Consider the following 57,671-nt stretch of genomic DNA (forward strand, 5'->3'; position numbering starts at 1 on the left):
AATGTCTGCAAGCTTGTTGTCGCTCAGGCGGCTTACTTCTACTCCATCCAGCATATAACTTCCTTCACTTGGCGTATCCAGACAGCCAATGACGTTCATCAACGTCGACTTTCCTGAACCCGAAGGGCCGATAATAGCTATAAAATCTCCATGCTGAATATCGAGATTGACGCCTTGGAGAATATTTACCTCTTCCGACCCCAATCGATAAGACTTCGTAACGTTACAAATGGAGATGATGCTTTGGTTATTAGACATGTTTGCCATGGCATTGGCAGGATTGACGAGCTGCTTCATTGGCGACCGCCTCTGCTTCCCATCGAGCCACCCTGGAAGCTCGCTCCCCCAGGGAACCCACCTCCGCCAAAGCCCATTCCATTCTGGCGCTGTCTTTGCTCGGTGGTACTGCTGCCGCTGCCTACCTTGCCCTGTGGGTGGCAATCAAGACAGCATCACCGACTTGGAGCCCGGATGTGATCTCGGCATATGTTTCGTTGTTAATCCCAACGACGACTTCCTTAAGTGTGCCGCCCATTGCTTGTCCCATACCCATACGTTCATTGTTTCTTGTATTCCCTTGGCCTGCATTTTGCTGATTGATCTGCTTGCTATCCTGCTTATCTGTGCCTTCGGCGTTGTCTTGTCCGCGAGTAGTATCCTTGCCATCGTTCGTCGTAGTAGGGGTACTCTCAGCATCGCTAGGCACACGCACAAAATGCTTGCTGCCCATCGCGATAACAGCATCGACGGGAACGAGCACGACATCCTTCTTAGATTGGGTAACGATTTCCGCTTGACCGGACATGCCGGCGAGGACGCCATCCGGCTTGGTTAGGCTGATGCCGACCTCATAAGTAGCGACACCATTGTTGCTTTTGCCCTCTTTTCCAATTGAAGTGATTTTCCCGGTAAATTGTTGGTTGGGGAAGGCATTGAGTGTAACTTGCGCTGACTGCCCGGATTTAATAGATGGAATATCGAGTTCGTCAGCTGACATGATAAATTCAAGCTTGGTATAGTCGGCGATGACCGCGACTACGGTATTTTCATTCACATCATTGCCTGTTTCAATCTGACTCTCTTTAATTATCCCTGCAGCTGGAGCAACTACATCGTGATTCTCTGCTTCTTCGGCCTGCAGGCTGGCGAGTGTAGATTCGTTTTGCTCGATTTCCAAGTCGAGGGATTCCATGTTCACCTGAATGGACTCCCGGTTATCCTCAGGTGCCTCCTTGTACTGCTTCTGAAGCTGCTGCATTTGCAGTTGCTGCTTTTTAAGCGACAACTCCGTTTGCTTGATTCGCTCTGAGTTGTCTGTCTTCTTGAATACAACAAGCGTCTGGCCTTTTTTTACTTGATCACCTACTTTGAAGTTGATTTTGCTGATCGTACCTTTATAGCCAGCCTTGACGTTGTTCACCTCCGACACGCTAACGGATCCAGATCCGGATACCTTTGTTTCAATGTTCCCCTTACTTGCTTGTACGGTTCTTGTTGGCAAATTAGCAGCTGAAGGCTGTTCTGCCGGCCGCTGGGTCAAATACACAGCAGTGGCTACGCCTGCTGCAAGCAGAATCCCGACCACATACACCCATTTCTTCATCGTCTCTATCCACCTTTACCGGTTCTGTAGGGCATTCAATCGTTGTGCCCGCTGAACTTAGAGTACTTATCGTAGATGAATGATCCATTAAAGCACACTGAGTACAAACTGAGCATTAGCTGAATAAACGCTGAAAGTGAAATAACAGACTAAATTGTAGAGGAAGTGGATCGGGTAGAAGCTGCCAATAAGAAGCGGGTAATGTAGTGATGAGCCTCATTTTCATTTTCACAGTGAGATCAGTATAATAGAGCCTATATTTCAATGCAGGAATCAAGGGGGCATCATGGCAAAGCGAAAGTGGATAATAGGCCTGATCGTCCTTGCAGCTATATTTGGTTATGTGATTGTTCGATTCTTGTCTTCCACACTTGCAATCGAGCGGCTAGTCGGGCAGCTTGAGACGGGTACAGACGCAGGGAAGCAGCAATCGCGCAAGCATGTAGTGCTTATTGCACAAGAGCTGGATAATCCTTTCTGGCGCACGGTGGAGCAGGGGGCGAAGGAAGCGGCTGCACAGCGGGACATGGAAATCGAATATACCGGACCCATACGCATTAACTCGTCGGAGCAGATGAGGCTGCTGGCCAAGGCCATTGCCTCCAAGCCGGATGCCATTTTGACACAGGGAATCAATGAGCCACGGTACAATGAACTCGTAAGCAGAGCAATGGATCAAGGCATTCCGGTTATAACGGTGGATTCCGATGCACCGGACAGCAGACGGTTCGCTTATGTCGGAACAGATAATCGAGCGGCTGGTGTACAAATGGGTGAATTGGTCGTTCAAGGCTCAGCATACAAAGGGAAAATAGGCATCATCTTAGGCAGCGAACTGGCTGACAATCAACGGAAGCGGATGGAGGGATTCAGATCCATCATCGATCAAGCTTCAGGCTATGAGATCGTAGACGTGCGTTCATCGAATATTTCTCGCATCGAGGCAGCGAAGCAGACGAAGCTAATGCTGAGCGAGCATCCGGATATACGAACGATTATCGGGTTTAGTGCGTGGGATGCCGCGGGGATCGTGGAAGGATTGCAAGCTGCGCATAAGGGGAAGATCAATGTATTTGGCTTCGATGATGTAGAGGCAACTAAGCGTGCGATTGCTCACGGAGACATCGTGGCAACGCTCGTGCAGCAGCCAAGAGAGATTGGCGCTGAAGCAGTATCCATTCTGCAGCAAATATTTGCGGGCGAGCCGTATGCAGCAACTCAATATACAAGTACTAAGGTTTTGGAACAATGATGAATATACGGAAAAAGCTATTAATTTTCATTCCGGCGCTGCTCATCTTGAGCAATGGCGTCTCCTTTTTTGTCTTCCAGAGTGGAAGAACCGTACAGCAGAGCTATAATGTCATGCTGGAGCGGGTATTGATGTACAGGCAAATTGCAACCCAAACTGACAGCAATCTGCGTGCCTTGAACATCTATTTGTTAGATCAAAGCGATCGATCGCGCGAAGAGTATCTTCGTGAGGCTCATAGTCTGAAGGTGATGAGAGATCAATTGACGGAGCAAAAAGCCATTGATCCATCCGCCGGAGCGAATGTGCGTAATTATCGCAATCTGCTGGACACATATATCGAAGAGGAAGCAGCCGTGCTAGAGGCACGGGGGGAACCGAGCTCTCTGCGTTATGTGCCGCTGTATGAGGAACTGGAAGCGACGGCAGGGTTCATCCGAGAAGAAGGGCATCAATTGATTGATGCGGAGCTTCGTTATTACCAGCCCTTCTACCGGCAGATCTTCACGCATACGGAAGCGATGAATCAATGGGGAATCGGACTTTTTATTATCAATACGCTGCTTAGTATCATGCTTGCCTACTGGCTATCGCTAGGCATTACCGAGCCAATTAAGAAGCTGGTTCATGCAGCGAGAGCGATTTCCCGCGGCAACTTGCAGACGAAGCCTCCCCAAGTGGAGGGCAGCGGTGAAATTCGTATGCTGTCTGAGGCATTCGGGCGCATGCAGGATGACCTTCAGCAGTTGATTGAGAAGGATAAGGCGAACTTGGAGAAGGATCGGCTCGTGAAGGAGTTGGAGCTCAAGGCGCTGCAAAACCAAATGAACCCGCACTTTCTGTTCAATTCTCTTAATGTGCTTGCAAAGCTTGCCTTATTAGAAGGCGCGGAACGGACTAGTGATCTAACCGTCTCGATGTCTAACTTGCTCCGATATAATTTGCGCAAGCTTGACCGGCCCGTACCGCTCCGAGATGAGGTGGAGCAAGCGAAGGAATACTTCACGATTCAGCAGGCTAGATTCCGTGATCGAATACAGTTCGTTACCCATATTGATGAAGCAGCCTTGGACGTGCTCGTTCCTGTACTCACCCTGCAGCCGATTTTGGAAAATGTATTTGTGCATGGCATTGAAGGAATGGAAGCAGGAGCGGTAGTAACCTTGTCCATCGAACGAGTGCCGAGCGAGGTGCGGATCTCGATTGCAGACAATGGCAGCGGCATGACAGAGGAGACGCGCAGCGCGCTGCTTCGCATGGATGCAGAACCAGCAGATTCCCGAACAGGGGGACAATCTACAGGACTTGGTACGTACAATGTATTTAGACGATTGGAACTGTACTATGGCAGAACCGATCTGGTGGATATTCAGAGCGAGCCCGGCCAGGGCACAACCGTCTTGATCCGAATACCGGACAAGGAGAATCGCAAGGAGCAACAGGATATTGGCAGGATAATGACTCCTCGATAATTGGAGGTATCCTTACTAACATGTGAATCAGAAAGGAGGGAGAACATGTATCGATTGCTAATCGCCGATGATGAGGCACTGGAGCGGGAGGGCTTGGAGTGGATTATTACGAAAAAAGATGCCGGATACTTTCGAAATTATCCACGCGGACAATGGTCGAACAGCAATTCAGAAGGCCGACGAGCATCGTCCTCATATCGTCATGATGGACGTCCGAATGCCTGGTATACAGGGATTGGATGCCCTGAAAGAAATTAAGGAACGCCATCCACTCGTCAAAATGGTGCTCGTTACTGCGTATGAATATTTCGACTACGCGCAGCAGGCACTTTCTCTTGGAGTGAAGGAATACTTGGTGAAGCCCGCAAAGCGAGATCAAATTGTAGCTGTGCTGCAGCGTCTGGTTGATGAGATTCGGGATGAGTGCAGGAAGCGTGACGAGCAGCTTGCCATCCGGGATAAATTCTATCAACTGCTTCCCATGGCCGAGACCGAGCTCGCCCTTGCTTTAATGGCCGACCAAGCTTATATGACGGACGCTTTGCAGCTTGCTGATATTTTAGAGTTGTCACTCGATCAAGGCTATGCGCTAGTGGTTGCCATGAATGGAATGAAGTCTGCTGGGGGCCAATCATACGAAGAAGAGAAGCAGCTCGCGGTCGATGTAGTGAAGAGTATATTGAAGGAGCAGGTAAAGGAGAGACATAGCTGGATCGTCAGTCCGATTGTTCATGAGCATATGGCTATTTTCGTTTTGAACAAGGGAATGGTACAGGAAGGCTTGATGCAAGAAGAAGTGCCAAGCATCGGCTCAGAGCTCATTTCTGCCTTGCACAGGCAATGTGGTCTTGAAGTGACGGTCGGAGTTGGGACGCTTCAGCAGCACGTTGAAGGAATACGGCGTTCCTACTATGAAGCAGTGTTTGCCTCGACGTATCCTAGTTCGTGGGGGAGTCTATGCCGATTCGAGGAACTGCAACTGCCCGCTAATAATGCTTCTTGGCTGCCAAATGATCGGGTTGAACGTGGGACTTCTGCTGAATGCGAGTATGTGGAGCACGCAATTAAGCGTATCCGGGAGGAACGCGAGCAGCAGACATGGAATGTAGTCGATCGTGCTGCGGCATATATCGTAGAGCGGTATCAGGAAGAGTTGTCTCTGGAGGAAGTGGCAGAGCATGTCCACTTGAATCCGCATTATTTCAGCAAAGTGTTCAAGCAGCAGACAGGAGAAACGTTCATCGATTACGTTACAAGGCTGCGCATTGATAAAGCGAAGGCACTCATCTTGGATGGGCAATTCAGCCTGAAGGAAGTGTGCTATATGGTCGGCTACAAAGATCCGAACTACTTCAGCCGTGTGTTCAAGAAGGTAACGGGCGTAACGCCCACCGAATATCGCAGTACGGAGAATTAAGTCCATGCCAGTAAGTCGGCATGGACTTTTTTGTCTTCCAAGACAAGAATGTGCTAGTTTGCGGGCAATGTTTGGAATCTGAGTATATGGGGAACGATATTATGCTGATGATTCCCAAAGAAGTGAAGGGTTTCATCAGCTTGATCGGACTAGCTGAATGTTATAATGAAGCTCCAGTCTTCATTGATTTTACTCAAAGGGGTATAAAATTATGAGTACGCAACAAGGCGAACACAATCAAATAAATATGAAGTATGTTACGCTCGTATCGATTGTAGCCGCACTCGGAGGCTTGCTGTTTGGATTTGACACTGCTGTTGTCTCTGGTGCAATCGGTTTCATGAAAGAGAAGTTCGGTCTGTCCGAATTTCAAGTCGGCTGGGCAGTATCCAGCTTAATTGTAGGATGTATCGTCGGGGCGGCAAGCACAGGCATACTGGCTGACAAGTTTGGCCGAAAAAAGGTGCTTATCGCAGCTGCACTGCTGTTCATTGTCGGTACAGCAGGTTCTGCAATTCCAGCAACATTCTCGGGTTATATCAGTGCCCGTATTGTTGGTGGTCTCGGAATTGGGATTACATCTACACTCTGCCCGCTCTATAATGCGGAGATCGCGCCTGCGAAGTATCGAGGCCGACTCGTTGCATTGAATCAGCTAGCGGTTGTAACAGGTATTTTCCTCGTCTATTTTGTTAACTTGGGCATCGCTGGTGCTGGTGATCACGCTTGGGGCGTGGAGAATGCATGGCGCTGGATGTTCGGTGTAGGTGTTATTCCGGGCGTACTGTTCTTGGTTCTCCTGTTCTTCGTACCAGAGAGTCCAAGATGGTTGATTACACAGGGGCGGGCAGCCGAGTCTCTGCCAATCCTCTGCAAAATCCACGGCGATGAGCTGGCACGCAAAGAAGTATTGGACATTAAGGAATCGTTCAAGCATGAAAAGGGTTCTCTCTCGGATCTATTCAAGCCAGGTCTTCGTTTGGCACTCATCGTTGGTGTCGTACTGGCCGTGCTTCAGCAGGTAACAGGTATTAACGCAGTTATGTATTATGCACCGGAAATCTTCAAGCAAGCAGGTGCTGGAACGAATGGCGCATTGATTCAGACGATTCTGGTCGGATTCATTAACTTCGTGTTCACGATTCTGGCATTGTGGTTGATCGACAAGGTTGGCCGTAAAGCATTATTGATCGTCGGATCATCCCTGATGGCGATATGCTTGCTTGTGATCGGGTTTGCGTTCCATACAGGTCATACCTCTGGAATGTTGGTGCTTATCTGTATTCTGGTGTACGTTGCTGCCTTTGCGATATCGCTTGGTCCAGTAGTCTGGGTCGTGATGTCTGAAATCTTCCCGAACCATATTCGTGGCAAGGCTACGGCGATTGCATCCATGATGCTGTGGGTAGCAGATTATATCGTGTCCCAGTCGTTCCCGCCGCTGCTTAGTTCCGCAGGGCCAGCCATTACGTTCTGGATATTTGGCATACTGGCGGTGTTCACCGTCCTCTTTAGTTGGCGCGTCGTCCCCGAGACAAAGGGGAAATCGCTGGAGGAGATCGAGAACATGTGGACGCAGTCCAAGGCTTAATCGTAGAGATTGTTGCATCTTATAGAACCACTCTGTTTTCCGTTAAGGCGGTTAACAGGGTGGTTTATTTGTTATCATGGCGAATGCGGAGCTGAATTTCAATAAGATAAAAAAATCAAAAGGAGCTGCTTAGGCGAAGTAGATTAAACACTTGCCGAGCAGCTCCTTTTGTCAGGCCTTTTTATTTTTGAATATAGAAAATGAGTTCCTGTCCATTCTTAACAGGGTCTTGCGCGAGCGTGTATCCGTGCTTCACCACTTCTTCCGGTACGTTCTTGAAGGCAGCTGGACAGTCAGCAATCACTTGCAACACTTGTCCTTTCTCCATGTCCTGTAATGTCTCTAACGTGTAGATAACGGGATATGGGCAAGGTTCCCCTCTAAGATCCAATGTGAAATCGATCGTCATTATTTTGCATCTCCTTTTTTGAATCCGACGCCGAAGCGGTAATTTTTTTGCCAGTAGCTAGCTACAGCATAACCGATTGCAAGCAATACAAGTGTGACAATTAACGCCCAAGCTGGGCCCATCACAGAAATAAGATTAATTTTCGAGCCACTCTTCACGAGTAGATCGAATACGCCAAGATGATCCCAAGCGTACGCAAGTGCAGTAGCGCCAATAATATTGCCGATGAATACAGGCAGGAAGATCACTTGTCCTTCCATGAGGCGGTACATCATCCCTGTCTCGCAGCCGCCTGCAAGCACGATGCCAATGCCGAACAGGATCCCGCCGACGAATGTGCTTGGTGCTGCCATTTTCGTAATCGGATCGACGCCGTTCACGAGAATAACGATGAGCGTTAGGACAGAGCTGATTGCCATCCCGCCGATAATAGCCTTGGTCATTGTTGCGCGTCCGCTAATCCACAGATCGCGGAAAGCGGAGGTGAAGCAGATCTGTCCTCTTTCGATCAAGATGCCGAAGGCAGCTCCGAAGATGGCGGCTACGCCGAGTATCGCCTTGCCTGCTAGGAAGAAGTACACGATAAGTCCTGTATAAGCCAGTGCAACAAGCCCGCCGATATAAGGCTGAACTTTTCTTGTTTGTTGAATAGTAGGCGCGGCATTCCCTTTTTGCAGGATCGGCTTGCCTTTCCACCACTTGGTGCTAACAATTTTCACCCCTGCATAGGTACCGATGGCGGTTGCGACCATGAAGATCCAAGCATGGAACGAGAATTGCGGCACGCCTGTGAAGAAGGCAGCCAAGTTGCAGCCAAGCGCGAGCCGTGCGCCCGCACCTGCGATAATGCCGCCGATCAGGCCCTGTACCAAACGGCGCTTCTGCTTCGGCATGCGAATTTTGAAGTTGTTGCTGAACAGAATCATGATGAGCGCGCCAATGAACATGCCCCACACGATCCAGCCGTCTGTCCGCTCGAATGTCGAGCCCTTCATTTGTATCAATTTGAAGTAAGCCCAATCGGAGATATCGACACCGAACAGCTGGAGGATGTGTCCTCCAAAACGCGTAAACTCGCCCGTGACGGCCCATACCGTGTTGGTAATGCCGAAGTACAGCGCGCTGAGTACGCCTGCGATGCCGATGGCAACGTAAGGGCTCCAGTAGTTGGTGAACAGCTTGCGTAATGAATCTTTCATCTTTTTCCCTTACCCCTTCAATCCCTCATAGTTAATGGTGCGAACACGATCGAACTATATGGATTTGTTTGTATGCGGCAATTCACATCCGAACAAGAGATGAGATGCAAATAAAACCATCCTCCATTTTACTACAAACTGCTTATTAGCGGGGGGAATTCGGGGTGATACTTTTTTACCTCATATGGAAATTTAAAAAAATTGAGTATGACGTGTCACAAAATGAGCACCCTATCTGTCTTAGATTATGTAACCAAATCCAAGATGAGGTGAATGAAATGAAATTGCGCTTTAATTATCGAACGGCAAATGCCCCTGCTTATCAAGCCATGCAGACTCTAGACAAATTCGTCAGCAGTACACTTGATCCGGTGCTGCTTGAACTCATTAAGATACGAGCTTCTCAAATCAATGGCTGCGCCTTCTGCATCGATATGCACGCAGCTGATCTGATGAAGATGGGTGATCATACGAACCGCATCATGCTGCTAAGTGTGTGGAGGGAAGCGCCGGTATTTACCGACAAAGAAAAGGCTGTTCTGGAATTAACGGAATATGTGACAGAAATAGCTGAAGCGGGTGTGCCCCAGTCGGTATATGAGAAGGTGCGCGAGCATTTTAATGAGAAGGAATATGCAGATTTGATTCTCGCGATTGCGACGATTAACAGTTGGAACCGTATTGCCATTTCGACAGGAATGCATCCAGGATGTTTCGATAAGTAGGGAGGAGCCGTGTGCTCCTCTTTTTCTTCTTTACTCGATGGATCAGAATAGCTTTGGAATGATAGAATGGGGGGCAAAGGAGTGGGAACATGGATGTAAAAGAGCTCCATTCGCTTCATGCACAGGAAGCTGATTCTGTTGAACAGTTGTATCGCAGCTATCGGTCCTTAGCATTTTCCATTGCATATCGGATGCTGGGCACAGTGTCTGATGCGGAGGATGCGGTACAGGATTTATTTGCGGATATGGTCGGCAGGAATTTGGACGAAGTTAGGCATATTAAGGCGTATATCGCCAAGTGGATGACGAACCGATGTCTGAATGTGCTGCAATCTTCCCGTCGAACGAGAGAGACGTATTTTGGCGAGTGGCTTCCAGAGCCTATCGTTGAACAACGAGAGCAGCCCGATCAGGTGGCGGAGCGTGTAGATTCGTTGTCCTATGCGTATATGGTTATGCTTGAGCGGATGACCCCGATGGAGAGAGCCGTATTTCTGCTGAGGGAAGTATTCGAATATGAGTATGAGGAAATCGCAGATACTGTCGGTAAGTCGACTTCCAACTGTCGCAAAATATTGAGCCGCGCCAAGGAACACGCGCGAGAATATTCCCCCACTGCTAGTCAAGATACGGATGCTAGGCGGACGCTTGTCTCCAAATTCGTTACTGCCTTTCAGCAATATGATTTGGAGGCATTGTTGTCCTTGCTGTCAGAGGATGTGCGACTGACTACCGATGGAGGAGGCAGAGTCCATGCTGCTATGCGGCCTATTATAGGCAGAAGCCGTGTACTTAGGTTGCTTACTTCACCTAAAGCATTCGTGGCGCTGCGAAGCTGGGATCTCTCCTTCACTATGGTAAATACGAGCATGAATATGGTGTATCGGGAGCAAGGAGTTGTGAAGGCGGTATGCTGCTGTGAGCTAACGGCTGAGCAAGATCGCGTAAGCAACGTTTATGTTGTATTGAACCCGGATAAGTTGGATCATATATCGTTGTAGATAGGAGCAGGAGGAATGACGGTGACACTGGGCGAAGTTATGGCTAAACTGGAAGCGATGGGCACAGAGCAAACAAAGAAAACGTTCCTCCGACATGGGGCGCAGGAGCCGCTGTTCGGCGTAAAGATCGGCGATCTGAAGAAGCTGGTCAAGGAAGTTAAGAAGGATCAGCAGCTTGCGCGTGCGCTTTTCGATACAGGGAATAGCGATGCGATGTATTTGGCAGGGCTGACAGTCGATCCATCTGCAATGACCAAGGAGCTCCTGCAATCATGGGCTCAAAAGGCACACTGGCATATGATTGTAGAATGTACGGTAGCTGGTGTGGCTGCGGAAAGTCTGTATGCTCTCGAATTAGCGCGCGAGTGGATGGCATCCAGCGTCGAGCTGATTGCGACATGCGGCTGGAGTACCTATCTGCACTATATCTCGATTACGTCTGACGAGAAGCTGGATATCGAAGAATTGAGGAGAATGCTCGCACTCGTCGAATCGACGGTTCATCAGGAACGCAATCGGGTGAGGTATGCAATGAATCAATTTGTCATTGTAGTAGGTTCGTATGTACTGGCCTTACATGATGAGGCAATACGGGTGGCAGAGGCCATTGGCAAAGTGAAGGTCAATATGGGCGAGACAGCTTGCAAAGTACCGGAAGCGGCGGCCTATATCCGCAAAGTGGAAGCCGCAGGCAAGCTCGGCGCTAAGCGAAAGACATGTATATGTTAAGGTGAAGCACAGGATTCGGGTTCCTGTGCTTTTTTGTGGTATTGACTTCGAGTTGACTCGAAGGACTACAATACAGCCATCAAGGAAGAAGCTGCTGAAGGAGAGATGGCTTGTGTGGAATATCAAGATGACTGTAACTGAATATGGAGGGCCGGAAGTGCTGCAGGCTATGCAAGAACCGCTGCGTACACCCGAAGCAGGCGAAGTTCGCGTGAAGGTACAGAGTGCTGGCGTTGCGCTTGCAGATATTATGCGCAGGGAAGGTCTGTATCCGATGTCGCCTGAGGTACCTTTTGTTCCTGGATATGATGCAGTTGGGATTGTTGATGCAGTTGGAACTGGTGTGAACGATTATGCAGCAGGGGATCACGTAGCTGTATTTTTCAATGGAACAGGCGGATATGCATCGCATGTGTATGCCCGAATGGAGGAAGTTGTTCTGATCCCTGATGCAGTAGATGCTTCAGAGGCGGCAGCTTGTATGCTGAATTATGTAACGGCCTATCAGATGCTGCACCGCATCGCGAAGGTATCGGAGGGGGAGCGGATTCTTATCCATGGCGCGAGCGGCGGTGTAGGGACGGCGTTGCTGGACTTGGGGCGAATGGCGAAACTGGAGATGTACGGAACAGCCTCGGCAGCGAAGCATCAGGTTGTTGCAGGGTATGGTGCGATTCCGATAGACTATCATGCAGATGACTTTGTTGAGGTACTTGCTAGCAGCGCTCCTGAAGGAATGGCTGCCGTGTTCGATCCGATTGGGGGGGCCAATTGGGAGCGTTCCATGCGGACGTTGAGTTCGAAGGGGCGCTTTGTCGGTTACGGCTACACATCCGTACTTGAACAGGGACGTAATAACAACTGGGTGAAGGATTGGATGGGGGTGGCTGCCCGCGGAACAACGGAGAGTGGGAACCCTGTGCACATGTATAGTATTACTGCGCTGAAGAAGGAACGATTGGATTGGTTCCGTGAAGATGTGCAAGCCGTCATGTCCCTGCTGGAAGCGGGTGAGATCCATCCGCTTATCTCTCATCGGATTCCGCTGCAAGAGGCAGCTCGCGCGCAGGAACTGTTGGCAGGAGCTCATTCTGTCGGGAAAATCATTCTTGTGGGAAATGCGTAATTGAGTCAATGGGAAGGAGCTGATAAAGGGATGTACTCTATTGGGGAAGCAGCACGAATAACCGGGGTATCTGCCTATACACTTCGATACTATGAACAGATTGGCCTCCTCCCCAGTCCTCAGCGTCAGGGTGGGAAGCCAAAAGGTGTGAGGCAGTATAACGATCAGGATTTGAGATTCATTCAATTCATCTATGGACTGAAGCAAACGGGCATGAAGCTGGAGGATATTGCAGCATTTACAGAGGATGGATGTCTATTGTCTGGCGAGCGTCTGCCGCATGATATAGAGGATACACTGCACAAACGAATGGATATGCTTGATCACCATCTTGCACGATTATCTGCCCAAATCGATCAATTGGAGTCTGTCAGAACGACTGCCGTTGAGAAAAGAAGAATGTATGCTGAGATGCTGCAAAATCAGCAGGAGAGTACGAACGTTCAAAAGGACTAACCTTTCGGGGCTAGTCCCTATTCCTTTTATACGTTCATGTTTAAGGGCATCTTTTTAAACTTTCTGAACATCGTAACTTCGTGACTTTCCAAGCTTCCTGATTACTACTCCAGCAGTTTCTGCTTCAATATTTGTACTTTCTCCTCTGACAATCCAATTGCCGCCAAATAACGCTCTGATCCTCCATATGCTGCATGCAGATGTTGAAGCATCATCTCCATGTTGCTAGGATCGCATCCTAGGAAGCGTTCATATAAGTCAGCGGGCATTCCTTTTGGCCGACCGGCGCGAAGCTCGTCCATAATAGGGAGGAGACATTCAGCTGTCATCGCATAATCTTCAATAATGGTTGCATGCGCTACATCTGCCAGATCCAGAAGCAAGGCAGCAACCATACCTGTTCGATCTTTCCCAGCTGTACAGTGGAAGAGAACGGCTTCGTCAGAAGGATTAGCAAGAATTTCGAATATACGCAGGAATGCATCTTGGCTATTGTCCAGCATACTGACATACAGATCGCCCAGACTATTAACTTGAGGTTGGTTCGTTGTCGCTGGATTCAGGAGATCGACATTATGATAGGCAACGTTGTCGGAATCAGCAAATGCATCCCTGGCGACGCTCACCTCTTGCGCGTGACGCAAGTCGATAACCGTATGAATTCCGCGTCCCAGCAATAGCGCTTGGTCGCGCTCGGTCAGCTTGTGCTGGCCATCACCGCGATAGAAGCGCCCCCATTGGATTTCACGTCCTTCTTTGTTCTGATACCCCCCAAGGTCACGTACGTTGCAGGCGCCTTCCAAACTGATGATTCGTTCAGTTTGGTTTTGCTTCGGCTCGAATTGATTGTTGTCTGCGTTCATTGTTTCTATCCGCCTCTCATGAAGTAGGTAAGTCTATGCTATCATAGACAACAGGAAAGAAACAAAAGCAGAAATGGGCAACACAAACGCAGAAGACAGACATTTATAGCAGCAATGAGGTGTCTTTATGAATATTACATTGGGCCTGTTCGCCCATGTGGACGCAGGGAAAACGACCTTTGCCGAGCAGGTGCTGTATCATACGCGAAGTCTACAGCAACGGGGACGAGTAGATAACAAGGATGCATTTCTGGATAGCCATGAAATTGAGAAGGAACGCGGCATCACGATATTTGCCGATCAAGCCGTGATGACGTATAGAGGCAACACCTACACACTTATCGATACACCCGGCCACGTCGATTTTTCCGCAGAAATGGAGCGGGCGATACAAGTCATGGATGTCGCCGTCATCATTGTAAGCAGTGTAGAGGGCATTCAAGGGCACACAGAAACGGTATGGAAGCTGCTGCAGGAGCGGGGCGTGCCGACAGTTTTTTTCTTGAACAAAATAGATCGAGTGGGTGCGGATGTAGATCAGGTCATCGCAGATATCTACGAGAATTTGACCCCAGATATCATCAACATGTCATCTTATGATCCGGATCAAGGGTTGAGTGAAGAGATCATTACCTTCATAGCTGAGCGGAATGATCAGTTGTTCGAGCTCTATATGGAGGAAGGCTATGAGCAAGCAGTATGGCTGAGGGAGATGCGGCATATGCTTGCCGAGCGCAGATGGTTCCATTGCGTATGCGGTTCGGCGCTTCAGGATGTAGGCGTGCAGAAGGCTTTGGAGCTTATCCATCAATTCGTGCAGACTGAATATTGCGCCACGGGGGAAATGGCGGGACTGGTGTATAAAGTTCGCTATGATGATCAGGGAACTCGTACGACCCATATGAAGGTTACGAGCGGGACGTTGTCTGTTCGAGATGAAATCCGATATGGGATAGAAACGGATACCATTCTCGAGAAGATTACATCTATTCGTATCTATAATGGGCAGAAGGCACAGAAGGTCGAGCGAGTAGAAGCAGGACAGCTATGTGCGGTAACGGGGCTTACGGCTGCTTCTGCGGGAGTGGGTGTCGGCGCCTATAAGGACACTGCTATCTATCATATTGTACCTACACTCAAGTCCAAGGTTATCTTCCCAGCCGAGTTGCACGTGAAGGAAGTGCTGGCTTGCTTCTATCGGTTGGATGCGGAAGATCCTGCTCTTCGCGTGCAGTGGGATGAGCATGTTCAGGAGATTCACATTCACGTCATGGGTGCCATTCAACTGGAAGTGTTAGAGCGGATCGTAAAGGAACGATTCGGCATAGCGGTATCCTTTGCGGATCCTGAAATTCTCTATAAAGAAACGATACGCTCTACTGTGAACGGATGCGGACACTTCGAACCGCTTGGGCACTATGCGGAAGCACGCTTGCGCCTGGAACCTGGAGAACGAGACAGCGGCATTCAGGTGTTCAACGAGTGTCATCCGGATGAGCTTGGCGTCAATTATCAGAATTTGATTATGCAGCATTTGCTGGAAAGGGATCACCATGGGCTGCTGACAGGGGCGCCGCTAACGGATGTGCGGATTACACTGCTGACGGGGCGAGCACATAACCGCCATACGAGTGGCGGTGATTTCCGTGAGGCCTCTTTCCGTGCGCTGCGTCAAGGGTTGGAGCAAGCGGATAACGTATTGTTGGAACCGTATTACGACTTCAAAATTACGGTGGATACGGACGATATGGGCAAGGTAATGGCGGATGTGCAGAAGGCGCACGGTACACTTGAACCACCTGCATTTATCGGCAGTAAGGCGGTCATCACAGGGAAGGTTCCGGTAGCCACCTTCATGAACTATAGCACGGAGCTTGCCGCCTATACACAGGGCAAAGGGATGATTCAGCTTCTATTCGGCGGGTACGATGAGTGTCATAATGCGGATGAAGTGATTGCACGCAAGGGCTACGACAAGGAGGCTGATCCGGCCTATACATCCTCTTCTATCTTCTGTGCCAAGGGACAGGCGTATCGAGTTCCATGGGATGAGGCAGTTTCCCATATGCATAGTTAATAATATAGCTAATAACATAGCTAATAACGGAGCTAGAATTTTTGTGCATCAGACCTACGTGCACAAGGAGGATCGTGCCCATACGATCGCCAGTCTAAGATTTCATTTCCGTACTACCATAAAGAAAGGCTGTCCAACAGAATGGGGAATCTCCCAACTTGGACAGCCTTCTTCAGTTCCTCTATTATAGACAGAACGCACGAAGCAATTATTCAGCACATTGCTGTTCGAACAGCTTCACAATTTCCACAATGACTTCTGTAGCCTTCTGCATATTGTCGACGGACACATACTCATAACGGCCATGATAGTTCTCGCCGCCTGTGAAAATGTTCGGTGTAGGCAGTCCCATATAAGACAATTGCGAGCCGTCTGTACCACCGCGGATCGGCTTGATGTCAGGCTCTACGCCAACGTTCTTCATCGCTTTATAGGCAATGTCGACTATGTGCTTCACAGGTTCGATTTTTTCACGCATATTGTAATACTGATCCTTCAGCTCAATGCTGATGCGCTCGGTTCCATACTTCTCCTGCAAGCTCTTCACGATGTTCTCCATGTTCTGCTTGCGAGCGTTAAAGTTGTCTCGATCAAAATCACGAATAATGTAGCGCAGTTTCGTCAGCTCTACATCGCCGCTAATGGAGGACAGATGGTAGAAGCCTTCATAGCCTTCTGTCGATTCAGGCGCTTCCTCTACAGGCAAGCGGCTGTTGAACTCCATAGCGATTTTCGCTGCATTGACCATTTTGTTCTTGGCCGTACCTGGGTGAACGTTCTTGCCCTTGAAGGTCAAGGTAGCTTGAGCAGCATTGAAGCTCTCATATTCCAACTCGCCAAGCGGGCCACCGTCTACCGTGTAAGCATAACGAGCATTGAAGGATTCTACATCGAAGCGATGAGGGCCTCTGCCGATTTCCTCGTCCGGCGTGAAGGCAACGCGAACCTTCCCGTGCTTGATTTCTGGATTGCGAATCAAGTACGCCATCGCCGTCATAATCTCAGTAATGCCAGCTTTATCGTCTGCGCCGAGCAGTGTTGTGCCATCTGTTGTAACGAGCGTATGGCCGATGTAATTATGTAGTTCAGGGAAGTCCTTTGGCGAGAGAACAACGCCTTGTGCTTCATTCAGCACGATGTCCTTGCCGTCGTAGTTCTCAACCAGTTGAGGGTTCACGCCTTCGCCCGATAGTTCGGTAGCTGTGTCCACATGGGAGAGGAAGCCGATTGTAGGAATGTCCTTGTCTGTATTAGCAGGAAGCGTAGCCATGACGTAGCCGTTCTCGTCCATTGTCACTTCTTCCATGCCGAGCGCCTTCAGCTCATCCACGAGCAGGCGAGCCAAGTCGAGCTGTCCAGGTGTGGAAGGGCAAGTTTCGCTGTCGTCATTGGATTGGGTATTCACTTTAACATAGGATGTAAAGCGTTCAATTAGTTCTTGTTTCACGACATTTCACCTCTGAATAGTAGCGTATCAATCTCCTTTCATCTTACCACGAATAGCAGGACTTTACCCTATTTGTGGCAACGTCTCCTTGGAACATGCATAAGAGGGGGTGTGAACCATTCCTACTCATCATGAACCCTCCCTATTTTTGAATGGGGATGTAAATCCATATCGTCGACTGTGGATGGTGTGGACCATAGAAGTCACGTCCATATACCTCGAAGTCTGCCCGATCGTCGAGGCGAAGCGGTGTGTTGCTCAGCCATGTTCCCCAGATGTAATCGTAGGTGCTCCGGAGCTGTTGGGTAATACCCTGATGCTTGAAGACAGCATAGGTACCCGCCGATACCGTATAAGCCCGCATCCCATGTGGAATGTCAGCAATGCGCTCCACGGAGAAGCCGGCTATGTGTCCAAACGGCGAATGTTCCGTGATATCCCGGAGCTCAACTTCGTGCTGAGGAGGACATATTCCATAACCAGTAAGCTCCGGCGTCATACCTTGAATCTCATGACGTCGTTGAAGCAGTTCCTCCCACAGTTCCGGTATCGTATTATGATCGGGAGAGGCGGCTCCACTTATCCCTACGACGTGAATTTCATTCTTTATTTCTGTGATGCTTGGGACAAGGCTAATGGAATCAAGCCGATGCTGCAGTCGGTCGCCCAACAGTGTATCCTTCTCGAGGAAGATGGGACGTCTGCTGCGCTTACGGAAACTGCCAGGCGTTGTGCTAAAGACCTGCTTGAATGATCGGGAGAAGGCCTCTTGAGAGTCAAATTGAAACTCCAAGGCAATGTCCAATATGGATCGCTCACTCGACAGTATGACTACAGCAGCTTCGGTTAATCTACGCTTGCGAATATAGTCACCGAGTGTCTCCCCTGTCATTGCAGCAAAGATACGATGAAAATGATAGTATGACAAATGAACAGAGGCGGCTACACGCTCTGCATCCAGCCGCTCTGTCAGATGCGATTCGATGAATCGAATCGCTTGTTCAATTTGTTCCTTATAGGTTTGCATAACCAGATCACCACTTATTTCATTTGCCAAAAATCAGGTGCATAATCATGATGACGTATCGATATCTGCACATGATCTACTGGCATTTTCCCACCTACGGGCACAGTATACCATGGATTATCAATTGGAGAACCAAAGCATATATTGATCGTTCGATCATCCAAGTCGAACAGCATGGAACGCAATGTGCCGAACCACTGGTTGTAATTATGAACAGCCAAGCCTTGCGGGTATTCAGTTGAAACTAAAGATTGCAGATCCTCCATCGTTACAGAATCAGGCTGCTCCAGAAACTGCTGCAAGATGTGCTGGCGGACGACCGAATGATTCAATTTGCCGGGCTCCAATTGCTCAATATCCGCGAACAGCGGATGGTTCGTGGCTGCGATATAAGGAGTTTGGTTTGTATCGCCTATCTCGCGAATTGCTTTGTGTCCGTCGAAGGTTTCGACCAATGCTGCATGGCCATGCGGGTCGCAGATGATGAGATTCATGTTGGATGCAATCGGCATCTCCATCACGAGATGCCGGGCTTCGCTGACGTTTCGGCACTGTTCCAGTAAAGCGCGCACGACTGCCCAGAATTGCAAGCCGCTAACTCTAGGAGGCCTCATACCGGGTGCATTGCCTACAGGCATACCGCAAGCAGAGAAGGTGACACATAATCCATGCTCATTCATGCCCTCCGTTCTGCCGAACAAGAATACGGAAAAGCCAGTATGCTTATACGCCTTCTCAATGGATGTGGAGCATAGTCTCATATCATCCACATTGGGGGAGAGATCGTAATTGCGGAGCATGTACGTGTGCCCAGTTGCAGTTTTAGCCGGCAGGATGGCACAATGGCTGCATCCTGAATGAAGTGCAGAGCTGGCATAATAAGAAATCAGCGACGGCGGCACTTCTAATGCCGCACAGAATCCGTCAATCTCCTCCGTTATTCCTGGACAATATTGTTCAAGCAGTGCGGCTGCTTCTTTCCATTGATCATCAGGTAACGACTCGTTCAATAATATGCCTTGCAAAAAATGAGGATGCTTCTTCGCAAACTCCCCTTGCTGGTACCCCGCCTCATAACGCGTTCCCTCGATATAAGAAAAATAACCTTGGATTTGCTGCATAAATAAATCCCCCTTCATGACATTGTTAGCTCTTGTTTTAGTGTAGCGGGATAAGCTTCCCGCGTTATGATATTTCCTGCTGTCTTGTTAGGGCTGTGCAGCAATACGGCATATTCAGATGTTTCTTGTCTCTGGTTGGAGGCCAATCCTTATCAAATTCTTAATTTCTTAACATTCACTTAACGGCAGGAACAATCCCCCTAACTGGGCGTCCTATTATATATCGCATATTATGTAAGCTGCAGAGTTGGAACGGCGTAAGGGGTTCGTCTTCATCCCGCTGCTAGAAGAGGAGTAAGTAGTTGGAAGTCGAATTAATATGTACCAAGGGAAGACGCTCCTTCAAGCAGAAGCGTTTTATTAGCATACATGGAAAGGGAGATAGTCACATGGGCAAGGAAACCGTTCTTGTCGTTGATGATGAGAAGGAAATTATTGAACTGCTGCAAATTTATTTAAAGAATGAAGGGTACGAGCTGCTTCAGGCATCCAATGGAATCGAGGCTTTGGATCTGCTGGAGAAGCATGAGGTGCAGCTGATTATTCTGGATGTGATGATGCCTCATATGGATGGCATTCAGGCATGCATGAAGATTCGGGAGGAACGCAATACACCTATTATTATGCTGTCCGCGAAGGATCAGGATATAGATAAAATTACGGGGCTTAGCATTGGCGCCGATGATTATGAGACGAAGCCATTCAATCCGCTCGTACTGATGGCGCGAATCAAATCTCTGCTGCGGAGAACGAAACAGCTCCGGCAAGAGGAAAATCCGCATACTGAACATGAAATCTTCATTGACGATATGATGATCAATACAGCGACCTACACGGTTATGGTGGATGATATTCCGGTAAAGCTAACGCCGCGGGAGTTCGCCATATTGAAGCTGCTTGCGGTCAATCGTGGGATCGTGCTCAGCATGGAGAAGATATACGAGGAAGTGTGGAACGAGCCCTTCATGGAATCTAAAAACACGGTAATGGTACATATTCGTAAGATAAGGGAAAAAATCGAGAAGGATCGCCAAAACCCGAAATATATCAAGACGGTCTGGGGCATCGGCTACAAAATGGGGTAGGAGCGGATATGGAGAAGCGAAACATGACGACGAAACGGCTGAATTCGATTCGATGGAAATTCCTGATTACGTTTATTGCGAGTATTGGTGCTACGGGTATTATTTTGCTGCTCGGACAGCTGCTGGCCTCTTATTTGCTGCAGCACAGTCCGTATAATATAGCGCTGGCATGGGTGATCAACAATATTGGTTCTCGGCCCGTGTTTGTCATATCAGGATGCCTATTATTTATGTTTAGCTATTATCAATTGAGTCGCCCTATAATAAGTCAATTCACGCATATCTCGAATGGTCTACAGGAGATGGCGAACGGGAACTTCGCTGTGAATATCCAAATAGATTCGTCGGACGAACTAGGCGATATTGCACAAAGGATCAATGGTGTAGCGACAGAGTTGGGCAGCTACCTACAAGAGATTACTCATGGGCTGGGTGAAATCGCCACGGGTGAACTCCAGCATGAAATACCAGTGAGATCAGCTCAAATGCTGGGTAATGTCGCGGAGAGCATTAACCAAATGAGTCGACAGTTAAGCCAATCGATTGAGGAAGAACGGAAGGCGGAGAAAACAAAGAGCGATCTCATTACGGGGGTATCACATGATTTGCGCACACCGCTAACATCGATCCTCGGCTTCCTCGAGCTTATTGAGAAGGATCGTTATCATGACGAGGTGGAGATTCGTTATTATGTCAACATTGCCTATGAAAAAGCGCTCGACTTGAAAAAACTAATCGATGATTTGTTCGAGTATACACGTATCAATAACGGGCTTCCACTTCAAGTACAGGAACTGCATATTACGAGCTTCATCCGTCAATTAGTGGAGGAATTTGTACCGAGTCTGGAGAAGGCAGGCTTGGAGTGCAGACTGCAAGTAGAAAGGGAAGCATTCAAGGTTCTGGCAGACGGCGACAGGCTCGTACGGGCTTATGAAAATTTATTGTCAAACGCGATTCAGTATGGCCGCAAGGGGCGACATATCGATATCGAGATCCAGTCGCTTGATGAACAGGCGGTTATTCGTATTATCAATTACGGGGATCCGATACCGGAGCGGGATCTGCCATTCATCTTCGACCGATTCTATCGTGTGGAGCAGTCCCGTTCCAAGGAGACAGGCGGGACGGGGCTCGGGCTGGCGATTACGAAAAGTATTATCGAGGCTCATGGAGGACAAATCGCGGCATACAGCAATCCGTATCAAACAACATTCGAGACGATACTGCCAGCAGTATCGAAGAATCCTTCGAGCAACGGAGTAATCGCTGCAGCACCCACGCTGTCCCGTTTACGTGCTACCGCAAGGTGATAGCGGAGGCGATCAACAAAACTAGGCGTTGAGGCGTGAGTTTACTGCTTGAGCTCAACGGTATGGTACGGCTCATTGAAGACTCAATGGGCCTTTTTGGGGTGTCGTTCAACCGTAAGGGGCTCAACCACAAATCTCGCGAATAGACGCATAACCAGCAGGCATAGACTAAAGATTGTACTGTCGGTTACAATATGGGAAATTCATGCCATTCATAGGGGAGACATCGGATGAGCCTACAAGCAAATGAGAGCTATGAAATTACACAGCTGTGCTTATTAGCTGGGAAGATTATGCTGCAGAGCGGCGGAGAGACGAGTCGGGTGGAAGATACCATGATACGTATTGCTGCTTCATATGGATACGAGAATTGCCATAGCTTCGTGACACCTACAGGTATTATTTTTGCAATAGATGGTTCAGCGCCAATTACACGCTTGTACCGAATCTCCGAGCGGTCGACTGATCTGAAGAAGGTGACGCTCGTTAATGATATTTCACGGAAGATCAGCAGCGGCAGTTTGTCCTATACAGAGGCTCACCGTTTGCTGAAAAAAATCGAGGTATCCAATCTGGCTTACCCCATATGGCTGCAGATTGCTGCTGCGATGCTGTCGAGCGGCTGCTTTACGATTATGTTCCGGGGCGGATGGCCAGAGTTCATCCCCTCGCTATTTGCTGGCGGGCTTGGATTCTCACTCTTTCTGTATTTCCATCGCTTATCGCGGATTAAGTTTTTCTCTGAATTTCTAGCATCGATTGTAGTCGGAACGGTGTCCTATTTCTGTGTTCAGTATGGTCTAGGTCGTGATCTCGATAAGATCGTCATCGGATCGGTGATGCCGCTTGTTCCTGGGCTGCTCATTACGAATGCAGTTCGTGATTTGATGGCGGGCCACTTAGTATCTGGCATCTCGAAGGGGGCAGAAGCGTTTTTAACTGCCTTCGCGATTGGAGCAGGGGTAGCTTGTGTCTTGTCCTTTGCCTAGGATCGTAATTACTCAGTGGATATCTAGAAATCTCAACACGATGGACATATAGATTGAGGGAGGCACTTGGTTATGATTGAGCAGCTCATTGTGAGCTTCGTAGCTTCGGCTGCGTTCGGGATTCTATTCAACAGTCCACCTAAGCTGATGCTTCAATGTGGATTTGTCGGCATGGCAGGCTGGTTCGTATATATTCTGTGCACGGACAATAATATTGGCCCTATTCCTGCGAGCTTGGCCGCATCATTCGTCATTGCGATGATGAGTCATTTGTTCGCTAAGTTGTATCGCACCCCGATTATTGTGTTCAACGTTGCCGGTGTCATTCCGCTTGTACCTGGTGGCATAGCATATGATGCGATGCGAAATATTGTAGAAGATCAGTATGATCAGGCGATTCAGCTTGCCTTCAAGGCGTCGATGATATCGGGCGCTATCGCGATCGGAATCATTTTTTCAGAAGTTCTGCATCAGGTGATGCGCAGGCGAGTCAAGGGATAAGGGGATGATGAAGTACGTTCTCCCTTAATTTTTCTTTCTGAATTGTGTAGAACAAGAGGCGGCTAAGATGATTAAGAAAAATATCGTGATTAGATTAATTTGCTGTCCATATAAGAACTTGGATATCAACTCATTGACCAAAATCGCACATGTAATGGTTAGCGTGAGGAGAGCGAGTTTACGATTGGGGTTATTTGCCCGTTTGCTGATTAGGATAATAACGCCTATTGTTAATGAAGCGTAGAATAATAATAGAGTCATAACCCCCATTATAGAGAGGGTCATGAAATACCACTTCCTTTACATTAGGTTTGTGGGGATTATATCATACGTGTGCGGCAGGATGATTATTTTTTGTAACCGGGTAGCAAAGAAAGGGGAAGGCTGAGGCCTGTCCCCTTTTCTAATTTTCAATACCTAATCGTTAACCGGTTACGGATTTCACTGATTTTCCTCGGAATAGCAGGAAGCGTACCAATTCAATAAGTGCAATTACAAGCAGGGACATGCCAAGCAGCGGCATGAGCAGTCCAAGAATGACTAGTATGACATAGAAGCCGATCATCGATTTCGTGTACGGCTGTCTTGGAGGCGCAGCAAGTCTTCCGCGTGGTCTACGCATCCACCACATTTTAACTCCCCAGTATACAATGGCAAGCAGTGCAACTACCGTCAGCAGGCATAGGATCTGGTTCGGCCAACCGAATAGATGCCCTTCATGCAAAGGAATTCCGTAGGTGAACCACTGGGCGAGAAGCCCGTAATCGCGGTAGTCGATCTTATGAATCTGTGTGCCGCTATATTGATCGAAGTAAGCTGTTATTTCCTCGCTAGGCTTGATGACATCCATTCCGGTAATGCCTGATCCAGCGGATTTAGATGCCGTGTAGACGTCTTTCTCATCTGCTGGCAAGCTCAGGACAAATGGCTTCGTCACTCCGTAATGGTGAAGCATATGCTCAATATCATCTACAGAGAGTTGCAGGTAGCCTGACGAGGATTGTGGAGCCTTCTCCTTGCGAGTGGCCCATGGCAACTCCTTCGCTTCGGATTGCGGCGGGCTCACATACAGTTTCGGATACCCTAGTGATTCATTACTTGCTGCTAGTTGATAGATCTGGTTACCCATGAAGCCAGACCAAGGCAGCCCTGTAACGATAAGAATAAGCAACGGTATCGTGAATATAATACCGAAGACCGTATGTCTCGATTTTACCTTCTCGCGTTTCGTCCCAGTTGCAGACGCTCTCTTTTTCCAACCCATATATAGGCCAGAGATGATCAGAAATACTGCCCAGCATGCTGCTAGTTCCACCAAGTAGTTAACGACGGTTCCACCCACTAGCAATGAACTATGCAAATTACGAGTTATATTCCCAAAAGTATCGTCGGCAAGGATGCTTCCAACGAGTTGTTTGTTACGATCTACAAATACATATCTTTCTTGACCAGCTTCATCACGCATGGAGAATCTGGTGTTGCGTGATTCATCATCGAAGTAACTGACCTTCGTCACTCGTTCTCCCGGGTAAGCTTGCTCCACAGCTGCAATCGCTTGACTTGTTGTTAAGGTCTGGGTGTTGGTGCTTTGTCCAAAGTACAGCGATTTGTATGTGATATCCTCAATTTCCGATTTGAACAGATATCCAATTCCGCTAAGCGATAACGTAATTAGCAGAGGGGCAATGAATAACCCCGCATAGAAATGCCATCGCCAAAACATATGGCTAAGTCTGTTGTTTGTCTTCATACTATGATGTTCCTCCTCTAAAAACAGGGGCTAGGTTGCAATACTAGGTCATTGTATGTGGAGGCGTGAAAGTGGACAAGACTCGATCGGGCTATATTTCACCGCATTTATTGAAAATTTAGTTACTTAATTTCGAGATATCGCAGTAGAGAAACAAGTGTGATAAGAAGAAGGGGACAAATGAAGTAGTAGAAGGTCATAAATAGAACGCCATAATTATGTCTAATACGTTTAATCCGCTCAAAATCGGAATCATACTGCTGCTTCTGCTGTTCATAATGGGCTTGAAGTTGACGAATGGGAAGGAGGGGCACTGAGATGGCGTGGATAGCATTAATCGCGGCGGTGCTGCTTGATTAACCGGATCGCTGACAGCAGCCCAACGGGGGGCCAAGATTCCTTTATATACCGCGACAGTACAAGATGTGTGATTGGATTCTTGGCCAGCCTCATGCCTAAAGCGTGCAGCTATTCACGATGAATAAGAATGTTTAATTCGGGATGAACTCCGTTAATTATGTTAACTTGTGCAGCTAGCATGTCGTATTCGATTGCCGAGCGGAAAAGCTTATTGTCTGGCAGGAATGTAATACTCGTTCCTGTATCTTGAGTAATACCTATTGTCCGTAATCCTCCCTGCGGAATACCCTGCTTATAATCTTGGCGGTATACTCTTCCTTCGCGGCGAATCTCCACGGAAAGCGTAAGTGAGAGCGCATTGACGACCGCCATGCTAATCCCCTGTTCTCCTCCAGGAGCTGTGAATGAAGCGCTTCTTGAGAACCTTCCCATGTCCGTTAGAACGGATTGTGCCTGTGTAACATCGTGACCGGGAAGCACATTCACTGGGATGCCTCGCCCATTGTCCGCAACGGTAACGCTTCTATCCTGATGTACAAACAGGTTCACTTCTGTGCAATACCCCGCCTGGTGTTCTTGGATACAGTTCTCTAGGACAGCCCGTATCAATAGATGCGGGTCATATTCATCTTCAGGTGCTCCCAAGTACGTACCGGCATTGCTCCGTGCCTCTGCCATCTCCATGTAGTCGCTGGCGTCGTTCAAGTCGGCAGCGGCTGATAGGAGCAGCAGGAGCGGCATGATACGGTGCTTGGGAACGGAATAGGCTCCGCCGCGTTCTTCCTGAACGAGCAGATCAGCACCTAGCAAAGCCTTCGTATGGTGATACAATTGACCAGTTGTCCCCATATGAAGCCGTTCTACAAGCTGCGGCCCAGTTTGCGGCCCTTGCAGCAGGGAGATCAGAATCTCAAGACGCTGTTTATGCCCGAGCGCGCCGAGTACCTTGGCGGCCTTATCACTGTCTAAGGTAAGCAATTGGCTTACTCGTCGTTGACAAGGAGGCAAATGGTAGAGTTCATTCGTGCTGTTGTAATAAGAACCTGAGTAATTCAATTCCCCGAGGTCTTCTCGGTCTGGGCTTTGATGCGCGGACTGTGTAAGGGACATTTCGAATGCTCTCTGACCCGGCACAGCGCCGTCTGATGCGATTCGTCTGACTAGCTGATGCACTTCTTCTAATTGAGCTTTCAATACATCCAACTCAGCTTCCACATTGCGTGAAGATACCATCATGCATCACTCCAAATTATTTACTTAAATACGTAATTACGTATTTAAGTAAATAATAAACTGGAATGTTTTTCATGTCAATCGCATGCTTCAATAATAAGAGCCTCAGGATGACCCAAATGAGATCAGTCCAGAGGCTCTTGTCCTACTGCTTCAGTTGATACGTATAAGAGCTCGGAGTCGCGCCAGCGATCCGCCGAGTAAAATAGAGCATATCTCCCTTTATACGCTCGAAGTAAAGACTGTCGCCAAACTTATTCAAACCGTTGGCCAATGCGGAGTCGATCGATTCTTTTTCTTCGCCAGTCAGGAGGTGCTTGTATAAAGCTATCGATTGTTTGGTCTTCCTATTGAAGAGATACAGGATTTTCTGTCTGGATGGGCGTACGAGCAAATAATCGTCGAATGCTTCCTCCACCGTAAACGTATCGTTCTCTCCGAAGATCTCCTGTGCAGAATAGGATGCCTTGATTGTTCCGTTCGTATCGGCGAGCTTCAGGGTGCTGTTGTCGATCATGATCCATAAGTCTCCGGCTTTTTCAATGCTTCTAAGATTAGTACCGTTTCTCTCGTAATCGACTATGGACGAAGTCGCTACTTCATGATGATGGATGATCGCTTTATAGACAACATATCTCCTAGTAGAGTCATCTTCGATTTGCAGCATATAGCTGTCATTACTGATCTGGGATGCAGTCAATATGCTGGTATCCGAAGTTATCAATTTTATATTTTTGAGTAGAAAGGGCTTATTGCCTGTACTCATATACAGGTCACCTATACTTTTGCGAAACCAAAATGCCGTACCCTTCTCTTTAGCGAATATATACGGCGTGTTATACGTAATATCCACGGTACCAGTCCTGCTTTCCCAAGACATCGGTACTTGCAATACGGAAGAGAATAGCTGAAGCGGAACATACAGCGTGTTGTTATGTATAATCGGGGCTCCCTCAAGCTGTATCGTTTTGCCGAAAGAGTAGACTTGCGTTTCTCCTACCTTCATGATGACCTCTTGTCCGGGAACAAGCACGCGAAAGGTATCGTTGGAACTGTCCATCCAGGTGAAAAAGGATAAATAATTGCCAAGTGAAAACATCGGAACGTATATGCGTCCCGACTGAAATATGGGTTTACCGTTCAGTTCTGCCTCAGCATGGTTAATCCGAATGGTGATATCGGAATCTAAACCAATTTTGGGACGGAAGAGGAAGACGACGGCTGTCAATAATACGGCGGCGGCCAAAACATAGTTTAGCCACTTTAGGATCTTCAAGGAATCTCCCTCCAAATAGGTATGTATATCCTATATTACAGGACGAATCTGGAAAGGGGAAGGTGAACAGGTCAAGGGATCGACCACGATCATTAGGCGACAATAAAGCTTGGATACATGGGAATTGGGCGAATGAGAACTTGACGGAAGATCAAGAACTAGGCAATTGCGGGGAGGTTCAGCTAAGATAGTACTCATAAGTTTTCAGACAACTGTCTGTGCAGATCGTCGAGGAGGGGGGCAGTTTACGGTTATGTTCAAATCTACGTATTTGCGTATTTTTGTATGGAGTGGCATCTTCATTACCCTCATCATTATTCCGTTCTCCTTGTTTCTTGTTCAGCGTTTCTCAGATTATGCCACTGTGCAGTTAGGGACGATTAATCGGGAGAGAATTGAGGAGACAAGGGAGCGCACGGAATTTATTCTGTCGAAGCTGAAAGGGTATGGCCTGATTATGTATGGGGATCAGACCATTCAGAACTGGATCTATTCGAATCAAGATGATCCACTGCAGGATGCAGCAGCACTCCAAACTCTATCCAAGTACCTCTCGAAAGAACCCTTTTTTGAAGGCGCTTACTTATTGAATATGCTCAGAGAAAAAGTGATTGATTTCAATGTAGGGCTGATCGACTTTCAGGAATTCTCCGACCATACGATTCTCGAGAAAGTGAAGCAAGGCGCTCCCACTCTATTGCAATATTTTCATCATGAAGTAGGAAACAAATCGTATATAGGCTTATTGCTTCCGTCCTCCTATGTCCGTAAGGAGCAGTATGGCTATCTCGTTGTATTGTTGAATAAGCGTGCAATGGAGCAGTACCTTATCGCAGGAGACGCTGATCCGGATTATCAAGTCGCGTTATTAGACCGGTCGGGGAGACAGGTGCTTGGCGCAATCAACGAGTCAATTATGCCTGAGGTTATTCAGTCCAGATCAAATGATAAACATGGCGCTCTCGAACTCAAGACAGAGGGGGAGAAGCTGTACATCAACTATATCGACTTAGATGCGCAGGGCTGGACTCTATACTCACTCTCGGGAATGAAGCAATTCCGGCAGCAGACGACGACCTTCCAGCAGACGATTGTGCTGTACTCGGTACTTCTGCTAGTTATCCTGCTCATCGTTGTATTTTGGAATTCACATCTCTTCTTCAAGCCGTTCCGAAGACTGGCGAATCAGGTTCACGGCAAGCTTGGAGTTCATGCTGTCAGTGATTACGATGCGATTCAGCAGAGTGTCACCCTGCTGCGCGATCATTATCCCCTTATCAAGACGGAATACCTGCGTCAATGGATTCTTCAGGGCAGATTGGGAGACAGCACGCGGGCAGCGCTTGCTCGTGAATCGAGAATTCTTCAACACGATTGGATAAGGCTGTCTGTCGTGAAGATTGATGGCTTCTATGACATTGCGGAGCAATATGACTTTATGTCCCGGAAGCTGCTCAAGTATGCAGTTGGCAATATTGCGGAAGAACTTCTAGGCAGCGAGAGCCGAACGATCGAAGTAGTCGACTTTGGCGGCGATCACCTGCTGCTTCTGATTGGAGTTGCCGAACCTGCAGATGATGTGATGGAGCAATTAATTGATCTCCGTCGTCAGGCTAAGGAGCATGTGCAAATGAACATCACTGTTGCTTATAGTGCAGCCAAGCATGTTCGCGATGATATGCGTGTTGTCTATGATGAGTTATGTGAGGTGACATTGTTCAAGTTCGTTAGCGGCGAGGATCGCATTTATACGGAGCAGGAGTATGAACGTTACGCAGATTTGCACTGTCAGCCGGATGATATATTGCTGGATCAGCTCATCCAGTCTATTCGGATCGGCAAGGAAGAGCAATCATTGAACCTCCTGGAGCAATTATTTGCAAGATTGCAGACGATGAAGTATTCAGAATGTCAGTTCCAGCTGCGGCTGTTATTCTTCTCTTTCGTCAAATCCTTCAGCAAGCTGACTTCCATTGATAGTGTGGAGGGGATGGAGCAGCGCCTGAGGAGGTTCACGAAGCTGGAGGATATCCATATGTGGATGAAGGAAGAGATAGTCCGCATCATGTCGCTGCTTGGCAATCAGAAGAGCTTGAATCGCAAGGGGAAGATCGTTCAAGAGGTGGTCGAATATATCCAATATCATATTCACGATCCAGCACTGTCCGTTGATGATATCGCAGACCACATTGCACTCTCCGCCAAATACGTGCGCCAGCTATTTATTGATCATTATGGATACTCAATGTCTCAGTACATACTCAATAGGCGTATCGAAATGGTGAAGGAATTGCTGCTGCATTCCGATTTGAGTGTTGCAGATATTTCACAGCAGGCAGGATTCCAGACCAAGAGCCACTTCTTCACCGCCTTCAAAAAGTCGACAGGGATGACACCAGCACAGTACCGGCTGGAGCAGGTGCAAGAGGCAAGTGGTTAGCGGAGGTAATGAGCCGTAAACGCAATAGAAGCCAAATCTGCAAAATAAGAACCCTGACATATACCACAGCAGAACCTGATTCGGCCAATGAGAACTAGTGAGATCCATAGGTGAACTGCTACGATGACCCTATCGCTCAATGATTCCACACATAGATCGTGAATAGTGAGGAGGGGAGGCTTTGCGACGTACAAAAAGAGGAGGCCATGGATTTGTTGATGAGATAAGGAAGAATCGATACCTATACTTACTCGCCCTGCCAGGGCTGCTGTTTCTGCTTCTCTTTGCTTATATGCCAATGCTGGGGCACTTGCTGGCTTTCCAGAGATACCGGCTTGCCGATGGACTGTTCGGCAGTGCGTGGATAGGCTTCCAGAACTTCGAGTTCTTCTTTCAAGGCAATGACTGGCTGCGCGTCACATGGAACACCGTATTTCTGAACGGATTGTTTCTCGTGTTCGGTCTTGGAACAGCAGTTGTGCTCGCCATTCTGTTGAATGAGGTTACAGGCAAGTGGTTTAAGAAGACCGCGCAATCATTTGTCTTTCTGCCCTACTTCATTTCTTGGCTCGTTGTCAGCATGATGGTGCAGACGATGTTCAGTTCTACAGAAGGAATAATGAATCAGGCATTGACAGCGCTTGGATTTGAAGGGGTGGATTGGTATCTATCCCCTGGAGTATGGCCTTATATTCTGACCTTCGTGTACGTATGGAAGGTTGCGGGATACAACTCCATTATCTTTCTGGCATCGATTACGAGTATTTCTTCTGAATATTATGAATGTGCCAAAATGGAAGGGGCGACCCGCCTCCAGCAAATCATGTATATCACGCTTCCGCTATTGCGTCCGATCATCATCATTATGACGCTGCTTGGCATCGGCCGAATATTCTACGGGGATTTCGGTATGATATACGCCATTATTGGAGATGTTGGCGTGTTGTTCCCAACGACGGATGTCATTGATACGTATGCATATCGCGCGCTGCGGCAGATGGGCAACTTCAGTATGTCCTCTGCGATTATCCTCTATCAGTCCTTTATGGGACTCATCGCCGTTGTTTTTTTCAATTGGTTGACACGGAAGGTTGACCCAGATTCTAGATTGTTCTAAGGTGTGATGAACATGCGTGAACGATTGTTTCTTGGCATTGTATATGGTTTTCTAATTGGTTTTGCCCTGATTTGCTTCATCCCGTTTTGGATTGTATTGATCAATTCCTTTGCGAGCGAATCGTACATCCAGACTGCTGGATATCAGTTGTTCCCCACGTCCTTCAGCTTAGATGCGTACGCCATGCTCTTGTCCGGAGATCAGGTCTTCCGGAGCTATGGAGTCACGTTATTCGTCACCATTACCGGAACGGTGCTTGGCGTCCTCCTTACAGCTTCCTATGCATACGTATTGAGTCATCCGAAGGTGAAATATCGGAATGTCCTATCCTTCTTGACCTTCTTCACGATGCTGTTCGGCGCAGGACTTGTTGGATTCTATATGCTCATCGCGAACTGGCTTAATCTGAAAGACTCCTTATGGGCGCTTGTCCTGCCATACTTGCTAAACCCGTTCTATGCCTTCATCCTTGTGTCCTATTATCGGTCTCTGCCTTATGAGTTGAACGAAGCAGCGACTGTGGATGGGGCCAATGACATTCGTATCTTCTTTCGTGTCATATGGCCGATTTCCCTGCCGGTCATTGCAACGGTTGCTCTGTTCTATGCGCTGCAATATTGGAATGACTGGTACCTGTCGCTGTTATTTATTGATAACTATAAGCTTCATCCGCTGCAGATGATGATTAGACAGCTGATGTCTAACTTGAATGCCATGGCATACGTAGCCGGGAGCAAGACGGAATACAATATTGTCGTCCCAACCTACGGCATGCAGCTTGCTATTGTCTGCATCACAATTGGACCAATTGTGTTCGTATATCCATTTGTACAGAAATATTTCATTAAAGGCATGACATTAGGATCCGTGAAAGGCTAATTCATATCTTGTTGTAGGGGGAACGAAGAAATGAAAATGAAACACTGGTGGAACATGTCGCTGGTGCTGTTGTTGTCATTGTCTCTGATTGTGGGCTGCTCAAAAGGAACAGATGGATCGTCTGGCACGGATGCATCGAAGGGGAGCGAGTCGTCAAGCAGTAAATTGGAACCGGTTACATTGAAGATTATGATCCCGGGGGATCGGCCACCAGATATGGATCTTGTCATTGCAGAAGCTGAAAAGCGGATGAAGGATACGATTAACGTCAAGTTGGACATCGTATTCGTGCCGTGGGCTGACTTGGGGCAGAAGACACAGGTGACCCTTGCTTCTGGTGAAAATATCGATCTAATCTTCGATGCACCATGGCTGCATATCAATCAAATGATTGCAGACGGTTACTATGAGCCACTGGATGATCTGCTCAAGCAATATGGCAAAAACGTGTTAGAGAAGCGTCCACAGCAAATGTGGGATGCGAACAAGTATGACGGAAAAATCATGGCAGTGCCGCTTGGATTAGTCTACATGGCGGGCAACGCTTATGTCGTGCGCAAGGATATCCGTGAGAAGCTCGGTGTGCCACCAATCAAGACCTATAAGGAGTTAATTGATTTTGCTTACAAGGTGAAAGAGAAGGAGCCAGGCATCGCCCCGTTCACGGCGGCAGGAACCTCCGGGCAGCAGACATATTCGATGGTCAGCCAGCGCAGTCTGCATGATTATGATACGCATGTGCGGTTTACCCATGCCCTTGGCAGCAGTCTGACCTTATATTACAAAGGGAATGATGGCAAGGTATTCAATCTGTTCGAGAATAAGGAACCGATTATGACATGGTTGAAGGAGGCCAGACAGATGTATAAAGATGGCCTCGTATACAAGGATATTTTGACTGCGAAGGATTTCATTCAGCCTTTCATGAGCGGGAAAGCCGCTATCGTGACGAAGGGATCGTTCGGTACGGGACTCTCCTTCGATCAGCAGTTCAAGAGCAATGTTCCGAACGGTGATCTGGAGACCGTAACCTTCTTCGATCCGACCAAAGGGGCAAATATCTCGAACTTCAAGCAGTGGAACTTCCTCGCCGTTCCGAAGGTGAGCAAAAATAAGGAACGTGCTGTCATGTTTATGGACTGGGCTAATGAGAAGGAAAATTATGATCTGCTGTCCTACGGGATACAAGGGAAGCATTGGGAAGCTCTTGGCGACAAGGAATATAAAGTGCTCGATACGAAAGGGTATTCGCAATTCGGCTATGTGTGGGTATGGAATCCAATCGATGAGCGGACAGATGTGGAAGCTGATAAGACTTACGAACATTTCGATGCTGTGCTCCGTGATGCAGACAGTTTCACGAAGGATATATTGACGGGATTCGAGTTCGATTCCTCTGCTGTACAGAATGACCTTAGCCAATATAATACGGTCGAGGCGAAATACTATCCTGCATTGTTCAATGGCGTCCTTGATCCTGAGGAGACACTGAAGAAGTTCGAGGCTGAGGCAGGGCCTTCCCTCAAGCAGATTCAGCAGGAGCTGCAGCGTCAAATCGATGCCTTCTTGGCAAAGAAATAGCTCATCACTGCAAAAAAAAGGCTATCCAGAAGTCTTGCGACTTCAAGGATAGCCTCTTCGTTCTTCTTACAAGTAACCCCAGATCATCGTGAACAGTGTACCGAACAACGTCACGAGAGCTACGAATAATGCGTACAGAATATTCGTATAGTTGGCTGTTTTCGTTGTCTTATCTTCATCGATATGCATGAACAGGAACAATTGCACGGCAGCCTGGATAGCTGCGCAGATGATCAAGATTGTAAGTCCTGTTGTGAATGACATATCCCATACAATGACGGCTAACGCAACAACAGAAAGGACGAGAGAGAAGACATAACCCATTACATGACGTATCGGGAATAGTTGTTTCATATCACATCATTCCTTTCAAGTATACGAAGCTGAAGATAAAGATCCATACTACGTCAAGGAAGTGCCAGTACAGCGAGAAGATGAACGATTTGTTCGCTGTATCATGTGTAAATCCTTCACGCTTGATTTGCATCATCAATCCGGATCCCCACAGAAGACCCATCGTTACGTGCGCACCGTGTGTTCCAAGCAAGACGAACAAGCTGGACAGGAAGGCAGAAGTTTGCAGCGTTGCACCTTCATGCACGTAAGTGACGAATTCGAAAATCTCAACACCCAGGAAGCCTAGGCCGAGCAGCAGCGTGATTCCGAAGAAGACCATGGCTGGCTTCTTCAGCTTCATGCGCATACTGTGAATTGCAAGTCCGCAAGTGAAGCTACTCGTTAAGAGCAGGAATGTCTCCAGCAATACAGGCTTGATTTCAAATATTTCTTTTGCAGACGGGCCGTTGCCCGTACGAGTCCACAGTGTAAAGTAAACGGCGAACAAAGTCGCGAAGAGTACAATCTCCGCGCCGAGGAACAGCCAGAAGCCGAAGATTCGGTTACGGTTCTCCTCTGTCTGATATTCTAGCGGCAGCGTATTATCGATCTTCATGCTCTATCACCCCGCAATTGTTGTTCCGTTTTTTTGATTTCCTTCACCGAGATATGGCGGCCATGATCCCGTTCGAAGGAGCGTACTGCAAGCATAATCAGAATGAGGATACCTGTGATAATGGCAGGTGTCCACCACATAAATACCATGAAGAATCCCCAGAAGAAGAAGATAACACCGAGAATGAACGGCTGGCCGTTATTGTTCGGCATATGAATTTCTTCGAGCTCACCTTCGAACAATGGTTGCTTGTTCTTTTTCCAGAGCCAGAAGGCATCAAGGCTCTTCACTTTTGGAACGATAGCAAAGTTATATTCAGGCACCGGACTGTGCGTTGCCCATTCAAGCGAGCGTGCATCCCACGGATCGCTCGTTGTATCTCTTGGCTGGTAGCGGAAGCTCCAGTAAATGTTGTACACGAGAATCGCGAAGCCGATAGCAAGACCGACAGAACCGATTGTAGCAAGCAAGTTGAGCGGGCCGAAGCCAGTTTCTGCAGAGTACGTGTACATACGGCGTGTCATACCTTTCAGTCCTAAGAAGAACAATGGCAGGAATGTCACGTTGAAGAAGATAGCGATGAACCAGAAGCTGATCTTACCAAGACGCTCGTTCAGGCGGAAGCCGAACAATTTAGGGAACCAGTAGTACATACCTGCGATAACCGCAAATACGGTACCTGGAATCAATACGTAGTGGAAGTGAGCAACCAAGAACATCGTATTGTGATACTGATAGTCTGCACTTGCCATTGCAAGCATAACGCCCGTTACGCCACCAATCGTGAAGATTGGAATGAAGGCCAAGGAGTACAGCATCGGTGTTGTGAACTGTATCTTACCCTTTCGCAGGGTGAACAGCCAGTTAAATATCTTAACCCCGGTCGGAATCGAGATCGCCATCGTACTAACGGAGAAGAAGCCGTTAACCATTGCGCCATGACCCATCGTGTAGAAGTGATGCGCCCACACGAGGAAGGACAAGAGCGAGATGGCAACCATACTGACAACCATCGATTTGTAACCGTACAAGTTCTTGCGAGAGAACGTTGAGATAATTTCACTATATATACCGAAGGCCGGCAAGATAACGATATATACCTCAGGATGCCCCCATACCCAGAACAGGTTGGCCCAGAGCATATCCATACCGCCGTTGGCCATCGAGAAGAACTGAGAGCCGAACATGCGGTCGAATGTCATAAGCGCAAGCGCTACAGTCAATACAGGGAATGCGAACAAAATGATAACGTTCGTGATCAGAACCGACCATGTGAACATTGGCATTTTCATCAATGTCATGCCAGGCGCGCGCATTCTCAAGATTGTAACGATGAAGTTGACGCCTGTCATCAAAGTACCAAGACCTGCAATCTGCAAAGCGATCGCATAGAAGTTATTCCCGATCTTCGGTGCAAGCTCAGGACCTGCAAGCGGGAAGTAAGATGTCCAGCCTGCGTCCGGGGAGCCCCCGATAACGAACGAGATGTTGAACAGCATTGCTCCCCAGAAGAACAGCCAGAAGCTGACTGCGTTCAGGCGAGGGAATGCGACGTCACGCGCTCCGATTTGGAGCGGAATAACTACGTTCATCAAGCCGATAATAAATGGCATCGCCATAAAGAGAATCATAATAACGCCGTGCGTTGTAAATACTTCATTATAGTGCTGGGCATCCAGAAACTTCATATCAGGTGCGGCCAGCTGCGTACGCATCATCAGAGCATCCATACCGCCACGGAACAGCATGACCAAGGCACTCAAGATGTACATGATCCCGATTTTCTTATGATCAACGGTTGTCAGCCATTCCCGCCATAGATAGCCCCATTTTTTGAAATAGGTCAAGCAGAAGATGATGGCTATCGTCACGAGCACGATGCTGGCCATAGCGCCATAGATCATCGGTTCGCCGGTAACGAAAAATTCGTCCCATTTCATAGTCTCAAATTACTCCTTTCTTGTTCAATCTAGTTGCCATGTTGAGAATGATCCATCTCTTGGTGTTCATCGTTGGAATGTTCCATGTTCGAATGATCCATTTTCGAGTGATCCATTTCTTTATCCGATTCCTTATGAGAGTCGTCATGAGACGATCCACCATGATTGTGGCCGCCATGTTCGCCCTCTGGTGCTGGTCTGAATGTCAAGTGTGTGGAGGAATAAGATTTCCGTCCCACGAATTCGGTCTTCAGCAAGGAGTTGAATTCCTCTTCTGTCAATTCAGAAGCGGTACCCTTCACTTCTTTTACCCACTCTGTGTACTTGGTAGGGGACATTGCGAGCACTTCGAATTGCATGTGTGCAAAGCCTTTACCGCTGAAGTTCGAGTTTTTACCCATGAATGAACCTTCATGATCCGCTGCAAGGTGAAGCGTCGTCACCATGTCACTCATCGCGTACTTCTGACCGCCAAGCTGCGGTACCCAGAAGCTTGTAATCGGCCCGTAAGAATAGAGACGGAACTCGATTGGGCGATTCGTAGGGATATTCAGATAGTTCACTGTTTCAATGCCTTCTTCTGGATAGCTGAAATGCCATTTGAAGTTCGAAGATGCGGCATAGATAACGAGTGGCTTCTGATTGTCATAGCCTTCTGGCGGCGATTCTACTGCAACAGTAGAGCGAATCGTCACAACAGATAGCACGGTTACAATAATGACCGGAATTAACGTCCACGTAATTTCCAGCCACTTGCTTCCTTCCTCATGAGGAGGCTCATAATCAGGTGCTGATTTTGAAGCGCGATACTTCGTTAACATGAAAATATAAAGTGCGTACACGACGAACAAAATTCCTGCCATCATAATCATGGAGAAAATAATGACGTCGGACTGCGTCTTGGCCTGAGGACCTTTCGGATTCAAAACATCTAATGAATCACAACCGGTCAAGAGGACAAGAAGAGCTGCGAATAAGGTGAATAACAACCCTTTCTTTTTCATCAAGGTACCCCTTTCTCTGTTGGTTGGCTTTATATATAGTAGGAAATCGGGATATTGTAACCATGCTATATCTTATTAGGAAGCACTCCGAATTACAAATGACATAGTGATCCTTAGTTGACATAGATATCCATATAAGGATCTATTTTTCCTGCCCAAATTAAGTCCAAAAGCCGAAAAAGTGATAAATATCATTGAATTTCCGCCAAAATCGCCGTTTTTGAAATTTGTTCATAATTGCCCTTAAGACCCTCAAGTGTACCAATACTGTCACAATTTTGCGCCCTTCAGAGGCGGTAAAACCCACATTATTCCTCAATTTTAAAGGATTTGTGTACAGCAGAAGTGAATGTGCATGTTGGTATGAACCGTGGTAAATAAGCAATAGGGAGATCCAAATTGCTCGTTCTAGCGCACGCTCGCTCCGTTTTGTAATACATCGTATACGAACAGCACAGAATAACCATTCATAACGATTGTTAGGAAATAATTCTAGTTTTAAGTAGGATAGAGTGTTTTTAGCTCTAATTACTCGTGAATTCGCGGGTTTTCGCTAGAATACGACACCTTATGAGGTTGAATATATCATCCACTATTCGAGGAAGGCGGATTTTGATATATTTTTATGTGGTATCGAGAACAGTGGCGGTACACCAATTTATTTGCGGAACATGGGGGTAACGAGGTGAAGGTTGGGCAATTTCTTAGGTTAGTTGAAATCCAAACGAAGGTAGCGAGCATGATACCGTTCTTCATCGGAACGTTATACGTGCTTTATCGATTTCATGAATTTCGGCTAGTTCCATTTCTACTTATGTTCGCCTCATTGTTGTCCTTCGACATGGCGACCACGGCCATTAATAATTATATTGATTACAAAAAGGCGATTAAAACACACGGATATGGTTATGAAGTACACAATGCGATTGTATCCTATGGACTCAAGGAGTCGAGGGTAGTTGGGGTCATTGTGACGCTTCTTGTAACGGCCATAAGCTCTGGGGTTGCCTTGGTGCTGCAGACGGATATTCTCATTCTTGGATTAGGAGGCTTGTCATTCCTTGTAGGTTTCCTCTATTCGCTGGGTCCGATTGCGATATCACGAATGCCGCTTGGTGAGTTGTTCTCGGGATTGTTTATGGGGTTCGTTATCATTTTTATTTCTACATACATACATGTAGACAAGGAACAGCTTGTATCACTGGCGATTGACATTCGGATGGCTCATCTCGATATCAATCTAATAGAAGTGCTGCTGGTGTTCGCGATATCGATTCCAGCTGTTCTGAGCATAGCGAATATTATGCTGGCAAATAATATTTGCGACATCGAGGATGATCTGGCGAACAAGCGTTATACATTGCCTGTTTATATCGGGAAGCCAAGCGCACTGGTGTTGTTCCAATGGTTGTATGTGGCGGCGTACCTGGACGTCATTGTCCTCTTTGCCATCGGGGTGCACCCCGTGCTGTTGCTGCTTATTGTGGCAACGTTCATTCCGGTACGAAGAAATATGAAGAAATTCATAGCGAAGCAGACGAAGGAACATACCTTTGTACTGGCCGTGAGGAACTTCATTCTGATGAATGCTGCTCGTATCCTTGTGTTAGGATTAGCAATCTTATTCTCTTGAACATAAGACAAGGGATGTGCCGCTTGGCACATCCCTTGTCTTATTTGTCCGCAAAAAGACGCCATCCATGTAGGACATTGACGTCCTCCGAACCGTAAAGGTGAATGATCACCTACACTCGCCCCATCAATTGATTCGCGGTAATGACGGCTTTCTCTTCTCTTGTCAGAGACTTAAAGACGAGATCATAAGAGTGGTCAATGAGCATCTGAATATCTTGATCACTCAAGCTGCCATTGAGCGCCACCGTGTTCCAATGTCGCTTGTTCATGTGATAACCCGGTGTAATCTCGGCGAATTGCTCGCGCAGGGACTCGGCACGGAAGGGGTCACACTTCAACGTAACACTTGGACAACCGTCCGTTTCACGGAACAAAGCAAATATTTTGCCACCTACACGGAATACGGGGACATCGTCTCCGAACGGGTAGGTCAGACGAGCGCCTTGTTTGTCAAAACAATAGTCATTCCAATCCTGCATGTCGAAACATTCCTTTTCATAGATGAAGATAGTTATCTTTAGCATATCGAAAGGTTGATAGAAATGCAACGGGGCGGATTGACTTCTGTAAGTTCATTTAAAAAAATTGTCGAATTTGCTAAAAATACGGCGAAGCGTTCTCTTGTTGCGGAAAGGTAGAGTTGGAGAAGGAAATGGACTATCTATGAATTCGGATCGGCAGGCTGGAGAGTTTGTGGCTGTGATCAGGCATATGCTCGTCAAGGTGGAAGGTATCCGATGCGGAAGCGAAAGGGAACCGCTTAACGAAGGATGTTAGCGCATATTCTGCCTCCAGCCGGGCAAGTGGTGCGCCAAGACAGAAGTGATGGCCGCTGCCGAAGGTCAAATGCTTGTCGTTGCCTATGCGATGAATATCAAATTTCTCTGGATGGTCAAATTGTCTGTCGTCCCGATTCGCGGAACTCATCCAAGCGATCACGATCTGCCCCTTCTTCATAGGCGGGCCGAACACATTCGTATCCTGCGTGATTGTACGATCAATGGATATGTGGAACCGGTAGCGCAGTGTTTCGTCGATCGCTTGCGGGGTAAGCTCAGGATGTTGGCGCAGCTCTTTATAGGCAGACGGTTGATCATAGAGCAGACTATAGAAACAATTCGTTATGAGTGTAGTTGTCGTTTCATTTCCGGCACCCAAGAGGCCGATACCAGTTCTTGCGATTTCCTCATCGGTCAGTCGGCTTCCTTCGTATTCTGCCATGGTCAGGTCGGACAAGATGTCGTCTTGAGGGTGTGCTCGTTTCTCCAAAACAAGGGGGAGTAAATATGCTGAGAATTCTTTTATGGCCGTGTCTTTTTGAAGCTTCTGCTGCTCAATGCTGCCCCGATGATGGCCCATGAACAAAATATTGGACCAGTGTTTGATCTGTGCCCAATCGCGTGACGGCACGCCAAGCAGGTTGGCAATTACGGTCACAGGCAGCGGGACAGCGTATGCCTTCACAATGTCCACCGTGCTCTGTGATTGCATGTTGTCAAGTAATCCATCGACGATTGCTTGAATTTTCGGTTTCCACTGATCCAAGCTGCGTGGAACGAATGCTTTGGCAATAAGCGCACGGCGCTTCCGATGTATCGGCGGATCCGACAGGGTCAGGCTGATACCGCTGTTATCCCTCGGAACGGGGACGATACTCCGCTCGCGTACGCTGGAGAAGAGTTGATGATCCGAGAGAACTCGTTTTGCATCCTCATAGCGGAATACATTCCACACATCTTGCTCTGCGTCGTAATAGACAGGGTTCTTTTCACGCATATGCTGGAACCAGGCATACGGATTCCACAACTGCTCTTTCGTTTTGAACCCAGTAATCTCATGAATAAAAATTTCACCCTTTGTTTTCAATTGATTTACCTCCTCCGTAATTGTATAGCTGGTCGTTAAGAGTTTCGATCCAGTTCAGTTCGTCTCGAAGCTTCTTGATCAGGAATTGAAACGTGCTTATGGCGAAAGGTTTGCCTTCGGTGAGTGACTGTCCTTGGGTAATGATTTCGAGTTGGCTGCGAAGATAATCGGTTCGGGCGTTCAAAATCGCCTGCTGTTCGGGAGGCTGCAAATAATCGAACAAACTAACGCGAACAATGAATTCATTCTCATGAGCTGCAAATTCCGGGGGGAATTCCCGCAGCAGCTTATGGAACATCTTTTTTCCTAGCTCAGTAATGGCGTACATGTGGCGGGAAGGCTTCCCAGGCCGGGCGTCCACTTCTTTCGTAATGGCCCCCATCTGTTCGAACTTGCGAAGGGAGGGATAGAGCATATTGTTGTTGACACGGATGGTGTCAGCGAACAGACGCTCCAACTGCTTCTTTACCTCATAGCCGTGCTTGGGCTTAATCATGAGATGATGAAGCAACAATATATCGATGTACATATGTCCTCCTGTTCGTATATAAATTAGAGCATAGGTTATTTTAACCTATGCTCAGGGATAATTGATCATATGCGGCGTAGTAAATGTAAATACATGTAAAAAGTGTGAATTATCTATTTGTCGGGACGATATACCATGCAGTATTGTTGGGATACGCTGTTCCCGGGCATTGGGATTGTATCCACCACTTCGAACCCATAATGTCCATACAAGGCAATGTTGCTCGGGTTATGTGTCTCCAGCGTGCAAGGAATGCCACGCTCATCGCATTCAGAGAGCAAGGGCCTCATCAATTGGCTGACGAAACCCTGACCGCGGAATTGCGGCTGCACGACAAGCATGTCCAAATGGATATAATCCTGCTCGTTCAGTTCGGAAATCCAGGCGGAGCTCATGGAGTTAAGCGTTGACAATCCACGTATAAATTGATGGAAGCTGATATAACGGCACATCGGGATTGATTTGATAATAGCACAAGCAATTCGGTACAAGTACTTTGCATGTGAGAACCGGGACACTCCTGCCCGCTCAGAGCGGAACACGAGGGCAACGGCTTCAAGCCGTTTGGACGTTGCATACAAGTCAGCTTCCTCATACAGCATGGCAATATAGTTGCGGAAGAAGATGATGAGCACTTCAAGGCGGGTTGTCCGTTCCGGAAGCATGTGCTCATATAGCGGGTCATCCATGAAGCCTTGCGCAAGGACGACAGCAGCTTGGCGGATATCTGTGCGGCGTAGTTTTACGGAGTAAGGATCGGCAGTTCTGTTCGTTGTAACGTTAGGGTGACTTGCTCTTGAATTACAAATGGTTCCACCTCGGATCATGATTCAATGTAAAAGGCTCCACGTTAGGCTTTCCTTGCTTGTTCATTTAGTGGGCCGAATTTCGGAAACCTCCAGTCTATCGTACTGCTGCGCATTCGTGTAAGTCAACGCATGTGCCCGTCCTTCCGTTGTCGTTGTAGATAAAGTTCGAGTATGCAGATTGAATGATATCCCTTATATAGTAAACAAGCCGTGCAGGACTCCTTACCGCGATTGAATGCGGCTTCGGGATCTTTTGCGCGGCTTTTCTTTTTTTATTTGTTAGTGCTGTGCTGCTTTCCCGGCAAGCTCGAACCCGGGTTGCCTTCGCCATGGCGCTGCTGGTTGCGCTTTGCCTTCTGCTGGTCTTCATGCAGCTTATCCACGAATTGCTTGGTGTCTTCCATTGAACAGATCCCTCCTTGTTAGGCATTCCTTGATACTATAACCGGTTGAAGGGAAAATCATGTCCACCATAAGTAGTACTTTATTCTTGAATTACGGCTCCTGTTACTTGTTCCTCGTTGTCAAATAGAAAATGCCTAAAATAGCGGCATAGGTACATGTGAACACTCTAGATGTAATTTTCATGGTTTCATCATCGGCAAATAGGTGAATAAAAAAATTAATGCCTAGAACGATACCGAAACCGATGTAAACTCCTCTGTAAAATTCTGAGTAAATCCCCGTCTTTTTATTCGCTCTATCTGGCTGCTCCCTATCGTCCCTTATTCTGAGTAGGAGCATCATAATTGCGAAATATAAAATGGCGCCAGAAACGGCAATCTCCTGTATGAGAGGATTGGGGATGAAAAAGTACGCAAAAACGGCAAATGCTACGATGATCGCCAACAGAATGTAATTGACTGTTGTTTTTTTCAATTTAAACCACTCCTGTTTGAAAAATCTATTATTGACAATATTATACATCATGATAACATGGTAGGTGTATAATATTTCCTGTTGGAAGGGGGTAGAACCATGTTCAAAGGTTTTGGAATGAAGGCATTGTCGCTGGTCACCGCAATTGCAGTTGCTGTGTTCTCGTGGGGGAGCGCGGCAAGTGCAGCAGCAAGTCAAGCAAGCTTGCCAGTTAGTGCTGAAATTTCACAGGCTGATCCGAATTTCGTTGAAGTGGAAAAAGCTCTTGCTGCAATCGAAAGAATACCTGATGATGTCATTGAGCGCGGTCCGGAAGCGATCATGGAGTGGTTTAATACGAATACGGAGTTTCGAATCTCCGAATATACATCAAGCGGAACTTTTGGCTGCATATCTGCTGTAGGGGGGGCTTTGGTAGGTCTTATTTTTGCACCAGCCAAAATTGCAAAAATAAAAGACGCCATTAAAGCGGGCGGCGGAACCGTGAAGTTCGTGACAAAAATGCTGGAAACCTACAAAGTGGCCAAAGGAATGGGCTTGTCTACGATGGAAGCTATCAAAATGGGTGTGCAAGATGCAGCCAAAACTGCTGGTCAGGAAATAATAGACGCTTTATTGGGTTTTTTTGGTGCAGGAGCAATCTATTCCGCTTGTTTTGAATAAATCGGACTTATACATAAAGGCCTCACGCGGTGAGGTCTATTTTTATTCGGTCAAATCACACTCCCTCCTTTTTTATTAGATCATATTATTACACTGTCTCTATATGACTCCTAACAAATTTCGTGAAAGATAGCATCTGATGGTTACTCATATGATATGTGATCGTGCAGTATAAAGCAAAATGCCAGGTGCACAGACCTGAAAAAAGAGCTATCCTGCTTTATACGTTGTATAAAGCGAATAGCCCAATGTGGTAGGTGAAGATAAATTGCAAAGCAAATTAAAAAGTTACACAATTGTCTCGTTCAGCCATTGCTCCATTGTGTGGCGTCGCGATAAGGAGTATCTCTGGGCATTCACGATCGCATCCATCGCATGGAATGGGGAACGTGGAGCCTCTTCTTGTGCGCGCTCCCGCATCCATTGCAGTGTCTCCGGATATCGGGAGAAGATCGACAACTGCGCAACCAATTCTTCTGCATCCTCCGCACAGCAGGCCACCCCACTGCGCAGCAAGTAGCGAATGTTATCCTGTTCTTGACCAGGAAGTGGCTTATAGACGAGCAGTGGCAGCTGTTGGACAACTGCCTCGGAGGTAGTAACACCGCCGGATTTCGTAATCATTAGGTCGGACATCGCCATATATTCGTGCACAGGCTTCACATAGCCTTCAATACGAACATGCAGCGGGCTGGATTCGGCCCAGCGTTCTAATTGTGAACGAAGCTTATCGTTGCTGCCGCAAATGATGATAAATTGCATATCCTGTGCCCATCCAGCTTGCTCGATGACATCCAGCACGGATGGATCCATCAAACCACAGCCACCGCCCATCAGGAGAACGGTCAGCTTGGAGGAATCAAGTTCATACTTCTTGCGCAGTTCTGTCTTCGAATACGATTCATAGAAGGCGGGACGAACTGGAATTCCCGTCACTTGAATGCGGGATTGAGGAACACCCTGCTCAATCAATTGCGTCTTGGCATCTTCAGAGCCAGCTAAATATAAATCTGTATAGGGATGCAGCCAGAAGCTGTGATCTGTATGGTCAGTAATGACCGTGACAGCTGGGCAATCAATCATGCCGCGCTCCTTCAGCTTCGATACTGCTGCACTGGCAGCAGGGAACGTACTGACAATGACAGTTGGCTTCATCTGCTCTACGAGCTTTATCAGCGGGCGCAAGCTTGTGAAGCGGACTCCCTTCAATAACTGTGCTAGCTTACGATCCTTGCGAGTCATATTGAACAAATACCCGTACATGCTAGGGAACAGCTTCACCCATTGTACGAAGCAATACGTGCCGACACTGTGCAAGTGAGGAGATACCTGCTCCATATAATCAACAACGTGTACATCTGCTTCTGTGCCGTACCAACGTTCAGCCGTTTCTTTAATTGCTTGTGCAGTCTGCATATGGCCGTGGCCAATCGAGCCTGATAGTACAAGCACCTTCGCCCTGCCCGGTGTGGACGGTGCTTCCATCCGTTCGAACATGTTCATAACACTCCTTCGCCGTAGTTGAGTCTTCGTCTATTTATTCGATTGCGCATAGCTGCCAATCGTTTCCTTGTTATCTGGTACTAATATCGTATCCTAACTCCTCATTCATGAAAATGGCCCTCAGTTCGGTTATATCCTAGACCTGAGTCGGGCATGCTGTCCGGACTCTTTTCCAGTTCCATCCGCTATTGGTCCTATTTATGAGGATTTTTGGCTTTTTTTATTACTTACCTTTTCCAATAGGATTTGACCCAAAATTAAGTAATTGTTCTATAATGAACGAGAAGGTCTGAGAAAGGTGTGAGTCTGGCATGCAGCATAAGCTGTTGATCGTAGAAGATGACGCTTCTATTGTAGAAATGGTATCGGATTATTTGAGTAGGGAAGGATTTTATGTAGTGACCGCAACCAATGGTGAAGAAGGCATGGCCAAGTTCACCTCTGACACATACGATATGATGATTGTCGATCTGATGATGCCGAAGCTAGATGGATTTGAGATGATTAAGCTTGTTCGAGAGCGGAGCGCAATTCCAATTCTCATTATGTCCGCGAAGGACAGCGATGTAGACAAGGCACTCGGACTTGGCTTCGGCGCAGATGATTATATCGCGAAGCCCTTCTCGATGCTAGAAATCTCTGCGAGAATCAAGGCGGCAATTAGACGCGCTACGAAGTACGTTCAGATCGATGCGGTGAAGCCAATGCCCGAACAGAACGTCATTCAGGCAGGCCAACTGCTAATCGATCTTGATAATTATCTTGTACAGAAGCAAGAAGAAACTATGAAACTCACTTCCAAAGAATTCGATATTTTAAAGTTATTCGTAACCAACCCGAATCGTGTGTTCACAAAAGCACAAATATATGGATTTGTATGGAACGATGAATACTATGGCGATGAAAATGTCATTAACGTTCACATTCGCCGGCTGCGGGAGAAGATTGAAGACGATCCGTCGAATCCTACCTATATTAAGACCTTGTGGGGGATTGGCTACAAGTGGGAAGGTTGAGCAATGATGATAACGGGCCTTTTATCTATATGTATGGTAATCCTGTTGATCGTAGTCTACACGCAGCGTGTGAATCATTCAAGACGCAATCAGCAATTAACAGAAATTCAAAAAAAGCTGGAACAAATTCATCGAACGCAATCTGCGGAGAAGCTCCTGCTGTTCACGGATGATAAGCAGATTATTGGGGTCATTGAGCAAATAAATGAATTACTGGTCGATCATGAGAAGGCACTGGCGAATTATGCGAAGACGGAGATCGCGATGAGGAAGATGATATCGAACATCTCTCATGATTTGAAGACCCCGCTTACCGTTGTACTTGGTTACTTGGAGACGTTGAATCTGAGCAATGAACGCATCAGTGACGAAGAACGGAATCGCCTGCTCACACGGGTGCATGGCAAGACGGTAGAAGTGATCGAGCTTATACATACCTTTTTTGATTTAGCGAAGCTAGAATCTGGGGACAAGCATGTCGAGCTGACTCGAGTCGATATGAGCGAGCTATGCCGCAAAAATATTCTCCAATTTTATGAGCGGCTTACAAAGAGGGGGTTCGAGGTTGATATTCAGATTCCGGAAGCCTCTCTCTATGCGAGAGGGAATGAAGACGCACTGGATCGCATGCTGAACAATCTCATCTCCAATGCTATAGAGTATGGGGCTGATGGCCGTGTGCTGGGCATAGCTCTGCGCAGTGATGATACGCATCTGTTCGTTGATGTATGGGATCGTGGCAAGGGGATTCCGGAACAGCACCAAGACCGTGTTTTTGAGCGCATGTATACACTGGAGGATTCCCGCAACAAAAATTACGAAGGCAGCGGACTGGGGTTAACGATCACGAAGCGGCTCGCTGAATCAATGGGCGGATCAATAGAACTTCATAGTAAACCTTTTAAGAAAACGATTTTTACAATTAAGCTCCTGCGAATGTCTTGAGGTATTCTACGAGAAACCGGCCGGTGCTGGCTGCGAATGAATAGATAGTTCAGGTCTATTGGCATTGAAGGAAGGGTCACAAGGTTCGAAGAGATTTGCTGTGCTGTAACCAGTATGGCACTCTGCGGACCTTATTTGTATGTCAAGACGGAAAGAACGTAAGGAATTCGTAAGGATTAGGTAAGAAATAAGAAATAGCTAATCGATACAATGAGGACATCAGAAGAGATGAGAGGGGTAAATGAAATGACCTTCCTTGTACGGACGCATCGTTTGACGAAGAATTATCAAGGCAAAGATGTCGTATCGAATGTGAGCATGAATATTAAGAAAGGCGAGATATACGGATTCCTTGGCCCCAATGGGGCGGGGAAGACAACGATTATGAAAATGATGACGAATCTCTTGCAGCCAACGAGCGGTGAGATTGAGATGTTCGGCGAGAAGATGACACCCACATCCTATTCCTTGCTATCTCGCATGGGGACAATTATTGAGCAGCCAATCTTCTATGATCGTCTTACTGCGCAGGAGAATCTGGAGCTTCATTGCGAATACATGGGCTACCATAATAAGAAGGCGATTGAGGATGCACTGGAACTGGTAGGGCTGAACGGCATTGAACGCAAGCAGGTGAAGGACTTCTCCCTTGGGATGAAGCAGCGTCTAGGCATCGCGAGGGCCATATCGATCAAGCCAGAGCTGCTGCTCCTGGATGAGCCGATTAATGGTCTTGACCCAATTGGGATTAGGGAGATACGTGACCTGTTCAAGAAGCTGTCACGCGAGTTCGGCATTACGCTCTTGATCTCCAGCCACATCTTAGGGGAAATGGAGCTGGTTGCAGATACGATCGGTGTCATTAACCATGGGGTGCTGTTGGAGGAAGTGCCAATGGAGCGGGTTCGGGCGCAGCAGTCCGAATTCATTGAGGTCATCACTGATAATGCGAGCAAGGCAGCCTATGTACTTGAAGAAGTCATGCATATTTCGAATTTCCGCATTACGGACAACCGGATCATCCGCATCTATCAATCGGGGGTGTCCCAGCAAGATATTACGAAGGCATTTGTTATGAACGATGTCATGGTAGAGTCTGTCCATAAGAAGCATCATTCCTTGGAGGATTACTTTATGAAGCTGTTGAATGGAGGGGATGCTCGTGAATAAGCTCATTCGACTGGAACTGAAGAAATTCCGGTTTGCTACCTATATACGTACGGCCATGTATGTCACGATTGGGATTTTCCTCTTTATTTTGCTTGGAATCTATGGAGATACACGCGATATCGCGTTCCATAATATATCCGAAGTATTCAGTATCATCGATACGTTTGTGAAGGTTGCCTTCATTATTACGGCCTCGGTATTGCTAAGCCGAATGGTTATTGATGAGTTCAAGAGCAAGTCTATAACGGTCATGTTCATGTACCCGATTCCACGGAAAAAGCTCATGACAGCTAAGCTGATCATTGTGGTCTTGTACACCTTTATAGCCATTATTCTATCAAATATTGTACTTATCAGTGGATTCCTCTTATACAATTCTTATGCGCACACTGTACCTGGCACGGCGACAATAAGTATGGTTACGCATCAAGTGGCAACTAGTGTTATCAACTCCTTAGCAGCAAGCTGCTTAAGTCTGATTCCATTATGGTTCGGCATGCGCAAATATTCAGCGGCGGCGACCATTACGAGCTCCATTCTAATTGCAGCCTTTCTAGGCTCGTCGACTGGCGGATTTACCTTGTGGTCCATTATCGCAGTGCCATTTGCTTTTGCTGCGCTTGGTGTAGTGATTGGTTACTTGACGATTCGCAAGATTGATACGATCGACCTGTATAAATAAAAATAGATGCAGCGAAATACCTTGTTGTGACAGAGATGTGGCATGCCCAAATTGGTGACAAATTTCAGAAGAGTTCTGGAAAAAAGGTGCAGCACATTGCGGGCTGTTTGTAAAGAGGAAAGAAGGCACAATGTCTTTTTTCTTCTTTTTTTCACTTTTTTTCGACTATATTTGTGAAATTTGACACAAAGTTCTTATTTTGATCAAGTAATTGCTTTATAATTGTGATAAATATCACATTGCAGCGTTTCTGTATCTGACAGAATACAACTGGAACATGTAATCAACGTCATTGATCCCGTGTTCGACGCAGGCATTACAGCCTATTCAGCATAGGAATTGAGAGTATAAATAGAAAGGTGGAAGGACAACGATATGTGGGATACGATCTTATTATCGCGCATTCAGTTTGCATCGACGACGATTTTTCACTTCTTCTTCGTACCGGTATCGATTGGTCTAGCATTGCTCATCGCAATGATGGAGACGATGTATGTCGTCAAGGGAAATGAAGAGTACAAGAAGATGACGAAGTTCTGGGGGAAGCTGTTCCTCATTAACTTCGGTGTCGGTGTTGTCACAGGTATTATTCAGGAATTCCAGTTCGGAATGAACTGGTCGAACTATTCTCGCTTTGTCGGGGACGTGTTCGGTGCGCCGCTTGCGATTGAAGCATTGCTGGCATTCTTTATGGAATCAACGTTTATCGGATTATGGATATTTGGATGGGATCGCTTATCGAAGAAGGTGCACTGCCTGTGCATTTGGCTTGTAGCCATCGGTACAACGTTGTCCGCCTTGTGGATTTTGGCGGCGAACTCCTTCATGCAGCGTCCGGTCGGATTCGAGATTAACAATGGCCGTGCGGAAATGAACGATTTCTTCGCGCTGCTGACGAATGGTCAGCTGCTTGTTGAATTCCCACATACGGTTTTCGGGGCATTTGCAACAGGGGCGTTCCTGATTACTGGGGTGAGTGCTTATAAACTGCTGAAGAAGCAGGACGTTTCTTTCTTCCAAAAATCGTTCAAGATTGGTGTTATCGTGGCTACGGTCTCTTCCATTCTGGTTGCGGTCTTCGGTCACCAGCAGGCACAATATTTAATGCATACCCAACCAATGAAGATGGCGGCAAGTGAAGGCTTGTGGGAAACAAGTGGCGATCCTGCGCCGTGGACGGTATTTGCAGCAATCAATACGGACAAGCAAGAGAACAGCATGGAATTCAAAGTTCCATACTTGCTTAGTTTCCTATCTTATAGTAAGTTCTCCGGAGAAGTCCGCGGGATGAAGGAATTGCAAGCGGAATATGAACAGCTGTATGGCCCTGGCGATTACATTCCGCCGGTGAAGACAACATTCTGGAGCTTCCGCATCATGGTTCTTGCCGGAACATTGATGATTCTGCTTGGCATGTATGGCTGGTTCTTGGCAGCACGCAAGAAGCTGGGCAATCCGAATAAGTGGTTCATGCGCTTCATGCTCTATGCAATCTCATTGCCGTTCATTGCGAACACAGCAGGCTGGATTATGACGGAAATTGGCCGTCAGCCATGGACGGTATTCGGTCTCATGCGGACAGAAGACAGTATTTCGCCGAGTGTGTCGGGCGGTCAAGTGCTATTCTCGCTTATCGCATTCTCGACAATTTACACCGTACTTGCTATCGTGCTTGTGTATTTGTTCGTTCGTGTCATCAAAAAGGGTCCGAATGAAGTAATGAAGGCAGAACATTCGAATGACCCGTTTGATCAGGAGGGACAACATGTTATCTCTTAATGAATTGTGGTTTCTACTAGTTGGAGTGTTATTTGTCGGATTCTTCTTCTTGGAAGGCTTCGACTTCGGTGTCGGCATGTCGACGAAGTTCTTGGCCCGTACAGATGGGGAGAAACGCGTATTAATCAACTCGATCGGTCCGTTCTGGGATGCCAATGAAGTATGGTTGCTTACGGCCGGCGGGGCGATGTTCGCTGCGTTCCCGAACTGGTATGCTACGCTTTTTAGCGGATATTACACGCCGTTTGTCGTTTTGCTGCTTGCATTGATTGGACGCGGTGTCGCATTCGAATTCCGCGGCAAGAAAGAGACAGAACGCTGGAAGAAGTCTTGGGATTGGGCGATTTTCTTAGGAAGTCTGCTTCCTCCATTTCTGTGCGGGGTTGTATTCGCAGGGCTGATTCAAGGCTTGCCAATTGACGGCCAGATGGAAATGAAGGCTGGACTGTTCGATATGGTGAATGTGTATACATTGCTTGGCGGGGTAACCGTTACGGTACTGTGCCTCGTGCATGGCTTGATGTTCACAACACTGCGCACAATTGGCTCCTTGCAGGAGCGCGCACGTAAGCAAGCGAAGATGCTGCTAGTGCCTTTGGCGGTATTGTTTGTTGCTTTCGGTGCTATGACGTACTTCAAGACGGATGTATTTGAGGTTCGCGGTGGGATCTTAACAGCTGTTGCTGTAGTTGGGGTTATTGTTTATGTGCTCGCTGGCTACTTCATGGCGAAGAAGCGCGATGGCTGGGCATTTGGCATGACGGGCGGAGTTATCATTCTATCGATCGCCTCTGTCTTTATCGGATTATTCCCGCGTGTTATGATTAGCTCGATTGATAAGGCATTCGACTTAACGATTCATAACGCCGCTTCTGGGCAATACTCATTGAAAGTTATGACGATTGTAGCTCTAACCTTGCTGCCATTCGTTCTAGGATATCAAATTTGGAGTTATTTCGTCTTCCATAAACGGCTTCACGAGAAGGAGCATTTAGAATACTAATGGATAAAAATTTGCTCAAGTATGATGGAGCAAGGCCGACGATGTTCATCATTGCCGTCCTTACTCTTGTGCAAACACTATCCATCATAGGTCTGGCAATCAAGCTGGCGGAGGTTATCTCCGCCCTGTTTGCCGGCGCGCCGTTGCAGGAACAAGCCGCAAATATGGGTCTGTTCCTGCTTGCGTTTACCGTCCGTCAAGTGACGACCTTGCTTATGCAGAAGGTAGCCTACAACTTCGCCGAGAAGACAGGGGTAAACTTGCGGCGTCAGTTGATGGATAAGTTGTTCCAGTATGGGCCTCGCTTCGCCAAGTCAGAAGGTACGGGCAATCTCGTTACTCTTGTGCTTGAAGGGGTCTCCCAGTTCCGTACGTACGTGGAACTGATTCTTCCTCGGATGATGGGTACGGGCATTACGCCAATTCTCATCCTACTCTATGTACTCACGCTAGATATGGCGTCCGGTATTATTTTGATTGTGACGCTGCCGATTTTGATTGTATTTCTGATACTAGTTGGGCTTGCTGCGCGTAAGCAGATGGATCGACAATGGGAGTCGTACCGCATTTTATCGAACCACTTTGTCGATGCGCTTCGGGGCTTGGAGACGCTTCGTTTTCTGGGGCAGAGCCGCAAGCACAGTGATACGATTGGGCAAGTGAGTGACAAGTACCGCTCTGCGACAATGCGTACGCTTCGTGTAGCTTTTCTCTCCTCCTTCGCCCTTGACTTCTTTACGATGTTATCCGTGGCCTCTGTAGCGGTTGGCCTGGGTCTTCGTCTTATTAATGGAGAAATGACATTAGTGACGGGGCTTACGGTGCTGATTCTAGCCCCTGAGTATTTCCTGCCTGTTCGCATGGTTGGTGCGGATTATCACGCGACATTGAACGGGAAAGAAGCTGGAAAAGCAATTGATGCGATCATTAAACATGAAACTGAAGTAGGGGGAAGTGTCTCACAGCTTCCGTCCTCTCTTGCTTGGACGCAGGACAGCACAATCGCCTTGTCCGGCATAGGTGTGAAGCATGAAGCGGATGGACCGTCTTCACTGAAGGATGTAACGTGTGAGGTGACGGGTCTTCTGAAAGTCGGCATTGTCGGCGAGAGCGGGGCAGGCAAGTCTACGCTCATTGATGTGCTTGGTGGTTTCCTTCGTCCGACATCAGGACAGGTCACCTTGAACGGCATGGACGTGTCATCGCTTGATGAGGAAGCTTGGCGTCAGCTGACGACTTATATTCCACAGCATCCGTATCTTTTCAACGTGTCGCTTGCGGACAATATCCGATTCTATGCGCCTGAAGCTTCTGATGAAGAAGTGGATCGCGCCCTTGCAGCAGCTGGCTTGTCTACATTGACTGCTGAGCTGCCAAATGGTCGGGATGAGCTTATTGGCAATGGAGGCCGCTCTCTTAGCGGCGGACAGGAGCAGCGTGTGGCGCTTGCTCGTGCATTCCTGAGCGACAGACCGATTATGATGCTGGATGAGCCTACGGCCCATCTGGATATTGAGACAGAATATGAGCTCAAGCAGACGATGCTATCGCTGTTCGAAGGCAAGCTGGTCTTCCTTGCGACGCATCGCCTGCATTGGATGGAAGATATGGATTGGATTATCGTCATGGATCATGGAAGGATAGCAGAGGCAGGTACGCACCAGGAGCTGCTTGAACGCCAAGGCGTGTATTACAGCATGTTGATTTCGCAGCAGGAGGGGATATTGTGACACGTGAACAGAATCAATGGCTGCGTCCTTATTTGCGGCGCTACTGCGGTCGCTTCGCGCTCATTATTTTCCTCGGCATGCTGACAGTACTGTGCGCGAGCGCGCTCATGTTCACCTCTGGATTTTTAATATCCAAATCAGCCGCACGTCCGGAGAACATTCTCATGGTGTATGTACCGATTGTGCTTGTGCGCACATTTGGTATTGGCAGAGCCGTTGTGCATTATGTAGAGCGGCTTGTAGGTCATGATGCCGTACTTCGCATCTTATCAAAGATGCGTGTGCGCTTGTACCGGATTTTGGAGCCGCAAGCCTTGTTCATCCGCTCCCGATTCCGCACAGGGGATGTGCTTGGTGTGCTGGCAGATGATATTGAACATTTGCAAAATGTCTATGTACGTACTATTTTTCCGAGCATTGTCGCGATTGTGATGTATGCGGCAGGGATCGCGGCCCTCGGCTGGTTTGATCTCCCGTTCGCACTGCTGATGGCACTGTATATTGCCGTACTCGTCTTCATTCTGCCGTGGATATCGCTATGGTTCACACGTCGGAAGAACCGCCTAATGAAGCAGGAGCGCAGTGGACTATATCGGAAGCTGACAGATGCGGTACTTGGTATGAGCGACTGGGTCATTAGCGGACGCGCTTCTCAATTTGTCGACTCCTATGAAGCAGATGAGGCGAGGGTGGCTCGTATTGACCGAGATTTACGGATGTGGGCGCGATGGAGAACGCTAGTCGCACAATCTGTCGTCGGCTTGACGGTCATTACGATGGTGTACTGGGCTGGCGGCCAAGCGGCTGATGGAAATATGCCTGCTGTTATGATTGCGGCGTTCGGTCTTGTGGTGTTCCCATTGATGGACGCCTTCCTGCCGGTATCGGAAGCGGTAGAGAAGCTTCCTCAGTATGAAGATTCGTTGGAACGTCTGTCGGGCATGGGAGAGGCGCCTGTGGAACAAGCTGTCGGCAGCGCAGCGAATGTGAAGCCAGAGCTGCTGCAGCAAGCACGAAAGTCTGCCCATATCCGCTTGGATCAAGTCAGCTTCCGGCATGCAGGATCAGCCTCCTTGACGATTAGTGGGGTATCGCTTGATATACCGCAAGGCAAGAAGATTGCGCTTATCGGACGCAGCGGTGCCGGAAAGTCAACATTATCTACCTTAATTCAAGGTGCGGTGGTACCGGAGTCTGGCAGCGTCATGATCAATGATGTTCGCGCTAACGAATATGGCGAGCATATCCCGGAGATTCTGTCTGTGCTGAATCAGCGTCCACATCTGTTTGATACGACAGTAGCGAACAATATTCGTCTAGGACGGCGCAGTGCTTCGGATGAAGAGATTCGCCAGGTAGCGGAACAAGTGAAGCTGAATACACTGATCGCTTCTCTTCCGAAAGGATACGATACGGCGATGATGGAGACCGGTCAGCGCTTCTCCGGAGGGGAGCGGCAGCGCATCGCGCTGGCGCGCGTACTGCTTCAACGTACGCCGGTCGTCATTCTCGATGAGCCGACAGTTGGCCTCGATCCGAAGACGGAGCGGGAGCTGCTGGCGACCATGTTCGAGACGATGAAGGGAAAATCGCTCATCTGGATTACCCACCATCTTGTTGGTGTTGAGCAGATGGATGAGATCGTCTTTATCGAAAATGGCCAGGTGGAAATGCGCGGTTCTCATGCCGAGCTTATGGAGCAATATCCGCGATACCGCAACTTGTATCATTTGGATCGTCCGGGCAAAGGGTTGCTGTAATCTTCATAGCGTTTGAGGCTTTGCCTTTTATGCTTCTATATAGTAGAAATAGAAAAAGTCTCGATAGCATCAGAGTGACGTACTCTGGTGCTATTTTTCAATATAAGTACTTTTTTGCTTCGATTTGCTTCTGTTCTTCATGAACAGGAAGGAAGATGGATGGGGTGAGCGAATTGTTAATGAAGGAGATTGCTAACGGTTCAAATAGGGTAATAAATAGTAGTTAGCTGTAGCTTAGCGTTCACCTGAGGATAAGAGATGTATACTTCACCTTATTTAACAGCATAATGAAGAAGGTATGTCAGAATTATGACTCAAATGAGAAAGAATATCATTTTCATATTATAATTATTATAAAATAGCTTGACAGATTGAAGCGTTTAGTTAATAATAATTATTATAAAGTGCATCAATCGAGTATGTTGTTTCCGACATGCTCTAAATAAACCATAAATCAAAGTAGAGGAGATAGTAACTATGTCACTTATCGGAAAAGAAGTACTACCATTCAAAGCAAATGCATTCCAAAAAGGTCAATTCATCGAAGTTACAGAAGAGAACTTTAAAGGTAAATGGAGCGTAGTATGCTTCTATCCAGCTGACTTCACATTCGTCTGCCCTACTGAGCTCGAAGACTTGCAAAACCAATACGCAGAGCTGAAGAAATTGGGTGTTGAAGTGTACTCCGTATCTACAGATACACACTTCACGCACAAAGCTTGGCATGAAAGCTCCCAGGCTATCGGCAAGGTTGAATATATTATGATCGGCGACCCATCCCATATCGTTTCCCGCAACTTCGACGTATTGATCGAAGAAGATGGTCTTGCAGACCGCGGTACGTTCATTATCGATCCAGATGGAATCATCCAAGCAGCTGAAATCAACGCTGGCGGCATCGGCCGTGATGCAAGTGCTCTTATCAACAAGATCAAAGCGGCACAATATGTTCGCAACAATCCAGGTGAAGTTTGCCCAGCGAAATGGCAAGAAGGCGGCCAAACATTGAAGCCAAGCCTTGACCTCGTGGGCAAAATCTAAGGAGTCCTTACAATGGCATTAGATCAAGATATCAAATCACAACTCGAACAATATCTCCAGCTTCTTGAGGGAGATATTGTGCTCAAGGTCAGCGCAGGCTCTGATGATGCGTCTTCGGAGATGCTGTCCTTGGTGGAGGAACTCGCTGGCATGTCGTCTCGGATTACTGTGGAGAAGACACAGTTGTCCCGCACTCCAAGCTTTAGTGTGAACCGTGTAGGTGAAGATACAGGCGTTACTTTCGCTGGTACTCCGCTCGGACATGAGTTTACCTCTTTGGTATTGGCTTTGCTGCAAGTTAGCGGCAGAGCCCCTAAGGTAGAGCAGAGTGTGATTGATCAAATTAATAACATTCGCGGCGAATATAAGTTTGAAACTTATATCAGCCTGAGCTGCCATAACTGTCCGGATGTTGTTCAGGCGCTGAACCTGATGAGCATCCTCAACCCTGGCATTTCGCACACGATGATTGATGGTGCCGTATTCAAGGAAGAGGTAGAGAGCAAGGACGTTATGTCTGTGCCTAGCGTATACCTGAACGGCGAATTCTTCGGCGGCGGACGTATGACCATTGAAGAAATTTTGGCGAAGCTTGGTACGGCTCCAGATGCATCCGAGTTCGATAATAAAGAGCCATTCGATGTTCTTGTTATTGGCGGTGGACCATCAGGTGCAAGTGCGGCGATTTACGCAGCACGCAAAGGGATTCGCACAGGTATCGTTGCA

General features: G+C 47.6%; 51 protein-coding genes and 1 pseudogene (1 of these 52 running past the window's edge). 30 read left to right on the plus strand and 22 right to left on the minus strand.

Going from position 1 to position 57,671, the window contains the following annotated elements; genetic code table 11:
- A partial coding sequence (locus AZ66_RS01560) for an ATP-binding cassette domain-containing protein (RefSeq protein WP_231586694.1) occupies nucleotides 1–297 on the minus strand: 297 nt, incomplete at its 3' end.
- A gap of 121 nt (nucleotides 298–418) precedes the next feature.
- Nucleotides 419–1,603: an efflux RND transporter periplasmic adaptor subunit gene (locus AZ66_RS01565; protein WP_044353327.1), complete on the minus strand. Its 1,185-nt coding sequence runs from the start codon at nucleotides 1,601–1,603 to the stop codon at nucleotides 419–421.
- Nucleotides 1,604–1,889: 286 nt separating this feature from the next.
- Here AZ66_RS01565 and AZ66_RS01570 point away from each other — a divergent pair, with 286 nt between their 5' ends.
- From AZ66_RS01570 to AZ66_RS01590, 4 genes and pseudogenes are all read left to right on the plus strand, one after another.
- Nucleotides 1,890–2,855, plus strand: coding sequence for a substrate-binding domain-containing protein (locus AZ66_RS01570; protein ID WP_021260858.1), 966 nt, complete (start codon nucleotides 1,890–1,892; stop codon nucleotides 2,853–2,855).
- Nucleotides 2,852–4,327, plus strand: a complete 1,476-nt coding sequence (locus tag AZ66_RS01575; protein WP_231586695.1) for a sensor histidine kinase — start codon at nucleotides 2,852–2,854, stop codon at nucleotides 4,325–4,327. Before AZ66_RS01570 ends, AZ66_RS01575 begins: the two co-directional genes overlap by 4 nt.
- Nucleotides 4,328–4,372: 45 nt before the next feature.
- Nucleotides 4,373–5,744, plus strand: a pseudogene (locus tag AZ66_RS01580) (response regulator transcription factor).
- Between the two features lie 211 nt (nucleotides 5,745–5,955).
- Nucleotides 5,956–7,335 (plus strand): sugar porter family MFS transporter, encoded by a 1,380-nt coding sequence (locus AZ66_RS01590; protein ID WP_021260861.1) that lies wholly within the window; start codon nucleotides 5,956–5,958, stop codon nucleotides 7,333–7,335.
- A 181-nt stretch (nucleotides 7,336–7,516) separates the two neighbouring features.
- Here AZ66_RS01590 and yedF read toward each other — a convergent pair whose 3' ends face one another.
- Complete coding sequence (yedF, locus tag AZ66_RS01595; protein WP_021260862.1) at nucleotides 7,517–7,744, minus strand: sulfurtransferase-like selenium metabolism protein YedF; 228 nt, start codon at nucleotides 7,742–7,744, stop codon at nucleotides 7,517–7,519.
- Complete coding sequence (gene yedE / locus AZ66_RS01600) at nucleotides 7,744–8,943, minus strand: selenium metabolism membrane protein YedE/FdhT (RefSeq protein ID WP_044353329.1); 1,200 nt, start codon at nucleotides 8,941–8,943, stop codon at nucleotides 7,744–7,746. Before yedE ends, yedF begins: the two co-directional genes overlap by 1 nt.
- A 278-nt stretch (nucleotides 8,944–9,221) precedes the next feature.
- On the opposite strand from yedE, the gene AZ66_RS01605 reads away from it, so the two are divergent.
- The 5 genes from AZ66_RS01605 to AZ66_RS01625 all read left to right on the plus strand — a co-directional run bounded on the left by AZ66_RS01605 (nucleotide 9,222) and on the right by AZ66_RS01625 (nucleotide 12,980).
- Complete coding sequence (locus tag AZ66_RS01605) at nucleotides 9,222–9,668, plus strand: carboxymuconolactone decarboxylase family protein (RefSeq protein ID WP_044353330.1); 447 nt, start codon at nucleotides 9,222–9,224, stop codon at nucleotides 9,666–9,668.
- Between the two features lie 89 nt (nucleotides 9,669–9,757).
- Entirely contained in the window at nucleotides 9,758–10,669 is a 912-nt protein-coding gene (locus tag AZ66_RS01610; protein WP_044353331.1) for an RNA polymerase sigma-70 factor, read from the plus strand.
- A 21-nt stretch (nucleotides 10,670–10,690) separates the two neighbouring features.
- Nucleotides 10,691–11,398: a DNA alkylation repair protein gene (locus tag AZ66_RS01615; protein ID WP_044353332.1), complete on the plus strand. Its 708-nt coding sequence runs from the start codon at nucleotides 10,691–10,693 to the stop codon at nucleotides 11,396–11,398.
- Between the two features lie 112 nt (nucleotides 11,399–11,510).
- The gene (locus AZ66_RS01620; protein WP_052648339.1) at nucleotides 11,511–12,524 is read left to right on the plus strand and encodes a medium chain dehydrogenase/reductase family protein; all 1,014 of its coding nucleotides are present in this window, start codon (nucleotides 11,511–11,513) and stop codon (nucleotides 12,522–12,524) included.
- Nucleotides 12,525–12,980 (plus strand): MerR family transcriptional regulator, encoded by a 456-nt coding sequence (locus tag AZ66_RS01625; RefSeq protein WP_231586696.1) that lies wholly within the window; start codon nucleotides 12,525–12,527, stop codon nucleotides 12,978–12,980.
- A gap of 104 nt (nucleotides 12,981–13,084) precedes the next feature.
- Here the strand turns inward: AZ66_RS01625 and AZ66_RS01630 are convergent, their stop codons facing one another.
- A complete protein-coding gene (locus tag AZ66_RS01630) occupies nucleotides 13,085–13,843 on the minus strand; it encodes a tyrosine-protein phosphatase (protein WP_044353333.1) in 759 nt (252 codons plus the stop codon).
- Nucleotides 13,844–13,970: 127 nt separating this feature from the next.
- On the opposite strand from AZ66_RS01630, the gene AZ66_RS01635 reads away from it, so the two are divergent.
- Complete coding sequence (locus AZ66_RS01635; protein ID WP_044353334.1) at nucleotides 13,971–15,920, plus strand: GTP-binding protein; 1,950 nt, start codon at nucleotides 13,971–13,973, stop codon at nucleotides 15,918–15,920.
- A gap of 208 nt (nucleotides 15,921–16,128) precedes the next feature.
- Here the strand turns inward: AZ66_RS01635 and pepT are convergent, their stop codons facing one another.
- The 3 genes from pepT to AZ66_RS01650 form a co-directional block, all read right to left on the minus strand.
- A complete protein-coding gene (gene pepT, locus AZ66_RS01640; protein WP_021260871.1) occupies nucleotides 16,129–17,367 on the minus strand; it encodes a peptidase T in 1,239 nt (412 codons plus the stop codon).
- A 142-nt stretch (nucleotides 17,368–17,509) separates the two neighbouring features.
- Entirely contained in the window at nucleotides 17,510–18,394 is an 885-nt protein-coding gene (locus tag AZ66_RS01645) for an AraC family transcriptional regulator (protein WP_044353335.1), read from the minus strand.
- Between the two features lie 14 nt (nucleotides 18,395–18,408).
- Nucleotides 18,409–19,515 (minus strand): C45 family autoproteolytic acyltransferase/hydolase, encoded by a 1,107-nt coding sequence (locus AZ66_RS01650; RefSeq protein WP_044353336.1) that lies wholly within the window; start codon nucleotides 19,513–19,515, stop codon nucleotides 18,409–18,411.
- 389 nt (nucleotides 19,516–19,904) lie between these two features.
- On the opposite strand from AZ66_RS01650, the gene AZ66_RS01655 reads away from it, so the two are divergent.
- From AZ66_RS01655 to AZ66_RS01670, 4 genes are all read left to right on the plus strand, one after another.
- Nucleotides 19,905–20,600 (plus strand): response regulator transcription factor, encoded by a 696-nt coding sequence (locus AZ66_RS01655; protein ID WP_021260874.1) that lies wholly within the window; start codon nucleotides 19,905–19,907, stop codon nucleotides 20,598–20,600.
- 23 nt (nucleotides 20,601–20,623) lie between these two features.
- Entirely contained in the window at nucleotides 20,624–21,913 is a 1,290-nt protein-coding gene (locus tag AZ66_RS01660) for a sensor histidine kinase (RefSeq protein ID WP_044353337.1), read from the plus strand.
- Between the two features lie 230 nt (nucleotides 21,914–22,143).
- Nucleotides 22,144–22,902 carry a threonine/serine exporter family protein gene (locus AZ66_RS01665; RefSeq protein ID WP_021260876.1) on the plus strand — a complete coding sequence of 253 codons (759 nt, stop codon included), beginning with the start codon at nucleotides 22,144–22,146 and terminating at the stop codon, nucleotides 22,900–22,902.
- Between the two features lie 72 nt (nucleotides 22,903–22,974).
- Nucleotides 22,975–23,403 carry a threonine/serine exporter family protein gene (locus AZ66_RS01670; RefSeq protein ID WP_021257356.1) on the plus strand — a complete coding sequence of 143 codons (429 nt, stop codon included), beginning with the start codon at nucleotides 22,975–22,977 and terminating at the stop codon, nucleotides 23,401–23,403.
- 424 nt (nucleotides 23,404–23,827) lie between these two features.
- Here the strand turns inward: AZ66_RS01670 and AZ66_RS01680 are convergent, their stop codons facing one another.
- The 3 genes from AZ66_RS01680 to AZ66_RS01695 form a co-directional block, all read right to left on the minus strand.
- Nucleotides 23,828–25,153, minus strand: coding sequence for a PepSY-associated TM helix domain-containing protein (locus AZ66_RS01680; protein ID WP_021260878.1), 1,326 nt, complete (start codon nucleotides 25,151–25,153; stop codon nucleotides 23,828–23,830).
- 468 nt (nucleotides 25,154–25,621) lie between these two features.
- The gene (locus tag AZ66_RS01690) at nucleotides 25,622–26,749 is read right to left on the minus strand and encodes an ATP-binding protein (RefSeq protein ID WP_082061408.1); all 1,128 of its coding nucleotides are present in this window, start codon (nucleotides 26,747–26,749) and stop codon (nucleotides 25,622–25,624) included.
- Nucleotides 26,750–26,891: 142 nt separating this feature from the next.
- Complete coding sequence (locus tag AZ66_RS01695) at nucleotides 26,892–28,022, minus strand: copper amine oxidase N-terminal domain-containing protein (protein ID WP_044353340.1); 1,131 nt, start codon at nucleotides 28,020–28,022, stop codon at nucleotides 26,892–26,894.
- A gap of 253 nt (nucleotides 28,023–28,275) precedes the next feature.
- On the opposite strand from AZ66_RS01695, the gene AZ66_RS01700 reads away from it, so the two are divergent.
- From AZ66_RS01700 to AZ66_RS01715, 4 genes are all read left to right on the plus strand, one after another.
- Nucleotides 28,276–30,462 (plus strand): helix-turn-helix transcriptional regulator, encoded by a 2,187-nt coding sequence (locus tag AZ66_RS01700; protein ID WP_044353341.1) that lies wholly within the window; start codon nucleotides 28,276–28,278, stop codon nucleotides 30,460–30,462.
- Between the two features lie 181 nt (nucleotides 30,463–30,643).
- Nucleotides 30,644–31,579 carry an ABC transporter permease gene (locus AZ66_RS01705; protein WP_021260883.1) on the plus strand — a complete coding sequence of 312 codons (936 nt, stop codon included), beginning with the start codon at nucleotides 30,644–30,646 and terminating at the stop codon, nucleotides 31,577–31,579.
- 12 nt (nucleotides 31,580–31,591) lie between these two features.
- The gene (locus tag AZ66_RS01710; RefSeq protein WP_021260884.1) at nucleotides 31,592–32,458 is read left to right on the plus strand and encodes a carbohydrate ABC transporter permease; all 867 of its coding nucleotides are present in this window, start codon (nucleotides 31,592–31,594) and stop codon (nucleotides 32,456–32,458) included.
- Between the two features lie 30 nt (nucleotides 32,459–32,488).
- Nucleotides 32,489–34,039: an extracellular solute-binding protein gene (locus AZ66_RS01715; protein WP_044353342.1), complete on the plus strand. Its 1,551-nt coding sequence runs from the start codon at nucleotides 32,489–32,491 to the stop codon at nucleotides 34,037–34,039.
- Between the two features lie 66 nt (nucleotides 34,040–34,105).
- On the opposite strand, the gene qoxD is transcribed toward AZ66_RS01715, so the two are convergent.
- The 4 genes from qoxD to qoxA are packed head-to-tail and all read right to left on the minus strand — an operon-like array spanning nucleotide 34,106 to nucleotide 37,935.
- Entirely contained in the window at nucleotides 34,106–34,393 is a 288-nt protein-coding gene (gene qoxD / locus AZ66_RS01720; protein WP_005545125.1) for a cytochrome aa3 quinol oxidase subunit IV, read from the minus strand.
- A 1-nt stretch (nucleotide 34,394) separates the two neighbouring features.
- Nucleotides 34,395–34,991 (minus strand): cytochrome aa3 quinol oxidase subunit III, encoded by a 597-nt coding sequence (gene qoxC, locus AZ66_RS01725; protein WP_021257346.1) that lies wholly within the window; start codon nucleotides 34,989–34,991, stop codon nucleotides 34,395–34,397.
- The gene (gene qoxB, locus AZ66_RS01730) at nucleotides 34,988–36,931 is read right to left on the minus strand and encodes a cytochrome aa3 quinol oxidase subunit I (protein WP_021260886.1); all 1,944 of its coding nucleotides are present in this window, start codon (nucleotides 36,929–36,931) and stop codon (nucleotides 34,988–34,990) included. Before qoxB ends, qoxC begins: the two co-directional genes overlap by 4 nt.
- Before the next feature lie 29 nt (nucleotides 36,932–36,960).
- Nucleotides 36,961–37,935, minus strand: a complete 975-nt coding sequence (qoxA, locus tag AZ66_RS01735) for a cytochrome aa3 quinol oxidase subunit II (protein ID WP_021260887.1) — start codon at nucleotides 37,933–37,935, stop codon at nucleotides 36,961–36,963.
- Nucleotides 37,936–38,620: 685 nt separating this feature from the next.
- Here qoxA and AZ66_RS01740 point away from each other — a divergent pair.
- Nucleotides 38,621–39,568 carry a 1,4-dihydroxy-2-naphthoate polyprenyltransferase gene (locus AZ66_RS01740; RefSeq protein ID WP_044353343.1) on the plus strand — a complete coding sequence of 316 codons (948 nt, stop codon included), beginning with the start codon at nucleotides 38,621–38,623 and terminating at the stop codon, nucleotides 39,566–39,568.
- 112 nt (nucleotides 39,569–39,680) lie between these two features.
- On the opposite strand, the gene AZ66_RS01745 is transcribed toward AZ66_RS01740, so the two are convergent.
- The 6 genes from AZ66_RS01745 to AZ66_RS01765 form a co-directional block, all read right to left on the minus strand.
- Nucleotides 39,681–40,049: an MmcQ/YjbR family DNA-binding protein gene (locus AZ66_RS01745; RefSeq protein WP_036620387.1), complete on the minus strand. Its 369-nt coding sequence runs from the start codon at nucleotides 40,047–40,049 to the stop codon at nucleotides 39,681–39,683.
- 178 nt (nucleotides 40,050–40,227) lie between these two features.
- Nucleotides 40,228–41,436, minus strand: a complete 1,209-nt coding sequence (locus AZ66_RS01750; protein ID WP_044353344.1) for a cytochrome P450 — start codon at nucleotides 41,434–41,436, stop codon at nucleotides 40,228–40,230.
- Nucleotides 41,420–41,965, minus strand: coding sequence for a PadR family transcriptional regulator (locus AZ66_RS01755; protein ID WP_044353345.1), 546 nt, complete (start codon nucleotides 41,963–41,965; stop codon nucleotides 41,420–41,422). The genes AZ66_RS01750 and AZ66_RS01755 overlap by 17 nt, the downstream gene beginning before the upstream one ends.
- A 113-nt stretch (nucleotides 41,966–42,078) precedes the next feature.
- Nucleotides 42,079–42,792 carry a GNAT family N-acetyltransferase gene (locus AZ66_RS01760; protein ID WP_197081637.1) on the minus strand — a complete coding sequence of 238 codons (714 nt, stop codon included), beginning with the start codon at nucleotides 42,790–42,792 and terminating at the stop codon, nucleotides 42,079–42,081.
- Between the two features lie 254 nt (nucleotides 42,793–43,046).
- Nucleotides 43,047–43,178 (minus strand): DUF4023 family protein, encoded by a 132-nt coding sequence (locus tag AZ66_RS30325; RefSeq protein WP_021257338.1) that lies wholly within the window; start codon nucleotides 43,176–43,178, stop codon nucleotides 43,047–43,049.
- 103 nt (nucleotides 43,179–43,281) lie between these two features.
- Nucleotides 43,282–43,653 (minus strand): hypothetical protein, encoded by a 372-nt coding sequence (locus AZ66_RS01765; RefSeq protein ID WP_156159865.1) that lies wholly within the window; start codon nucleotides 43,651–43,653, stop codon nucleotides 43,282–43,284.
- A 99-nt stretch (nucleotides 43,654–43,752) separates the two neighbouring features.
- Between AZ66_RS01765 and AZ66_RS01770 the strand changes: the two genes are divergently transcribed.
- A complete protein-coding gene (locus AZ66_RS01770) occupies nucleotides 43,753–44,316 on the plus strand; it encodes a hypothetical protein (RefSeq protein ID WP_231586697.1) in 564 nt (187 codons plus the stop codon).
- A gap of 288 nt (nucleotides 44,317–44,604) precedes the next feature.
- Here AZ66_RS01770 and AZ66_RS01775 read toward each other — a convergent pair whose 3' ends face one another.
- Nucleotides 44,605–45,813 (minus strand): MGDG synthase family glycosyltransferase, encoded by a 1,209-nt coding sequence (locus tag AZ66_RS01775; protein ID WP_044353347.1) that lies wholly within the window; start codon nucleotides 45,811–45,813, stop codon nucleotides 44,605–44,607.
- Between the two features lie 317 nt (nucleotides 45,814–46,130).
- On the opposite strand from AZ66_RS01775, the gene AZ66_RS01780 reads away from it, so the two are divergent.
- From AZ66_RS01780 to ahpF, 10 genes are all read left to right on the plus strand, one after another.
- On the plus strand, nucleotides 46,131–46,835 hold the full coding sequence (locus tag AZ66_RS01780) for a response regulator transcription factor (protein WP_044353348.1): 705 nt from the start codon (nucleotides 46,131–46,133) through the stop codon (nucleotides 46,833–46,835).
- Nucleotides 46,836–46,844: 9 nt separating this feature from the next.
- Nucleotides 46,845–47,780: a sensor histidine kinase gene (locus AZ66_RS01785; protein WP_156159868.1), complete on the plus strand. Its 936-nt coding sequence runs from the start codon at nucleotides 46,845–46,847 to the stop codon at nucleotides 47,778–47,780.
- 246 nt (nucleotides 47,781–48,026) lie between these two features.
- The gene (locus tag AZ66_RS01790; RefSeq protein WP_021260898.1) at nucleotides 48,027–48,950 is read left to right on the plus strand and encodes an ABC transporter ATP-binding protein; all 924 of its coding nucleotides are present in this window, start codon (nucleotides 48,027–48,029) and stop codon (nucleotides 48,948–48,950) included.
- Nucleotides 48,943–49,632, plus strand: coding sequence for an ABC transporter permease (locus tag AZ66_RS01795; protein WP_021260899.1), 690 nt, complete (start codon nucleotides 48,943–48,945; stop codon nucleotides 49,630–49,632). Before AZ66_RS01790 ends, AZ66_RS01795 begins: the two co-directional genes overlap by 8 nt.
- Nucleotides 49,633–50,007: 375 nt before the next feature.
- Entirely contained in the window at nucleotides 50,008–51,411 is a 1,404-nt protein-coding gene (locus AZ66_RS01800) for a cytochrome ubiquinol oxidase subunit I (RefSeq protein WP_021260900.1), read from the plus strand.
- The gene (gene cydB / locus AZ66_RS01805; protein ID WP_021257329.1) at nucleotides 51,398–52,414 is read left to right on the plus strand and encodes a cytochrome d ubiquinol oxidase subunit II; all 1,017 of its coding nucleotides are present in this window, start codon (nucleotides 51,398–51,400) and stop codon (nucleotides 52,412–52,414) included. Before AZ66_RS01800 ends, cydB begins: the two co-directional genes overlap by 14 nt.
- A complete protein-coding gene (gene cydD / locus AZ66_RS01810) occupies nucleotides 52,414–54,144 on the plus strand; it encodes a thiol reductant ABC exporter subunit CydD (RefSeq protein WP_044353350.1) in 1,731 nt (576 codons plus the stop codon). The genes cydB and cydD overlap by 1 nt, the downstream gene beginning before the upstream one ends.
- Entirely contained in the window at nucleotides 54,141–55,904 is a 1,764-nt protein-coding gene (gene cydC / locus AZ66_RS01815) for a thiol reductant ABC exporter subunit CydC (protein WP_044353351.1), read from the plus strand. The genes cydD and cydC overlap by 4 nt, the downstream gene beginning before the upstream one ends.
- A gap of 477 nt (nucleotides 55,905–56,381) precedes the next feature.
- The gene (ahpC, locus tag AZ66_RS01820; RefSeq protein ID WP_021260903.1) at nucleotides 56,382–56,945 is read left to right on the plus strand and encodes an alkyl hydroperoxide reductase subunit C; all 564 of its coding nucleotides are present in this window, start codon (nucleotides 56,382–56,384) and stop codon (nucleotides 56,943–56,945) included.
- Between the two features lie 12 nt (nucleotides 56,946–56,957).
- Nucleotides 56,958–57,671, plus strand: partial view of an alkyl hydroperoxide reductase subunit F gene (gene ahpF, locus AZ66_RS01825; protein ID WP_044353352.1) — the start only. It continues 816 nt past the right edge of the window; only the first 714 of its 1,530 coding nucleotides appear in the window; its start codon is at nucleotides 56,958–56,960; its stop codon lies beyond the right edge, outside the window.

The organism is Paenibacillus sp. E194 (assembly GCF_000935845.1).
Taxonomy (GTDB): Bacteria; Bacillota; Bacilli; order Paenibacillales; family Paenibacillaceae; genus Paenibacillus_B; species Paenibacillus_B alvei_B.

Excerpts from the sequence above, each read along its gene's own strand:
- AZ66_RS01565 (WP_044353327.1), bottom strand. The coding sequence starts at position 1,603 with ATGAAGAAATGGGTGTATGTGGTCGGGATTCTGCTTGCAGCAGGCGTA.
- AZ66_RS01570 (WP_021260858.1), top strand. The coding sequence starts at position 1,890 with ATGGCAAAGCGAAAGTGGATAATAGGCCTGATCGTCCTTGCAGCTATA.
- AZ66_RS01575 (WP_231586695.1), top strand. The coding sequence starts at position 2,852 with ATGATGAATATACGGAAAAAGCTATTAATTTTCATTCCGGCGCTGCTC.
- AZ66_RS01590 (WP_021260861.1), top strand. The coding sequence starts at position 5,956 with ATGAGTACGCAACAAGGCGAACACAATCAAATAAATATGAAGTATGTT.
- yedF (WP_021260862.1), bottom strand. The coding sequence starts at position 7,744 with ATGACGATCGATTTCACATTGGATCTTAGAGGGGAACCTTGCCCATAT.
- yedE (WP_044353329.1), bottom strand. The coding sequence starts at position 8,943 with ATGAAAGATTCATTACGCAAGCTGTTCACCAACTACTGGAGCCCTTAC.
- AZ66_RS01605 (WP_044353330.1), top strand. The coding sequence starts at position 9,222 with ATGAAATTGCGCTTTAATTATCGAACGGCAAATGCCCCTGCTTATCAA.
- AZ66_RS01610 (WP_044353331.1), top strand. The coding sequence starts at position 9,758 with ATGGATGTAAAAGAGCTCCATTCGCTTCATGCACAGGAAGCTGATTCT.
- AZ66_RS01630 (WP_044353333.1), bottom strand. The coding sequence starts at position 13,843 with ATGAACGCAGACAACAATCAATTCGAGCCGAAGCAAAACCAAACTGAA.
- AZ66_RS01635 (WP_044353334.1), top strand. The coding sequence starts at position 13,971 with ATGAATATTACATTGGGCCTGTTCGCCCATGTGGACGCAGGGAAAACG.
- AZ66_RS01645 (WP_044353335.1), bottom strand. The coding sequence starts at position 18,394 with ATGCAAACCTATAAGGAACAAATTGAACAAGCGATTCGATTCATCGAA.
- AZ66_RS01650 (WP_044353336.1), bottom strand. The coding sequence starts at position 19,515 with ATGCAGCAAATCCAAGGTTATTTTTCTTATATCGAGGGAACGCGTTAT.
- AZ66_RS01655 (WP_021260874.1), top strand. The coding sequence starts at position 19,905 with ATGGGCAAGGAAACCGTTCTTGTCGTTGATGATGAGAAGGAAATTATT.
- AZ66_RS01660 (WP_044353337.1), top strand. The coding sequence starts at position 20,624 with ATGACGACGAAACGGCTGAATTCGATTCGATGGAAATTCCTGATTACG.
- AZ66_RS01665 (WP_021260876.1), top strand. The coding sequence starts at position 22,144 with ATGAGCCTACAAGCAAATGAGAGCTATGAAATTACACAGCTGTGCTTA.
- AZ66_RS01670 (WP_021257356.1), top strand. The coding sequence starts at position 22,975 with ATGATTGAGCAGCTCATTGTGAGCTTCGTAGCTTCGGCTGCGTTCGGG.
- AZ66_RS01680 (WP_021260878.1), bottom strand. The coding sequence starts at position 25,153 with ATGAAGACAAACAACAGACTTAGCCATATGTTTTGGCGATGGCATTTC.
- AZ66_RS01690 (WP_082061408.1), bottom strand. The coding sequence starts at position 26,749 with ATGATGGTATCTTCACGCAATGTGGAAGCTGAGTTGGATGTATTGAAA.
- AZ66_RS01700 (WP_044353341.1), top strand. The coding sequence starts at position 28,276 with ATGTTCAAATCTACGTATTTGCGTATTTTTGTATGGAGTGGCATCTTC.
- AZ66_RS01710 (WP_021260884.1), top strand. The coding sequence starts at position 31,592 with ATGCGTGAACGATTGTTTCTTGGCATTGTATATGGTTTTCTAATTGGT.
- AZ66_RS01715 (WP_044353342.1), top strand. The coding sequence starts at position 32,489 with ATGAAAATGAAACACTGGTGGAACATGTCGCTGGTGCTGTTGTTGTCA.
- qoxD (WP_005545125.1), bottom strand. The coding sequence starts at position 34,393 with ATGAAACAACTATTCCCGATACGTCATGTAATGGGTTATGTCTTCTCT.
- qoxC (WP_021257346.1), bottom strand. The coding sequence starts at position 34,991 with ATGAAGATCGATAATACGCTGCCGCTAGAATATCAGACAGAGGAGAAC.
- qoxB (WP_021260886.1), bottom strand. The coding sequence starts at position 36,931 with ATGAAATGGGACGAATTTTTCGTTACCGGCGAACCGATGATCTATGGC.
- qoxA (WP_021260887.1), bottom strand. The coding sequence starts at position 37,935 with ATGAAAAAGAAAGGGTTGTTATTCACCTTATTCGCAGCTCTTCTTGTC.
- AZ66_RS01745 (WP_036620387.1), bottom strand. The coding sequence starts at position 40,049 with ATGCAGGATTGGAATGACTATTGTTTTGACAAACAAGGCGCTCGTCTG.
- AZ66_RS01755 (WP_044353345.1), bottom strand. The coding sequence starts at position 41,965 with ATGTACATCGATATATTGTTGCTTCATCATCTCATGATTAAGCCCAAG.
- AZ66_RS01760 (WP_197081637.1), bottom strand. The coding sequence starts at position 42,792 with ATGATCCGAGGTGGAACCATTTGTAATTCAAGAGCAAGTCACCCTAAC.
- AZ66_RS30325 (WP_021257338.1), bottom strand. The coding sequence starts at position 43,178 with ATGGAAGACACCAAGCAATTCGTGGATAAGCTGCATGAAGACCAGCAG.
- AZ66_RS01770 (WP_231586697.1), top strand. The coding sequence starts at position 43,753 with ATGTTCAAAGGTTTTGGAATGAAGGCATTGTCGCTGGTCACCGCAATT.
- AZ66_RS01775 (WP_044353347.1), bottom strand. The coding sequence starts at position 45,813 with ATGTTCGAACGGATGGAAGCACCGTCCACACCGGGCAGGGCGAAGGTG.
- AZ66_RS01780 (WP_044353348.1), top strand. The coding sequence starts at position 46,131 with ATGCAGCATAAGCTGTTGATCGTAGAAGATGACGCTTCTATTGTAGAA.
- AZ66_RS01790 (WP_021260898.1), top strand. The coding sequence starts at position 48,027 with ATGACCTTCCTTGTACGGACGCATCGTTTGACGAAGAATTATCAAGGC.
- AZ66_RS01800 (WP_021260900.1), top strand. The coding sequence starts at position 50,008 with ATGTGGGATACGATCTTATTATCGCGCATTCAGTTTGCATCGACGACG.
- cydB (WP_021257329.1), top strand. The coding sequence starts at position 51,398 with ATGTTATCTCTTAATGAATTGTGGTTTCTACTAGTTGGAGTGTTATTT.
- cydD (WP_044353350.1), top strand. The coding sequence starts at position 52,414 with ATGGATAAAAATTTGCTCAAGTATGATGGAGCAAGGCCGACGATGTTC.
- ahpC (WP_021260903.1), top strand. The coding sequence starts at position 56,382 with ATGTCACTTATCGGAAAAGAAGTACTACCATTCAAAGCAAATGCATTC.